We start from the raw sequence: 57671 nt of genomic DNA, 5'->3' as shown, positions 1-57671 counted from the left end.
CGTCATGGCAACGCGCATTTCTTTATCCAACAGCTCCAGCAGGTTAGCGACACCGGCCTGACCGGCGGCGGCCAGCGCGTAAACGAAGGCGCGCCCCAGCAGTACGCTGTCAGCCCCCAGAGCGATCATTCGCACCACGTCCAATCCGCTGCGGATGCCGGAGTCGGCCAGCAACGTAATGTCGCCTTTTACCGCATCGGCGATCGCCGGCATGGCGCGTGCGGTCGAGAGTACACCGTCCAACTGACGGCCGCCGTGGTTGGAGACGATGATGCCGTCGGCGCCGAATCGCACCGCATCCTTGGCGTCTTCGGGATCCAGAATGCCTTTAATGATCATCGGCCCTTCCCAGAATTCACGGATCCACTCCAGATCTTTCCATGAGATGGAAGGATCGAAGTTGGCCCCCAGCCAGCCGATATAGTCTTCGAGACTGGTCGGTTTACCGCGATAGGCCGACACATTGCCCAGATCGTGCGGTTTCCCCAACAGGCCAACGTCCCAGGCCCATTGCGGGTGAGTAAACGCCTGCAGCACGCGGCGCAGGGAGGCGTTGGGGCCGCTCATACCGGAATGGGCGTCGCGATAGCGCGCGCCGGGGACCGGCATATCAACGGTGAACACCAGCGTTTTCACCCCGGCCGCTTTGGCACGCTCGAGCGCATTACGCATAAAGCCACGGTCCTTCAGCACGTACAGTTGGAACCACATGGGCCGATCGATGGCCGGCGCGACTTCCTCAATCGGGCATACCGAAACCGTAGACAACGTAAAGGGAATGCCTTTCTGCGCCGCGGCCCGAGCCGCCTGTACCTCACCACGACGGGCATACATGCCGGTTAACCCGACCGGACCCAGTATCACCGGCATCGCCAGCTTTTCGCCGAACAGGTGGGTTTCCAGACTGAGGTCCGACATATTGCGCAGCACGCGCTGGCGCAGGGCGATATCGGCCAGATCTTCGGTATTGCGCTTGAGCGTATGCTCCGCGTAGGCCCCGCCGTCAATATAGTGGAACAAAAAGGGCGGAAGCTTGGCTTGCGCGGCAGCCCGATAGTCGGTTGAGGCGGAGATGATCATGTTTTTTTACCTTCTTTCGATAACGTACTTTGGATCAGAGAGCCAGGATCTGGGCCATGACGGCGGCGATCCCTCCGTACGCCAGCATCGGCAGCACGGTCTTTCTGATGATTTTTCCTTCGGCGTTGCCGATCCCGAGGATCGAACAGACGGCGATAATATTGTTCAGGCACACCATATTGCCCATGGCGCCTCCGACAGATTGCAGCGCCAGCGTCAGGTTGACGTTTAGCCCGCTGCTCAGGGCGATCGACTGTTGGATGCCGCCGAACGTCAGGTTGGAAACGGTATTCGAGCCAGAGAAGAACGACCCCAGCGCGCCCAGGAAAGAAGAGAACAGCAGCCAGCTTTCCCCCGTCAGCGCCGCAAGCGCTTTGCCAATGAGGATCACCGGTGCGTCGTTGTCCCCCTGCATCATCAGGTTGACCATCACCAGGGCACCCAACAGGGCGATAAACGGCCTGGCTATCCGTTGACCGGTTTCGCTGAACATCTGTTTGACCTGGTGACGGCTCAGCCGAAAAAGCGGAATACACAGCACCACTACCAGCAGAAAGGGGATCAGCGCGGGCACGTACAGCGTCTTGTAACTGGCGGCGGCCTGCGTACCGAGCACCTGTTGCAGCTCGATAATCAGGGCGTCGCTGACGCGCAGTTCCCCCAGCCAACCGAGATCCCCTTGCCACAGCGGGGCCGTACTGTTGAGCAGCGCTTTGATACCCAATTGGTGGATGCGGGTCACTATCAGGATAGCAATCAGCAGCAGGGTCGGCGTCATGGCTTTGAGCACCTGCATAAAGGGCACCGGCCGGGCGTTTTCCTGTTGCTTCTCTGTGCACGTCAGGCCGATATCGGCGCGAGCCAACAACACCGACATCGCCAGGCCAATGGCGCCGCCGACCAGCGCCGGAAACTCATAATTCACCTGAGCAAGCAGCAGATAGGGCAGGGTACAGCTCAGGATGCTAAGCAAAATAAAAGGTAGATTGCGGCGAATGTCGCGCCAGGAAACGATAAAACGCAACGCCAGCAGCGGAATCACGAACCCGGCGACAAAATGGATCAGCGCGGTCTGGCGGCCAATGTCCAGCAGGCTGGCGTCCGACAGGCCCAGATTGGCAAAGCCAAACCAGGTGGGGGTACCCACGGCGCCGAAGGAGACGGGCACCGAGTTCATCACCAGCGTCAGCAGGGCGACCCGCAGTGGGTTAAAGCCCAGCCCCACCAGAATGGGGGCCGCGATAGCCGCCGGCGTGCCGAAGCCGCTGGCGCCTTCTATCATGAACGCGAATGCCCAACCGATGATCATCAACTGGGCCACTGGGTTGGGGCTGATATTCTCCAACCAGCGGCGTACCACGTTTTCCGCCCCGCTGATCTGCATCAGTTTATTCAGCAAAATCGCACCGGCGATGATGGTGATAGGGGTTAAGACCGCCACCAGTGCAGTGACGATATTGGCATGCAACAGCAGGGGAGCGCTGTCGAACCACAGTAGCTGCACGGCATATACGACGATAGCCGTCAGCGGCAGAGCGAGGTAAGAGGGAACGCCATTCCGTTTGGTCATCATCCAAATCAGCAGGACGATGGGCGCAACGCTGAAAAAAAGGGACATAAGATCCTCTTCGGTTATTATTTTTATTTTCGCGGAGATGTAGCTAAATGGTTAATTGCCGCAACATTTTTATTCTAATCACAACATTGGAGGCGGTGCTATACGGCAATTTTTTAACATCGAAAAGCGTCAGCGTGATGATTACAAAATGGGATTATTGGTATATGAAGGGGTAAGGGGTATTTATTTAAAAATCAAGGCATTGGTTATTTACTTAAAGCGGAGATGGGGCTGGATCACATTAATTAGGCGTTAATTCACCATAGATTATATCTAAAAATGCTGTAATCCCGCGCCGGCATCCTGCGGCTGAAAGGAAGGATATTGTGATCGACCTCAAAAGTAATGGCGGATATTTTGATAGTCCGCGATGATATGTTCGATCAGCAACCGGGTTTTTAGCGGTAAATTGCGGGTATAAGGGTAGACCGCATAAACGCCTAATACCTTGCCACAGTGGCCGGACAAAACTTCTACCAGCGTACCTTCCTGCAAATCCTCGAACACCATGCAACGTGGCACCATGGCAATGCCATAACCGCCAATCGCCGCCTTGCGGATAGCCCGTGCGTTATTGGCGGACAAATTGCCTTTAACCTGCAGCTCATAAATCTCGCTGCCGCCCGGTGGCTTCATCAGCCAATTGTCGGTACCGCTTTCCTGATAGGTGTAGGTCAGGCAGTTATGCTTGAGCAGGTCGTCGGCTGAATGGGGTTCGGCATGCTGTTGCAGATAGCCGGGCGAGCAGACTATTACCCAACGGGAGTCAAGAATGTGGCGCGCGATGAGACTTGAATCTGGCAGGGTGCCGGTGCGGATCGCCAGATCTATCCCTTCGTTGACCAGATCGGCAAAGCGATTTTCCAGCCGCATCTCTACCTTCAGGTTCGGGTGCCGCGCACAGAATTCCGCCACGCTCTCGCTGAGCAGCAGCTCGCCCGAAATGGTCGGTACCGACATGCGGATAACGCCGGTCAATTCGTCGCTGTTTTCGCTGACGACGTTCAGCGCATCCTGAATTTTGGCGCTGATCTCTTTGGCCTGGCGATACAGGCTGCGGCCATTTTCCGTTAGCGTCAGGCTGCGTGTGGTGCGATAAAGCAGGCGCGCGCCGAGGGATTTCTCCAGACGTCCGATACGTTTGCTGACCACCGAACTGGTGATGCCGGCCGTTTCTGCGGCTTTGCTGAAAGAACCGCAGTCAACAATTAAGGCGAACAGGATCAGATCGTTGGCATATTCATGTGTAGGCAGCATCAGTCTTGGTTTTCCTTGTCCCAGATCTCCAGCCAGTGTAAATCCTCTCGGGCAGGAATCAATCGTCGACGACAATATGAGAATTGTTATTGATATCACTTTTTGGCCGCTTACAATGCCTGCCATCTCAATATTTCAGGGTAAGGATTCTTCATGGAGTTGCTACGGGTGGTTTGCCGCCAATATCGCTGGCCGTTTGTGGCGGTAATGGCGTTGACCATGGCCAGCGCGGCATTGGGTATCGGCATCATTGCCTTTATCAACCTGCGGCTGATGACGGCGGCGGGCGATCCGCTGGCGGTATTGCCGGAGTTTCTCGGGTTGCTGGCATTGCTGATGGCAGTGACGCTGGGTTCGCAGCTGGCGCTGACCACCTTGGGCCACCACTTTGTGTTCCGGCTACGTGGTCAACTGGTGAAACGGATCCTGGATACCCATATTGAGCGGATCGAGCAGTTGGGCAGCGCTGCGCTGTTGGCTAGCCTGGCCAGCGACATTCGCAATATTACCCTGGCTTTTGTGCGTTTGCCCGAACTGGTACAGGGGGTGATATTGACGTTGGGATCGGCAGCTTATTTGGGCTGGCTGTCGCCGCAGATGCTGGCGGTGACGGCCATCTGGGTCGCGGTAACGGTGTTTGGCAGCGGCTGTCTGGTATCGCGGGTCTATCGTCATCTGACCAACGTGCGTGAATCCGAAGAGCGACTCTATCAGCACTATCAGTCAGCCATAGACGGCCGTAAAGAGCTGGCGTTGAACCGCGATCGTGCCAAAGCGCTGTTTCGCCAGGCCTACCAGCCGGATGCCGAAGAGTATCGTTACCATATTATTCGTGCTGATACCTTCCATCTTAGCGCGGTGAACTGGTCGAATATCATGATGCTGGGCGCGATAGGCCTGGTGTTCTATATGGCCAACAGCCTGGGCTGGGCCGATACTGCCGTGGCGGCGACCTATTCACTGACGCTGCTGTTCCTGCGCACGCCGTTACTGCAGGCGGTGGGGGCATTCCCTACGCTTATCAGCGCAGAAGTGGCCTTCAACAAGGTCAAATCCTTACGGCTCGCCGACTATCAAGAGCAATTTCCTGCGGTAGCGGCCAAAGCCTGGCAAACATTGGAGCTGCGTGGGGTGATGTTCCACTATGGCGCGACGGAAGAAAAGGCAGGGTTCGCCGTGGGCCCGCTGAATTTGACGCTGCGCCGCGGCGAATTGGTGTTCCTGATTGGTGGCAATGGCAGCGGAAAATCGACGCTGGCCATGCTGCTGACCGGGCTGTATCAGCCGGTCAGTGGCCAGATATTACTGGACGGCATTGTGCAGAGCCCGGCGGATATACACCACTATCGCCGGTTGTTTTCCGCCATTTTCACCGATTTTCATCCGTTCCAGCATTTGCAGGGGCCTGATGGCGGGCAGCCGGATGCTGAACTGGTGGAAAGCTGGCTTCATCGGCTGAACATGAAAAACAAGCTGGAGTTTGACGGTCTTCGGGTGACCAATCCTCAGTTGTCCCAGGGGCAACGCAAGCGTCTGGCGCTGTTGCTGGCGGTGGCCGAAGAGCGGGATATTCTGCTATTGGACGAATGGGCGGCGGATCAGGATCCGCAATTTAGACGTATCTTCTACCGCGAATTGCTGCCGCAGCTGCGTGCGTTGGGCAAAACGGTGTTTGCCATTAGCCATGACGATCACTATTTCGAACATGCGGACCGCCTGTTGCAAATGCGCGATGGGCACCTTAGCGAATTGACCGGCAGCGAGCGTGAACTCGCCAGTAAAGACTCGGTTTCACATCTTGACTGATTAATGTTACTCGGGCGGCTGTCGCTGCCCGGGCCATCCCTCCCGTTAAAATCCCTTTCAAAAACCAACTTAACCCTGAGTTAATCAGGGCCTTGGTCGATCGTGCGATTGATTTGGTTTTTTAATAGTTTTTTATCTCAAAAAAGCTCGAATTACCCATTGATTTGTTCTGGTTGTCAGTACCATAAAAAACGGCCAGAAGTCCTCTACGGGGCTCATTTTTGTGCGGCCAGAACCGCGCCACTTGGGCGCTTTCCTCTCATTTAGGTGAATCCCTCTTATGGGGTAGCACGTATTTTTATAATTTCCATAGGAACAAACTACTTTATTGATCGTTTAAATAGATCAATAATCGATTATCGATTAGTTTAATCTATTGGATGGGGCGACTGTGATAGGCAAGGATGACGCGGATATCAAACGTAAAGCTTGGCTGTGCGTATTTATCGGCTGCGGGGTGTTTTGGCTGGCCGTCGCCGCCGTGATTTATTGGCTGTTTATTTAGGAAATAGGGTGATGGAAAAAAAACGCGTAAAGCGCACAGGGGGCTACCGGGATGAAAGTCCGGCCAAAATCCCCCCTTCATGGCAGTTGACGAGCGAGCAACGGGATTTCATCAACGACCTCTGGCAGGACGATGCCGGGGACCCTGGGCCGGAACACCCCGTTCCACCTAAGATTAACGAATAACCCGATTGCGCCCGGCCAACATGCCAAACAGCATTTGCAACAGTGTCAGGCACAACAGAACCATCAGTGGCAATCGCCAACCCTGGGTCAGATCGTGTAACAAACCGAACAGCGTGGGTCCCAGCGCCGCCAACAGATAGCCGACCGATTGCGCCATGCCGGACAGCTGCGTGGCCTGATGATGATGGCTGCTGCGCAGGCCAAAGAACGACAGCGCCAGCACCAAAGAACTCCCCGCCCCCAGACCGGCAAAAATCAACCACACCAGAGAGTAACCCGGTAGCAGCAACAGACCGGCGACGCCGATAAAAATCAGCAAAGAACCGCATAGCGCGATGGCGCGCTGATCGCGGGCGCGCGGCAGAATAAACACCATGACAAAGTTGGCGATGATCGCCACCACCTGATAGATAAACAGCTCAAAACCGGCCTGTTGCGGTGACGTACCGTGGCTGGCGGCAAAGGTGCTGAACCAACCGATAATGGTGTAGAAGGTGATGGATTGCAGCCCCATAAACAGCGCTACCTGCCAACCAAGTGCACTGCCCCAGGGGGATCGCGACGGTGCGGGTTGAGCCGGTGCTGCGTTACCGGCCGTCGGGGCCGATGCGCGGCGCAGCTGCGGCAGCCAGACAATCAGCGCCAACAGCGCCGGCAGGCCCCAGCACAGCAGGGAAAAGCGCCAGCCTTGGTCGTGCAACGTCGCCAGAGGTACCGCCAGGCCGGAGGCGGTGGCCGCCACCAGAGACATCACCGCGGCATAGGCAGCAATCATGGCGGCGGCGCGCTCTGGAAAGTCACGCTTTACCAGCGTGGGCAACACTACGTTGGCAAACGCGATGGCGGCACCGATCAACACGCTGCCCAGCCACAGCATGCCGGATTGCGGCATCGAACGCAGCACAATGCCAATCACCAGCAGCAGCAACGCCATGCCCAGCGTACGTTCAATGCCGATGCGCTTGGCCAGGCCGGGCGTGACCGGCGACAGCACGGCAAACAGGATCAGCGGCAGTGAATTAAGCAGGCCGGCCGAGGTGGCGGAAAGCATCAACTGCTGCTGGATCTGTTCCAGCAGCGGCCCCACGCTGGTCAGCGCGGCACGCAGGTTGGCAGCGACCAGCATAATGCCGGCGACGAGTAATAAGGGGTGAGGTAAACGGCTGCGTTTTGTCGCAGCAGGCGTTGGGGTTACAGCGGGTTGTGGCATGAGTTCCTCGCACCAGGGCATGCAGTCAATCAATTCTGCACGGCATGATGCGTTGATTGACGTTAACGCTTACGTAGCGGCAGGGAACCGCTATCTGCGCGCAAGTGTAGGGAAGAACCCCTGGCCTGACAAGGGGCCGATTAAGCGGTGCGCAAGCCTTTCCCCTGTCGCAAGCGGTACGCAGAATAGGCATAATTACGATTATGTGATCCCGATCACCCGACGAACTAAAAGTCGGTCAACCTGGCCGTTGCGCGGGCGCTTTCGTTCTGCGCACTGCGGCAGGCTTCTCACCCCGGTTACCGCGCTCGCCCTGACATTTCATTTTGCCTTTCGCTCCGCTAATTAATTTTCACTTCATTTCGATTCGAAAGGTTTTTAGCCACTTTTTCTGCTAAAACAGCGCTGTAACCGCGATCACAATTTCATTGCTTTCGCTTTGCTGTAATGCCTGCGCAGTAGAGCGAAAGCCATCTTCTCCCCGGCCTGGCCGGAAACCTGAGGACCGCAGCTCATGCCAGTGAATACCGCAAAGCGCCGTGAACACATTATCGATCTGTTATGCGAACACGGCAGCGTTCGCGTGGAGCAGCTCAGCAAACAGTTTGCCGTATCCACGGTGACGATCCGCAACGATCTGCGCTTTCTGGAACGAAAAGGGTGTGCGCTACGGGCCTATGGCGGCGCAATGCTCAATCAGCAATTTGCCTTCGATCGTCCACTGCATGACAAAGGACGGCTGAACCGCGATGTGAAGTCGCAGATCGCAAGCGTAGCGGCAAGCTATGTGCGTGATGGCGACGCGCTGATCCTCGATTCCGGTTCCACCACCACCCAGATAGTGCCGTTCCTGAAAGGACGACGCGATCTGGTGGTGATGACCAATGCGCTGAACATTGCCTATGAGCTTTCCGGTAATGATGGGGTGGAGGTGATGGTGTTGGGCGGCAGCGTGCGCCGTAATTCTTACTCGCTCTACGGTCCGGCTGCCGAGCAGCAATTGCGCCAGTACCGCTTCGACAAACTGTTTTTGGGCGTCGACGGTTTCGATCTGGTTGCAGGTATCACCACGCCTCACCCTGGAGAGGCGCACCTCAACCGCGTGATGTGCGAGGTGGCGCGCGAGATTATCGCCGTGGCGGATGCCAGCAAGTTTGGTCGCAAGAGCTTTTGCATGATTCGCGAAGCCGGACAAATTCATAGGCTGATCACCGACAGCCTTCTTCCGGACGATTACGAGCGGGCGTTAACCGAGTTGGGCGTGGAGGTAGTTATCGCCGATCGGTAATACTGCGCCTGCGTGGGGGATTCATGCAGCAGTTGTTACAGCTTGTTGAGCAGCACAAGGCCGGTAAACCGGTCGGGATCTTTTCCGTTTGTTCCGCTCACCCCTGGGTGCTGAAAGCGGCCCTGCGGCAGGCCAAAACGCGCGGCACGCCGGTACTGGTTGAGGCCACCTCGAATCAGGTCAATCAGTTTGGCGGCTACACCGGCCAGACGGCGGAACAGTTCCGCGATGCCCTGTGGCGATTGGCGGACGAGGAAGGGTTGGCACGCGATCGTTTGTGGCTGGGGGGCGATCATCTCGGCCCCAACGCCTGGCAGGATCGGCCGGCAGAAGAAGCAATGCAGTTGGCGGAAACGCTGATCGACGATTATGTTCGCGCCGGTTTTCGCAAAATCCACCTCGATTGCTCCATGTCTTGTGCCGGCGATCCCTTCCCTTTAAATGATGAAACTGTTGCTGCCCGTGCGGCACGTTTGTGTGCCATTGCTGAACGCGCCTGGCAGCAAAGCGGCGGTGAGCCACCGGTGTATGTGATCGGGACCGAAGTACCGGTGCCGGGCGGTGCTCAGGAGGCGCTGGAAGGCATGCAGGTCACCACGCCACGGGCGGTGCAGCAAACGCTTGAAATCCATCGCCTGGCCTGGCAGCAAGCGGAACTGGTCGATGCCTGGACGCGAACCATTGCGCTGGTGGTGCAGCCGGGCGTGGAGTTTGATCATCACAGCGTGGAGCACTATCAACCGCAGCGGGCCCATGAGCTGAGCCGCTTTATCGAACGGCAGCCGGGTATGGTGTACGAGGCGCACTCAACGGATTACCAACCGCCGCAGGCCTATCGACAGCTGGTGGGCGATCATTTTGCCATCCTGAAAGTCGGCCCGGCGCTGACCTTCGCACTGCGCGAAGCGCTGTTCGCACTGGATCATATTGAACGTGAATGGCTTGGCGAACATCAGTCGGCGCAGCTGTGCGCCACGCTGGAACAGGTCATGCGTGAGCAGCCGCAGCAGTGGAGCCGCTACTACCATGGCAACCCTCATCAACAGTATCTCGACCGCCACTATAGCCTGAGCGATCGGGTGCGTTACTACTGGCCACAGCCGCAGGTGCAGCAGGCGGTGGATGGCCTGATGGACAACCTGCGTCGTCACCCGGTGCCGTTGGCGCTGTTGAGCCAGTACCTGCCAGATCAGGCCCGCGCGCTGAATGCCGGAGAACTGAGCCAGGATCCGCAGGACTGGGTAATGCACAAGGTGACGCAGGTACTCGACGACTACCATGCCGCCTGCTATCCGGAGGTGCAGTGAAATGCCGAATATCTTGATGACTCGTATCGATAACCGACTGGTGCATGGCCAAGTGGGCGTCACCTGGACCAACACCCTGGGCGCGAACCTGGTGGTGGTGGCCAACGATGAGGCGGCAGCCGATCCTGTGCAGCAGAACCTGATGGATATGGTGGTGGCGGAAGGGGTGCAGACGCGCTACTTCACGCTGCAAAAGACCATCGACGTGATCCACAAGGCGGCGGATCGACAGAAGATCTTTTTGGTGTGCAAAACACCTCAGGATGTCTTGCGGTTGGTGCAGGGTGGGGTACCGATCCGTTTCGTGAACGTCGGCAACATGCATTTTGCTGAGGGGAAGCGGCAGGTGCATAAAACGGTCTCGCTGGATGAGAGCGACGTCGCCGCCTTTCGCGAGCTGGCGGCGCTTGGCGTTGAATGCGAGGTACGCCGGGTGCCGGATGAAGCGGGTGAGGCGGTCGGCAAGCTGCTGTTCTGAGTTCGGGGGAAATCATGTTAACTGATGCGTTATTGATTGCACTGTTGGCCGGGCTGGCGGGGGTCGATCTGTTTGACGGCCTGACCCACTTTCATCGCCCGGTGGTGCTGGGGCCGCTGGTCGGCCTGATTTTGGGGGATGTGTACACAGGCCTGTTGGTGGGCGGTACGCTGGAATTGGTATGGATGGGTATGGTGCCGCTGGCGGGCGCCCAGCCGCCAAACGTGGTGATTGGCGGGGTGATCGGCACGGCGTTTGCCATCCTGACCAAGGCCGATCCCAAGGTGGCGATCGGCGTGGCCGTGCCGTTTTCTATCGCGGTGCAGGGCTGCATTACGCTGCTGTTTACCCTGTTTTCACCGATGATGCACCGCTGCGATCGGATGGTGAAAGAGCTGAACTGGCGCGGCATCGAACGGGTGAATTATCTCGGCATAAGCATCCTGTTCGCGTTCTATTTTGTGGTGGCCTTTTTGCCGATTTATTTCGGCGCCGATGCGGCCAGCGCCATGGTGCAAAAGGCACCGACCTGGCTGCTGGACGGCCTGGCGGTGGCGGGCGGCATGATGCCGGCGATCGGTTTCTCGCTGTTGATGAAAGTGATGATGAAAAAAACCTACGTGGCTTACTTCATCCTCGGCTTTATTTCCGTCACCTTCCTGAAACTGCCGATCCTGGCGGTGGCACTGGGGGCACTGGCGATCGCACTGATCGATTTCTTTAACAGCCAACGATCCGGGGCGGACACGCCCAAACCGTCCGTACAACAGGAGGATGCTGAAGATGGCATTTAATGATTCCGACGATCTGCTGGCGCAAAAAGCGGAGCAGCGCATGGCGCAGGCCCTGGCGACCAGCCAGGTAGACCAGGACGACTATATCGACAGCGAGCCGGCAGAAGCGCTGACCCGTGGCGATATCAACCGCATGGCCTGGCGTTCCCTGCTGCTGCAGGCGTCTTTTAACTATGAACGCATGCAGGCCGGTGGCTGGCTTTATCAGTTGATCCCGGGGTTGCGCAAGATCCATCGCAATCCGCAGGATCTGGCCAATTCGATGAAGATGCACATGGAGTTTATCAACGTGCACCCGTTCGACGTCACCTTCCTGTCAGGTCTGGTGCTGGCGATGGAGCAGAACAAGGAGAAAATCTCCACCATCCGTGCGGTAAAAGTGGCGCTGATGGGGCCGCTGGGCGGCATCGGTGATGCGCTGTTCTGGCTAACGTTGTTACCTATCTGCGCCGGGATCGGCGCCTCGTTGGCGCTGGAAGGCAGCCTGTTCGGGCCGATCGTCTTCCTGCTGCTGTTTAACGTTTTTCACTTCGGCTTGCGGTTCGGGCTGGCGCACTATGGCTATCAGGCCGGCACCAGCGCCTTGGCGCTGCTGAAAACCCATACGCGGCGAATATCACACGCCGCTTCGATTGTCGGCATGACGGTGATCGGGGCGCTGGTGGCTTCCTATGTCCATCTTTCCACCCCGCTGGTGATGCATGCCGGCAAGGCCAGCGTGGCGCTGCAGACCGACGTGCTGGACAAGCTGATGCCCAACTTGCTGCCGCTGTGCTTTACGCTGCTGATCTTCTTCCTGATGAAGCGGGGCTTCTCGCCGGTGAAACTGATTGGCGTGACGGTGGTGATCGGGGTGGTCGGCAAATTTATCGGTTTACTGTGAGGAACGGGCTATGCCAGGCATTGTCATTACCGGCCACGGCGGCTTTGCCAGTGGCCTGCTGCAGGCGGTGGAACAGGTGGTGGGGCCGCAGCAAAATTGCGTCGCGGTCAATTTTCCGGAGCAGATGAGCACCGCTCAGTTAAGGGTTGCCCTTAACGCGGCGCTGGCCGAAGTGGCCCAGACGGACGGCGTGGTGTTTCTCACCGATATGCTCGGGGGGTCACCGTTCCGCTGCGCCAGCGAACTGGCGGACGAGCGCGGTGACTGTGAAGTGTTGACCGGGGTAAACATGCAGCTGGCAGCGGAAATGATGCTGGAACGCGATGGGCTGAGCCTGGATGAGTTTCGCGAAGTGGCGTTGGCGTGCGGCAAGCGCGGGCTGACCAGCCTGTGGCACGAAAGGCGTCGGGTGAAATGCGAGGACGTTCAGGCCGACGGCATCTGAGTAAAGTCGGGCGCAACCGTACAGGCTGCGCCCGGGCACTTAGCCGGCAACGGGCAAGGGGCTGAGTGCCATACGTGCCGGTTGGCTTTCTTGCGCGCGGCTAAAGCGCCAGCAGCTCTGATGATATTTCGCCACGCTGTTGCGGTGCGCCACGCTAACCAGCGTCACGTCCGGCAGTTCATCCACCAACAGGCAGTACATCAGTTGCTCGGTTTCGTCGTCCAGCGCGCTGGTGGCTTCGTCGAGGAACAAAATGTCCGGGCGAGTCAGGATCGCACGGGCGAAGGCTAATCGCTGTTGTTCACCCGGCGACAGGCGCTGGCTCCAGTTGGCGCTGGTATCCAGCCAGCGCTGAAGGTGTTTAAGGCGACAGTTCTCCAGGACTTTCAGCAGCTGTTCATCGCTGTACTCGGCGGCGAGATGCGGATAGCTGAGCGCCTCTCGCAGCGTACCGATCGGAATATAACTGCGTTGCGGCAGGAATAACGTACTGCTGGCGGTGTCGAGCCCAATCGCGCCGGAACCGTACGGCCAGATACCGGCAATGGCGCGCAACAGGGTTGATTTACCGCAGCCGGAGGGGCCAACGATCAGCACGCGATCGCCACGTTTGAGCGTCATTGAGGTCGGCTCCAGCAAGCGTTGGCCATCCGGCAGTTGCAGACTGAGGCGGTCCAGGGACATCGGCTGCTCATTTTCCTGCTGCAATAGAATGCCGCGCTGCTGATGGTGTACCTGATCTACGGCGGCGTTAAAACCGGCGAGGCGGTTAACGCAGGCTTTCCAGGTGGCCAGATCGGTGAAGGCGTCGATGAACCAGGACAGCGCCCCCTGCACTTGCCCAAAAGCGGAGGCAATCTGCATCATCCCCCCCATTTCAATGGCGCCGGAAAAATAGCGTGGTGCAGCTACCAGCAACGGAAAGACAATGGCGAATTGGCTGTAAAAATTGGAGGCAATATTGAGCCGCCGGGTGATGCGCATGATTGACCACCAGTTGGCACGGATGGCTTCAAAGCGCCCACCCAGCTGTTGTGCTTCATGCGGCTCGCCGTGATACAGCGCGATGGCATCATTATTTTCACGGATGCGGATCAGGCCGAAACGAAAGTTCGCTTCATAGCGTTCCTGATTAAAACCCAATTGCACCAAGGGCTTACCCACACCCCAGATCAGCAGGGATCCCAACCCGGCATACAACAGGGCGAACCATACCATATAGCCTGGCAGGGTAATGGCATGCTGGCTGATGACAAAGGTAATGGGGCCGCTGACGTGCCAGAGAATGGCGATAAAAGAAAACAGCGTCACCAGGCTGGACAGCAGCCCAAGCGAAAGCGACAACGTGTATTGGGTCAGCACGTTGAGATCTTCGGCGATACGCTGGTCCGGGTTATCGACGATTTGCTGCTGTTCGGTATGGTAATACGCCTGATGCGCCAGCCATTTGCCCATGAATTTTTCGGTCATCCAGCGCCGCCAGTGCATCTGCAGGCCTTGCGTCAGGTAAATTTTAAACACCGCCAGCACGATGAAAATCAGCGCCAGATAGGTAAAACGCCACAGCTGCGCCTTGAATACCGGGTAATTTTTATTTTGCAGCGCGTCGTAAAACACCTGATTCCACTGGTTGATCAGCACGCTGATGTACACCAACCCCAGCGATAAGGCGATGATGGCGATCAGCATCGCCCAGGCCCGAAGTTTCTCTTCCGAAACCCAGAAGGGCTTGATCAGTTGCCAGACGGCGTGTTTGGGTGTGGGGGTAGCGTTCATGGACTCTCGCAGGTTTTGTCTTTTTTTCAGCATGGGCCGGGGACAGGTAACAAACAAACCCTGACTGTAAGCAGTTTTGACGCCGCTAACCGTTTGAAATATTGCGGCTGAATCGTCAGGGGTGATGCCGTGGCGGTTGGCGGTTATACTGGCGCCGAAATTGGGTTCGTTTACTGCGGAAAGGATAAGTGATGAAGGCGTGGGTTCCCCTGCTGTTGGCCTATGGTGCGCTTGCCAGCGACCGGGCAATGGCGCAGATTGACGAGCCGGATATTGATGCCGATTGTCACAAGGTCGCCAGTTATGCTGAGTTGGGCAAAAATGCCTACCAGCGTGGCGATTACCTGCGCGCCGCCGATATTTTCCGCGATCAGGCCGCCTGGAGTGAGTTTTGCGGTTTGGACCGTCAGGCAACCGCCACCGCCTATAACAACGTGGCGCTGGCGCTGATGCACGCCGGCGAGCTGCTTAAGGCGCGTGCCTATTTGGCTCTGGCGCCGCAGGACAGTAAATCCCAGCATAATCTCAAGCTGTTGCAGGAGCGGCTGGCGAAGCGAGCGCCGCTCACCGGGCCGGGCGGAGTCTATTGGCAATATGCCGGGCGCGGCGTCTGGAACGAGGTGGAGGTCAAGCCGCAAGATGAACGCTGGCTGATCAGTTACTCCGGCTATTACATGCCGCAGATGGGCCTGTATTACGGGCCGAATATGGGAGAGTTCGCTCAGACGTTGCCGATAGAGCAGGGTAAGGCGGTGTACCGTCAGCGGGAACCGGAAGACGCGATGGCCTGCGATGTGGCGATGCAATTCACCCGCGACGGCCTGGACATGCATACCCAGGGCGATTGCGGTTTCGGTTTTAACGTGCGTGCGGAAGGGCACTTTGTGCGGGTTGAATAATCAGCTCCGGGCATCCAATACGTTGAATACCCGGCAGCCGTAACAGCTATTACGCCCAGGTGGCGGCGCCGCTCAATAACTCTTTCCAGGCCTCAACGTTGCCAAGATAGTTGCCCGCCGGGATCTGGCGCAGCTGGCCTTCGCTGTCTTGCAGAGCGAAAGTTGGGAACCCCTGGCCCTGAACCTTGGCAAGCAGCGCCCGGCTTTGTGCGATGTGCTGCGCGGTTGGCGCTCCGGCGTTAAACCGCATTTCGGCGATAAACGGAGCAGAGGGCAAGCCCAGCTCTTTCGCCAGGGCTTCCAGCACCGGCGTGTCGGCGATACGGCGGCCTTCCTGATAATGCGCCTCCTGAATGCGGTGCAGCATATCCAGCCCGCGTCCCGCCAGCGCCTGTGCCGCCAGTATGGCGGTAATCGGCGGCTCCGAGTCCATCACTGCCGTGGTATCACGCAGCAATCCATTGAAATAGGCTTCGCCAAAGGGCTGGCCGGTTAACTCCGCAATGCGCTTGTCATGCGGGATCACATAATTGCGCCATTCATCCGTGATTTGACGGCGGTTGTTGCCGGTCATCATGCCGCCGGCGTGCAGGGCGACGGTCAACCCTGGAATGGTTTTGGCCGCTTTCACCAGTGGGGCTGCGCCATAGCACCAGCCGCACAGCGGATCGAAAATGTAATGCAGAGTCGAGCCAGTCATGTTTATTCCTCGTTTTACCCGCCGGCCAGGTGGCGGGCGGGTAGCGATAAGGCCTTAGCCTGTGTGTATCAGCGCGCTTATTGCGGCCACTTCATTTCGCCTTTCAGCACTTTGGCGCTCAGTTCCAGGCTCGATTCGTCTTTCAGGTTCGGGTAATGCTTTTTCATTGCCGCCACCAGCTCCGCAGAGTCTTTGGCTTTCGGCAGCTCAGCTTCCAGCGTGGTCAGGTAGTTCTGGGTAAAGGTCACGGATTTCAGCGTCTGGTCTGCGCCCGGCAGGAAATGACCAGGGACCACGACTTTAGGTTTCAGCGCCTTGATGCCTTCCAGCGTTTGCTGCCAGTGCGCGCGGGATTCAACGGTCTGGTTATCGGCAATCCACGGATGGATATTGTCACCGGCGACCGGCACACCGCCGACTACCGCTTTCAGCGCTGGGATCCACACGTAGGTACGTTCCGGCGTCGGGCCGGTCAGGCCTTTCACTTCCACTTTCTGGCCGTCTACGGTGAAGCTGTCACCCTGCAACGCCTGAGGCACCACCACCGCTTTCGGTGCATTGTCCTTCAGGATAGGGCCCCAGTACGCCACTTTGCCGTCTTTGGTGGCGTTGATTTCTTCGATGGTACCTGGTGACGCGATGATTTTAGCTTCCGGGAACGCCGCTTTAATGACGTCCAGACCAAAATAGAAATCCGGATCCGAATGGCTGATGTAAACGGTGGTCAGCTTCTTGCCGGTCGCTTTGATCTTGTTCACCAGCGCTTCGGCGTCGTTGCGTTGGAACTGGGCGTCGATCAGCGCGACTTCGTTTTTACCGCTGATGATTTCGGAGGACACCGGGAACACGCTTTTCTCACCTGGGTTATACACTTCCATCGTCAGGGTATTGGCGGCGGTGGCGTAGGTGCTTACGGTGGCGATGCCGGCAAAAGCCAGGGTCAACAATGATTTCTTAAACATGGGCAGAGGTCCTTGGGGTGCGATTAATGTTGTACAGATGTTAGGTTGCATAAAGCGATAGAAAAACCGGATAATGAGCAATTATTCATTGCGTAAATCGGACGAATCATGGATCGCATTACCGCAGCTGAGGTTTTTATCACCATCGTTGACCGTGGCAGCATGATTGCCGCTGCGGAAACGTTGGAAATGTCGCGGGCGATGGTGACGCGCTACCTGGCTCAGATGGAGCAATGGGCCGGCGCGCGTTTGCTGCATCGCACTACCCGTAAGCTTAGTCTGACTGACGCCGGTGAGCGTACTCTGGAACGGTGTCGACAGATGCTGGCGCTGGCGGGTGAGATTGATTTGGTCGAAGGAGAGCAGAGCGACGAACTGCGCGGCCTGTTGCGTATTACCTGTTCGCAGTCGCTGGGCCAGACGGCGCTGGTAGGCGCGGTGGCGCAGTACCTGAAACGTCATCCGCAGGTTGCGGTGGATCTGCAAATGAATAATCGCACGGTAAATCTGGTGGAGGAGCGTATCGATCTGGCGCTGCGCATCACCAATGAGCTGGATCCCAATCTGATCGCCCGGCCGTTGTCATCCTGCGCCTCCGTGGTCTGCGCCTCCCCGGCCTATCTGGCGGCGCACGGCACCCCGCGCCACCCGCAGGATTTGGCGCTGCATAACTGCCTGACCTACTCCTACTTCGGTAAAAGCCTGTGGCATTTTGACCTTCAGGGGGTGAAATCGGCGGTCGCGGTCAGCGGCAACCTGAGCGCCAATGAGTCGGTGGTGTTGATGGCGGGCACGGTGCAGGGAGCCGGCATCTCCATGCAGCCTTATTATTCGGCGGCCCCGTTGCTGGCCAGTGGCGAACTGATTGAACTGCTGCCGGACTATCGGCCTCAGTCGATGGGGATTTACGGTATCTATACCTCACGCCGCCAGATGCCGGCGACGTTGCGAACGATGTTGGACTTCTTGGTGGAGTGGTTTGCCAGGGATCCGGACTGGCAGGCGACGCTGCGCTGATGGCGTTAACACACTAGCAACATTTTCACACATTTTTCATCATCAGCGCATTCAACCAGTTAGCGGGCCAGGCATGGCTTTTTGTGCGCAGCGGCCGTTTTGCCACTGGTTTTTACGCGGGGCGGCGTGCTATTTCTGTAACGTGAAAAGCGTGAATAAGACTTAATAATTATAGGGTTAAGCAGTTAGCCCCGCTCTTTGAACACCCTCTCTGACCCTTTTTCGCGGGCAGCCTGCCGGGCTGCCCGTCAATTTTATGTGTTTTTACCGGCCCCGCGTGCCTGACACCGGGGCTTTGTTGACTGGGAGCTTTCCGCATGCCTGTTTCTCTGCTCGCACTGGCATTAAGTGCATTCGCTATCGGCACCACCGAGTTTGTGATCATGGGGCTGCTGCCTGAAGTGGCGGGAGATCTGCAGGTCTCCATTCCTTCTGCCGGTTGGCTGATCAGCGGCTATGCCCTTGGCGTGGCTATCGGTGCACCCATCATGGCCTTGCTGACCGCGAAGCTGCCGCGCAAAAAAACGCTGTTGCTGCTGATGGTGATTTTCATCTTCGGCAATATTATGTGCGCCCTGGGGTACAGCTATGACTTCCTGATGCTGGCGCGCATTATCACCGCTTTGTGCCACGGTGCCTTCTTCGGCATCGGCGCGGTCGTTGCGGCCAATCTGGTGCCGCCAAACCGCCGGGCTTCGGCGGTGGCGTTGATGTTTACCGGTCTGACGCTGGCGAACGTGCTCGGCGTCCCGCTAGGCACGGCTTTGGGTCAGGCGCTAGGGTGGCGTTCGACGTTCTGGGCGGTGGCGGTGATTGGCGTGTTCTCTCTGCTGGCGCTATACAGCAAGCTGCCCAGCGTGAAGGATGAGGCACCGACCGATCTGAAAAAAGAGCTGGCGGCGCTGCGTGGCGGCGGTATTTGGCTGTCGTTGCTGATGACCGTGGCCTTTGCCGCATCGATGTTCGCGCTGTTTACCTATATAGCCCCGCTGTTGACCGAGGTGACCGGCGTTTCCTCCCATGGCGTCAGTTGGACGCTACTGCTGATGGGCGTTGGCCTGACGCTGGGCAATATCCTGGGCGGGCGTCTGGCGGACTGGCGCTTGCCGTTGACGCTGACCTGCACTTTCCTGGTGATTGCCTGCTTTGCGGCCTTGTTCAGCTGGACCAGCCATTCGATGGTGCCGGCAGAAATTACCCTGTTCCTGTGGGCCGCCGCGGCATTCGCCGCCGTGCCGGCGCTGCAAATCAACGTGGTGACCTACGGTAAAAAGGCCCCCAACCTGGTGTCTACGCTGAACATTGCCGCATTCAACGTCGGCAATGCCATCGGCGCCTGGGTCGGTGGTGTGGTGATCGCTCAGGGGCTGGGCTTGACCAGCGTGCCGCTGGCGGCAGCGGGGATCGCACTGCTCGGGTTGGTGCTGTGTCTGGTGACGTTCAGCCGCGCCAAGCGGCCGGCTAGCGCGTAATTACGGCGGCCAGACGGGCGGGCAGCGTTTGTGCCTGTTGCTGCAAATGTTGAGTAAAGGCCGTGACCAGCGCCGACGACGGGCGGTGCAGCGGCCGGATCAGGCTAACGGTAAAGGGCACGTCAATGCTAAACGGCCGCACGTGCACGCCGTTGTTGGCGTAGTTCAGCGCCGTTAGCGGATTGACTATCGATACCCCCACGCCCGCTTTTACCATGGCGCAGACCGACGCTGCGCTGTGGGTTTCCATCACCAGGCGGCGGTCAACGCCTTCCTCACTGAACAGCGAATCCAGCAGTTGGCGATAGCTGTCGGTGTTCGACAGGCTGATAAAGTTTTGCCCGGCAAAATCCTGCGGCGTCAGCCGCTTTTTCGCCAGCAGCGGATGCCTGGCCGGCAAGACACACACCTCGTTCAGCGTCATCAAGGTCATTCGCTCGGTGCCCGCCGGGGTCAGGGTATTTTCCGTCAGGCCCAAATCGTGGCGCTGCGCCGATAACCACTCTTCCAGCAGCGGCGACTCCTGCGGTATCACGCTGAAGCTGACTTCCGGATAGCGATCGATAAAGGGTTTGCACACCGCCGGCAGCAGCGACTGTGAAAATACCGGCAGGCAGGCAATCGAAAGCTGCGCCTGCTGAAACTGGCGGATACCGGCGGCGGCATTGACGATACGATCCAAACCGTAATAGGAACGTTGAACCTCTTCTAATAACCGCAGGCCCTGCACCGTGGGGGATAACCGCCCGCGCACCCGTTCGAACAACTGCAGTTGGATCAGTTTCTCGAAGCGCGCCAGCTCGCGGCTGACGGTGGGCTGCGATGTTTGCAGCAGCGCGGCGGCTTCGGTCAGGTTGCCGGTTGTCATCACCGCATAGAAAATTTCAATCTGGCGCAGGGTTATCGCGTGCATCGGGCGACTCCATCATGAGCAAAGCCATATCATAGATGAATAGACTATGGCTAAATAGATATTTTCCACCCGAGAAAGAGTGCGGCACTATTAATGCCATACCATTAATGCCATACCATTTTCGAACCGGGAACATCACTATGCCACGCGCACTGAACGACACTTCTACCGCTCTTAACGCCGCTAACCTGTTGGCTTTGCCAAGGCGTTTCGGTTGCCCGGTATGGGCCTATGATGCCGCAATCATCAGTGAGCGTATCAGCCAACTGCGTCATTTTGACGTGATCCGTTTTGCCCAGAAGGCCTGCTCAAATATTCATATTCTGCGCCTGATGCGCGAGCAGGGCGTCAAGGTGGACTCGGTGTCGTTAGGCGAGATTGAACGTGCGTTGCAGGCCGGTTTTCAGCCTGGCGGCGAACCCAGCGAAATCGTGTTTACCGCCGATGTGCTGGATCACGCGACTCTGGCACGCGTCAGCGAATTAAAAATCCCGGTCAACGTCGGTTCTATCGACATGCTGGAACAGCTGGGGCAGGTCTCTGTCGGGCATCCGGTGTGGCTGCGCATCAACCCAGGTTTCGGTCACGGCCATAGCCAGAAAACCAATACCGGCGGCGAGAACAGCAAGCACGGTATTTGGTATGCCGACTTACCGCAGGCGGTGGAAAAAATTCAGCAATACGGTCTGAAGCTGATTGGCGTGCATATGCATATCGGTTCGGGCGTGGATTACCAGCATTTGGAACGCGTTTGCGATGCCATGGTGCAACAGGTGATCGACCTGGGCCAGGACATCAGTGCGATTTCTGCCGGTGGCGGTCTGTCGATCCCGTATCAGTACGGCGAAGAGGCGATTGATACCGAACACTATTTTGGCCTGTGGAACAGTGCGCGCGAGCGTATCGCTGCCCACCTGGGCCATCCGGTGAAGCTGGAGATCGAACCGGGTCGTTTCCTGATGGCGGAAGCCGGTGTGCTGGTCGCCGAGGTACGGGCAGTGAAAGACATGGGCAGCCGGCACTTTGTGCTGGTGGATGCCGGTTTTAATGATTTGATGCGTCCGGCAATGTACGGCAGCTACCACCATATTTCCCTGCTGCCGGCCGACTGTCGCGATACCGCACACCAGCCACTGCGTGAAACCGTGATTGCCGGACCGCTGTGCGAATCCGGAGACGTCTTTACCCAGCAGGCCGGTGGCGGCATTGAAACCCGCGAGCTGCCGCCGGTGCAGGTCGGCGATTATCTGGTGTTCCATGACACCGGCGCTTATGGCGCATCTATGTCTTCAAATTACAACAGCCGCCCGCTGCTGCCGGAGGTGCTGTTTGAGAACGGCGAGCCTCGTTTGATCCGCCGCCGCCAAACTATTGAAGAGCTGATTGCGTTGGAACTGATCTGATCGCTTCGGGCGCAGTTCAGTGCTGCGCCCATTTTACAACGTCATTCGCCGATGCTGGCCATTAGGGAGCTGAACTTCCAGCGACAGCGTCCCCCCCATGGCTTCGATGTAGCGCTTCAGTGAAGAGAGTTTAATTTCGCTACCACGCTTTTCCAGATTGGCGACCGAAGGCTGGCTGATGCCCAGTCGTTTCGCCAGTTCCACCTGGGACACTGCCAGTTCTTCCCGCAGCATTGCCAGCCGCAGTTCAAAAATTTCTTTGTCTGCTTTTTGCCTCGCTGCTTTAACTACGGCGGGGTCAAGCTTTTCGATCAGGTTTGCTAAAGGCTTAGCCATATGCGTTACCTCTGGGTTGCCAAATAATGTGAAAACTCACTGGCAGCGATGGGCAACAGTCGCTGATAGAAGCGTTTGTCGCCAGTTTTATCGCCGCCGCACAGTAGGACCGCTTGTCGTTGTGGGTCGAAGGCGAAGAAAACCCGAAACGGACGACCGCGATGCTGAATGCGCAACTCTTTCAGATGCTGTATTTGACCGTTGTGGTGTAGCGTATCGGCATGAGGACGCGCCAGCAAAGGGCCAAATTCCTGTAGTTTAAAGATGCCCACCAACAGGCTTTTTTGTTGATCGCTGTTTAATGATAAAAACCAGTTGTCGAATCGCTTGACGGTTACGACCTGCCACATGTCACGCTCCAAATATAGCTTTAATGCTATATAGTGTAAAGGCTATTGTGGTGACAATATGCGGCTAAGTGGCAGGCAAGGGAAATCGTAGTGGAGGAAATGCGGCGCAGCGCGCAATCAGCGACAGCGCCCGGGGGGATCAGTCGGCGTAAGGCCCGGGGAGCACCGATTCACGCAGCCGCAGTTCGCCGGTGAACGGGGTGAGTGGCTGTGTGTCTTCACCATTGATCAGACGAAAAGCCTGGCTGATGGCGGCTTCGATCATGACGTCGATCGGCAGATAAACGGTGGACAGCGCAGGCTGCAAATAGGCGGCGCTGGGCTCGTCGTCAAAGCCGAACAGTGAGACATCCTGCGGCAGGCGCTTGCCCGCATCGTGCAGCGCCTTCATCGCGCCGACCGCCATGTCGTCGTTGCAGGCGAACAGCGCGCTGAAATCGATATTCTCGGCCAGCAAACGCCGTGTGCCCTGATATCCGCTTTGCACGCTGCTGTCACCGTAGGCCACGCGGGCGTCATTGAAAGCAATATGGTGCTGCTCCAATGCTTGTTGATAACCCGCCAGCCGCGCTTGTGCGGTGGGCGTGGCGATGGGGCCGGTTATGCAGGCGATGTCGCGATGTCCCTGCCGAATAAGATAATCCACCGCATGGAAGGCCGCCTTTTGCTGTTCGAAGAACACGCAGCGTGCGCGCGCCTGTGGCAGATCCCGGTTGATCACCATGATCGGCACCGGCAGGCTGTCCAGCAGCTTCATCAGCGCAGTTTCTGACATGAAACGGGTATACAGGATGATGGCGTCACAGCGGCGATCCGCCAGCAGCTGTACCGCCTGCAGTTCATCTTCCGGCGTGTCGTGGCCGTCGGTCACAATCAGGTGTTTGCCGCTGGCCTCGATCAGCTTGGCTGCGCGACGAAGCAGGCGCCCGAAGTAGGGGCCGTCGAAATTGGACACTACCAGCCCAATGCTGTTGGAGCTTTTGTTTGCCAGCGATTGGGCAAGGAAGTTCGGACGGTAACCCAAATCGTCCATGGCCTTGAACACCGCATCGCGGGTGCTCTTTTTCACCTGGCCGGTGCCATTTAACACGCGTGAAACCGTAGCTTTGGATACCCCCGCGCGAATGGAAACATCCAACATGGTGATCATCAGTGGCTTACCCCTTTCAACATCCGCTGTGGCAAATATCGCTCAGTCTAGCATAGGCTTACCCCTTGGCTGCGTGGGATTTTTCCGCCGGGATTGTGTTGTGGCGTAACGTCCGTAGACTGATGCCAGACAATGGGAAAAGAGAGAAGAGATGACTGAGATTAAGCTTCTGGCGGATTATCCACAGCATCGCGGTCAGGTGATTGACTGGCTGTGGCAGGCGTTTGGCAGCGAAAGCAGCCGGGCATTTTTCGCCAGCGTGGTGGACAGCGGGCTGTGCGGAGCCGATTTGCCCATTACTTTTATCGCCCTGCAGGACGATAAAGTGGTTGGCACCGTCGGCTTATGGCGCTGTGACTTGATCAGCCGGCAGGATCTGACGCCATGGCTGGCGGGCCTGTATGTCGATGAAAGCCAGCGCGGCAGCGGTCTGGGGCTGCGGTTGCAGCAGCATGTGCAAGACTACGCCCGACGCACCGGCTTCAGTGAGCTTTATCTCTACAGTGACTTTAGCGGCTATTATGAGCGCCATGGCTGGCGCTACATCGGCGATGCGCTGGATTACCCCGATCGCCCGGTGCGGCTGTATCACCGGGAGTTGGTCTAGTTCTGCTCGTAAACGTTATTGATGCTGGCCACCGAATGGCGGCGCACCAGCGTCGGGCTGAACATGTTGGTGATCTCCGGCAGCGGCTGATTGTTGGCCAGCGCCAGCGCCAGTTCGGCCGCCTGGGTTGCCATGGCCACCACCGGATAGCGAATAGTGGTCAGACGTGGGCGCAGGTAGCGTGAAATCAGCACGTCATCGAAACCAATCAGCGACATCTGGCCCGGTACATCCACACTGTTGTCGCTGAGCACCGAAAGGGCGCCGGCGGCCATCGAGTCGTTGTAGCAGGTGACCGCGGTGAAGTTTTTACCGCGCCCGAGCAGCTCGGTCATCGCCTGTTCGCCGCCAATCTCGTCTGGCTCGCCGTAGGCAATCAGTTTTTCATCTACCGCAATGCCATGCTCCTGCAATGCATCGAGATAGCCCTGCAGGCGGTCCGCCGCGTCGGAAATCTGGTGGGTAGAGCAGATGATGGCAATACGCTGGTGCCCCTGTTGGATCAGGTGGCGGGTCGCCAGCCAGGCACCGTAGCGATCGTCGAGCGCCACGCAGCGCGATTCAAAGCCCGGCAGCGTGCGGTTAATCAGCACCATGCCCGGGATCTGCTGCATCCACCCGCTTAACTCACGGTCGGTCAACTTTTTGGCATGTACCACTAGTGCGGCACAACGGTGGCGTACCAGCTGTTCAATCGCCTGACGCTCTTTTTCTGCCTCGTGGTAACCGTTGCCAATCAGCAGGAAATTGTGGGTGGCGTAGGCCACCTGTTCCACGGCCTTGACCATGGCACCAAAGAAAGGATCGGACACGTCGGAAACGATCAGCCCGAGCGTTTCGGTCGATTGCTGTGCCAGCGCGCGGGCATTGGCGTTTGGGTGATACTGCAGTTGTTCCATCGCGGCCAGCACGGCGGTGCGTGAGCCTTCGCTGGCCTTGGGGGAATTGTTTATTACGCGGGATACCGTGGCCACGGAAACACCCGCCAGCCTGGCAACATCCTTTATGGTAGCCATATCTGTCATACATCCTGGGTAATCGCTTACATCCCTCAGTCTTGCGGAAAAAGCTCGGGGCTGCAAGCGCTGGCGATCGTAACTTGTGGCGGCTGTTGCAGATATGGGCAATTTACCCCGAGCTTAGACCTGCGCCGCTCAGCGATAGAGCCATTTGTGCTTTGGCGCGGCGCGTCGGCTAATGCTATTTTTGGGCATCCATTCTTGGCTGAGAACACCATGTCGATTAAACGCTTTCCGCAACTCGCTCACTGGGGCGCCTATACCGCCGTGGTTGAAGACGGCAGGCTTATCCGTTGTGAGCCGTTTGCCGACGATCCGGATCCTTCCCCAATGCTCGACTCCATCGCGCCGATGGCCTATTCCGACAAACGCATCCGCAAGCCGTCCGTGCGCCGCTCCTGGCTGCAAAAGCGTGAAGGCAGTGACCGCACGCTGCGCGGCCGGGAAGATTTTGTCGAAGTGGATTGGGAGCTGGCGCTCGACCTGGTGGCGGAAGAAAACCGGCGCGTACGCGATCGCTACGGTCCCTCCGGCCTGTTTACCGGCTCCTATGGCTGGTCATCTGCCGGGCGATTGCACCATGCTCGTTCGCTGGTGCGGCGTTTTTATTTTGGCGGCGGCGGCGGTGTCGATCAGTTGGGTAACTACAGCTGGGGGGCGGCCCAGTTTTTCCTGCCATATGTGATCGGCACTTTCACCCCATTGACCGGGCGTGTCACCAGTTGGCCCAGCGTGGTTGAGCACTGCGAGCTGTTTGTGGCCTTCGGCGGTCTGGCTTTGAAAAATGCCCAGGTATCTTCCGGCGGTGCGGCGGAACACTCGCTCAAACCCTGGCTGCAAAAGCTGGTGCAAAAAGGCACGCCAGTGATCAACATCAGCCCGATGCGTGATGACTGCCCGGAGTTTGTTAATGCCGAATGGATCCCGATTCGGCCGAATACCGACGTGGCGCTGATGCTGGCGCTGGCGTATGAAATCCAGCGTCGTGGCGCTCAGGATGAAGCCTTCCTCTATAGCCACTGCACCGGCTACAGCCAGTTGGCGGACTATCTGTGCGGCACCGACGACGGCGTAGCGAAAACGCCCGAATGGGCCAGTGCCATCACCGGCATTCCGGCGGCGCGCATCGGTTTGCTGGCGCAGCAATTGATCGGCGTGCGCAGTTTTATCACCTGTTCCTATTCGGTTCAGCGCGCACACCGCGGTGAACAACCCTACTGGATGATGATTGCACTGTCGGCGATGCTCGGCCAGGTGGGGCTGCCGGGGGGCGGTTTCTCCTTTGGACACGGTTCGATGAACGGCGTCGGCAACCCGCGGGTGGATACGCCGGGGCCGATGATGCCGGTTGGCACCAACCCTTGCGGGCTGGCCATCCCGGTGGCGCGTATCTGCGACATGCTGTTGCAGCCCGGCGGCTCTTATCAGTTCCGTGGCGAGACGCACCAATATCCGGATATTCATTTGGTGCACTGGGCCGGCGGCAACCCGTTCCATCATCACCAGCAACTCAACCGGCTGGTGGAAGGGTGGCAGAAGCCGGATACGGTGATTGTGCAGGATATCTGGTGGACGCCGGCGGCCAGGATGGCAGATATCGTGCTGCCGGTGACCACCTCGCTGGAACGTAACGATATCGGCGGTTCATCGCGCGATCGCTACGTATTGGCGATGCATCAGGCCATTGCGCCACAGCATCAGGCGCGTAACGATTTTGATATTTTCGCCGATTTGGCGGAGCGGCTCGGTTACCGTGAGCAGTTCACCGAAAACCGCGACGAGCGGGCCTGGATCGAAACTATCTATCAACAATGCGGGCAGGCGCAGGCGGGTACCGGCGTGGAATGGCCCGAGTTTGAGGATTTCTGGCGCAAAGGCTACGTTGAGCTGCCGGCACCGGCGAAAGAATTCGTGTTCTTTGACGATTTTCGCACCGATCCCCAAGCCAACCCGCTGCAAACGCCGAGCGGCAAGATCGAGTTGTTCAGCGAGAAAATCGCCGGCTATCGCTATGCCGATTTTGCTCCGCATCCACAGTGGCAGCCGCCGGTGGAATGGTTGGGGGCACCGCAGGCCAAAGAGTGGCCGCTGCACCTGATTTCCATCCAGCCGAGCGACCGCCTGCATAGCCAAATGGATCCGGCGCCGCTGGCGCAAGGCAATAAAACCGCCGGGCGAGAAACTCTGTATATGCACCCGGATGATGCGGCAGAGCGCGGTATTGAAGCGGGGGCGGAGGTGCAGGTCAGCAACGCACGCGGCAGTTGTCTGGCTGGCGTCGCGATCACCGACGGCGTTACCCGGGGTGTGGTGCTGATGGCAACCGGTGCCTGGTTTGATCCGGGTTTTGGTGCCGAGCGCCTGCAGGTGGAACAATCCGGCAACCCGAACGTGTTAACGCTGGATATCGGGACCTCACCCTTGACCCAGGGACCGAACGCCATGAGCTGCCTGGTCGAGGTGAAGCGTACGTTAAACATCCAGCCCCACGGCTAGGCGAGCTCGCGGTGGCTTGAACGGCCTTGGGGATACACCGCTGGTTACACTTTGCGCCCTAATGTTTCGATTGGCCGCTGGCTGGCTTTCGGCTCAACGGGGTAAATTAAACGTCCCAGAGGTATTGATTGGTGAGTTTCAGCAACTTGTTTGTTGAGCCCATATTAATTTGCACCAACCTACGCAGATGCGTAGGTTTTTTTTTGCCCGTTCCCCCTCCGTCCCGCCTGCGCATAATCCGATTTTGTATTTTTATTCCGCAGGACTATTTACATTTCATTGAGTTATTTCAGTACATCGCGGGAAATTTACAGCTGGTTGCATTTAGAGCAAAACTCTTGCGATTGATCGGTAGTTTCTTAATCGCCACCTCTCTAGAGTAGGTGATCCCAGAGGTATTGATTGGTGAGAAATCAGCATACTCTGTATGTTGAAGCCATTTTCAATTGCACCAACCTACGCGGATGCGTAGGTTTTTTTTTGCCTGCCATATAGTATTCTTTTCCCTACAACCATTTACGCTCATCTTGGGCAAAGGGAGAAGGGCATGATCTTTTCAATGCTGCGGGGGTTATTCCGCCTGCTGTACCGGGTACGCGTTGAGGGCGACGCCCGGCATTTCGACCAGAAAAAGCTGCTGATTACGCCCAATCACATCTCCTTCCTCGACGGTATTCTGTTGGCGCTGTTTTTGCCGATCAAACCGGTGTTTGCCGTCTACGCCAGCATAGGCGATCGTTGGTTTATGCGCTGGTTGCGGCCCTATATCGATTTCGTTTCGCTCGATCCCACCAAGCCGATGGCCATCAAACAGTTGGTGCGCATGGTCGAACAAGGGCGGCCCATCGTGGTGTTCCCCGAAGGGCGCATTACCGTGACCGGCTCACTGATGAAAATTTATGACGGCGCCGCGTTTATTGCCGCCAAATCGGGGGCGACCCTGGTGCCCATACGGCTTGATGGCGCCGAATTCAGCCCTTTCGGGCGTATGGCCGGGGTATTCAAGATCCGATGGTTCCCGCAGATCAGCATCCGTATTTTACCGCCGACGTCATTGCCGATGCCGGTCGCGCCGCGCGCCCGAGAACGCCGCATGCTGGCCGGCGATCGCTTGCACCAGATCATGATGAAGGCGCGTATGGATACTCGCGAGCCACAGACCCTGTTCCGCGCTTTGCTGGCGGCACAGCACCGTTATGGTCGGCACAAGCCGTGCATCGAGGATATTAACTTCAAGGAAGACAGCTACCAGACGCTGATCAAAAAAGCGCTGGGCGTCAGCCGTATCCTGCAGCGCTTTACCGCCGAGGGCGAACATGTCGGCATGCTATTGCCGAACGCCACCATCACCGCCGCGGCGATTTTTGGTGCATCGCTGCGCAACCGTATCCCGGCGATGCTTAACTACACTGCGGGTTCCAACGGCCTGAAAAGCGCCATGCTCGCCGCCAGTCTTAAAACCATCGTCACCTCACGCCAGTTCCTGGAAAAAGGCAAGCTGACACATTTGCCGCAGCAGGTACCGGAGGCCAACTGGGTGTATCTGGAGGATCTGAAGGATACCGTGAGCCTGGCGGACAAGCTGTGGATCCTGCGTCATCTGTTTCAGCCGGCGCGAGCCATGCTGCCGCAGCAGCCTGACGATGCGGCACTGATCTTGTTCACCTCGGGTTCGGAGGGCAACCCAAAGGGCGTGGTGCACTCCCACGCCAGCCTGCTGGCCAACGTTGAGCAGATCCGTACCATTGCCGACTTTACCCCGCGCGACCGTTTTATGTCGTCGCTGCCGCTGTTCCATTCGTTTGGTTTGACGGTCGGGCTGCTGACCCCGTTGATGACCGGCAGCCGCATCTTCCTCTACCCCAGCCCGCTGCATTACCGCGTGGTGCCGGAGCTGGTGTATGACCGTAACTGCACCGTGCTGTTCGGCACGGCCACTTTCCTCAATAACTATGCGCGTTTCGCCCATCCGTATGACTTTGCCCGGTTGCGCTATGTGGTAGCCGGTGCGGAAAAGCTGGCGGACAGCACCAAACAGATTTATCAGGACAAATACGGTATTCGCATCCTGGAAGGCTATGGTGTGACCGAATGTGCGCCGGTGGTGTCAATCAACGTGCCGCTGGCGGCCAAGGTCGGCACCGTCGGGCGTATCATGCCGAATATGGAAGCGCGTTTAATGAAAGTGCCGGGTATTGAGAACGGAGGGCGCCTGCAGCTGCGTGGGCCGAATATCATGAAAGGCTATCTGCGGGTGGAGCGTCCGGGCGAGCTGGAGCCGCCGGCGGCAGAGGATGAACAGGGCAACCTGCAGCCGGGCTGGTACGATACCGGCGATATCGTCACGCTGGACGAGCAGGGCTACTGTGTGATCCGCGGTCGGGTGAAGCGCTTTGCCAAACTGGCGGGTGAAATGGTCTCGCTGGAAAGCGTGGAGCTGCTGGCACAGCGCGTGTCGCCGGAAGGGCTGCACGCCGCCACGGTGAAAAGTGACAGCAGTAAGGGCGAGGCACTGGTCCTGTTCACTACCGATGCTAGCGTAACCCGCGATGCCTTGCTGCGGGCAGCGCGTGAATTGGGCAGCCCTGAGCTGGCGGTACCGCGTGATATTCGCCTGTTGAAAACGCTGCCGGTGCTGGGCAGCGGCAAACCGGATTTTGTGACCCTGCGTAAAATGGCTGAACAGCCGGAGACTGTCTGATGAACCCGTCGTTGAACACTGACTCACCCTTGCTTTCGCGCAGCATGATTGCGGTCATTTGCGCACAGTTTCTCTCTGCGTTCGGCGACAATGCATTGCTGTTCGCCACGCTGGCGCTGATAAAACAACAGCTTTATCCCGACTGGAGCCAGCCGATTCTGCAGATGGCGTTTGTCGCCACCTATATCATTCTCGCGCCTTTTGTCGGCCAGATTGCCGACAGCTTTGCGAAAGGCCGGGTGATGATGGTGGCCAACGGTTTGAAGCTGGCCGGCGCATTGGTGATCTGTTTCGGGCTGGATCCGTTCCTCGGCTATAGCCTGGTGGGCGTAGGCGCCGCAGCTTATTCACCGGCCAAATATGGGATTTTGGGTGAGATCACCAGCGGTGAGAAACTGGTCAAGGCCAACGGCCTGATGGAGGCCTCCACCATCGCGGCGATCCTGCTGGGCTCGGTGGCCGGCGGCATTCTGGCAGACTGGCACGTGGTCGCGGCGCTGGCGGTATGTGCGCTGGTTTACGCAGCGGCGGTGATCGCCAACCTGTATATTCCGCGCCTGCCTGCGGCACATCCTGCGGCGTCATGGACGCCACGTGCCATGACTCGCGCTTTCTTCAACGCCTGTGTGGTGCTGTGGCGCGACGGGCAAACCCGTTTCTCATTGATTGGTACCAGCCTGTTTTGGGGGGCAGGGGTCACGCTGCGCTTCCTGTTGGTGTTGTGGGTGCCGGTGGCGCTGGGTATCGCCGATAACGCCACGCCGACGTTGCTCAATGCCATGGTGGCAGTAGGGATTGTGCTTGGTGCCGGTGCCGCGGCTCGCTTCGTTACGCTCGAGACCGTGAAACGCTGTATGCCGGCCGGGATCTTGATCGGCGTAGCGGTGGCGATATTCGCGCTGCAAACCACCCTGCTTAGCGCCTATGCGGTATTGCTGATTATCGGCGTCTTGGGCGGCTTCTTTGTGGTGCCGTTGAATGCGTTGTTGCAAGAACGAGGCAAAAAATCGGTGGGGGCAGGCAACGCGATCGCGGTGCAAAACCTTGGCGAGAACACCGCCATGCTGTTGATGCTCGGGCTTTATTCGCTGGCGGTAAAAGTCAGCGTGCCGGTAGTGGGCGTGGGGATCGGTTTCGGTGTAGTTTTCGCACTGGCGATCGGCGCACTGTGGTTGTCGCAGAGACGGGCAAAATAATCAGGGGCGCTTTAGGCGCCCCTGATGACTTAGGGTGCAGGGATGGTAAAGCGGGTATGGATCTCTTCCAGCCCTTGAAGCACGTCTTCATTCAACACCAGGTCGAAACTGTCGATGTTGATTTTTAGCTGTTCCAGCGTGGTGGCGCCCAACAGGGTGCTGGCAACGAAGGGTTGCTGGCGTACAAAGGCCAGGGCCATCTGCGAGGGATCCAGTCCGTGTTTTTTGGCTAATGCGACGTATTCGGCAATTGCCAACTGCGTTTGCGGTGCCGAATAACGATTAAAGCGGCTAAACAGCGTATTTCGCGCACCGGCCGGTTTGGCGCCGTTCAAATATTTGCCGCTCAGGGTGCCGAACGCCAGGCTGGAATAGGCCAACAGTTCGACGCCTTCGTGCTGGCTGATCTCCGCCAGAGCAATCTCAAAACTGCGGTTCAACAGGCTGTAGGGGTTCTGAATTGAGACGATGCGCGGCAGCTCGTGTTTTTCAGCCAGCTGCAGGTAACGCATCACGCCCCAAGGGGTTTCGTTAGACACCCCGATATAACGAATTTTACCGGCGCGCACCTGTTCGGTAAGCGCTTCCAGCGTTTCAAGCAGGGTGACGGTAGCCTTTTCGTCGGTGTACTGATAGTTGAGCTTACCGAAGAAGTTGGTCGCGCGCTGCGGCCAATGCAACTGGTAGAGATCGAGATAATCGGTATTGAGGCGTTTCAGGCTGGCGTCCAGAGCTGCACGGATATTTTTGCGATCCAGCGCCTGTTGCGGGCGGATACTGCTGTCTGTCCCGCGCACCGGCCCGGCAATTTTGCTGGCCAGCACCAGTTTCTCACGGTTGCCGCGAGCCTTGATCCAACTGCCGATGTACTGCTCGGTCAGCCCCTGGGTTTCAGGGCGGGGCGGTACCGGGTACATCTCTGCGGTATCAATCAGGTTGATGCCAGCGGCTAATGCATAGTCGAGTTGCGCGTGGGCATCGGCTTCACTGTTCTGTTCGCCAAAGGTCATGGTGCCCAGTCCCAGCACGCTCACTTCTAAAGAACTGTGGGGAATACGGTGGTATTGCATTAACGGCCTTCCTTTCGTGTTAGCGCTTACGGGCTATACACCCGGTAAAACAGGAGCCAAACAATCTGCAAGGCGGTGATATCGCCTTTGCCGACTATAACCAAGCCGAGAAGATGGGGGAAGTGGATTCAGTGCGGGGAGGGCTATCGCGCAATACGGGGGCGATAGCCGATCGGGAAACTAGCGTTCGATGACCTGTGAAACCTGATCGCCGTTGATCTGGCGATGGTTGCCTTTTTCGTCTTTATAGCTGATCAGGCCGGTATCTTGGTCAATCTCTGGCTTGCCCTGAGTCAGGATCATATTGCCGTCTTTGGTCGCCATCACGTAATCGCTGGAGCATCCCGCCAACCCGGCGGCCATCACCAACGCAGACACTGCCATTACCCACTTTTTCATCCTGCGGATCCTCAGTTATGTATGCAAAAAGAAGCTTCTTTCAAGATTAGCAAACTATAGACGCGTCGTGTTTCGGATAAGTCCTTATCTCTGTAAGAGAAAGTGACATTGAAACTGTGCGGGGGAAACAAAAATATTAACGGGAGCGGCTTACGCTCGCTCCCGTTGGGGGATTACTCAGAGGCGGATTTTTTCTTGCTGCGCATCAGGTTGAGCGCTTCTACCGACATCGAGAAGAACATCGCAAAGTAGATGTAGCCTTTAGGTACATGCACCTGGAAGCTTTCCAGCATCAGGGTGAAGCCCACCAGGATCAAGAATGCCAGCGCCAGCATTTTCACCGAAGGATGACGGTTAACGAACTCGCCAATCGGCCGGGCGGCGAACATCATGACGCCCACGGCAATCACTACCGCTGCCATCATGATAAACAGATGATCGGACAGGCCTACCGCGGTGATCACCGAATCCAGGCTGAAAATGATATCCAGCAGCATGATCTGCACGATGGCACCGAAGAAGCCGTGCACTTTTGTGTGGTGCTCTTCGTCCGACCCTTCGATAGTTTCATGGATCTCTTTACTGGCTTTCCAAATCAGGAACAGCCCACCCAGCAGCAGGATCAGATCGCGAGCCGAAACGCTGTGGTCCATAACGCTAAACAGCGGATGGGTCAGACGGATCACCCAGGCGATAGAGGCCAACAGCCCCAGACGCATTAACATTGCGCCGGCCAGCCCGATGCGACGCGCCTTGTTCTGCTGGGCTTTCGGCAGTTTAGACACCACCAGGGAAAGGAAAATAATGTTATCAATACCCAGAATGATCTCAAGAATGGTCAGCGTACCTAACGCTAACCAGGCATTGGGATCCATAATCCATTCGAACATTGCCAAGCCACACCTTAATAAAAAGCAAAGGCTGAATTATACGCGTTTATTGATAAGGCGACACTGTTAGCTAAACACAGCCTAAACAAAAGCGATCAGATTAAGAAATGTCTTGCCAGCAGCGCGGCGGTGAAGCTTTTTTTCAGATAGAAACCGCGCGGCAAAGTGAGGATCGGCTGGCCTTGCTCGCCGATGGCTTCGGTCAGGGCTTTGCTGTTGGCCGCCTTGGGGCGCAGTTGCAGCACTTCGCCGTGCCGTGCGGTGATCCGTTCTACGTGGCCGAGCACGATCAAATCCATCAGTTCTTCCCAGTCGCGGCGCAGCATCTCTTCTTCTTCCTCATTGGGGCTCCATAATAGCGGTGATCCTATGCGCCGCTGCGCCAGCGGGATTTGCCGCTCGCCTTCCACCGGGATCCACAGCACCCGCGCCAACTTGTGGCGTACGTGGCTGCTGGCCCAAGTGACACCGCTGTTGCCGGTCAAGGGGGCTACGCAGACGAAAGTGGTTTCCAGCGGCTTGCCGGCGGCGTCTATCGGGATGGTTTTCAGCTCGATGCCCAACTCGGGGAAATCCTGTTCCGGCTTGCTGCCGGCCATGGCCCCAAGATACTGCTCCAGCAGCATGCCAACCCATCCTTTATCCCGCTTCAGATCGTTGGGAATAGGCAACTGCGCACGTGTCGCCAGTTCTCCCAACTGACAGCCGGCAAGCTGCTGCGCCCGTTCAAACAGCTGCTGTTCATTTTCGGGAGGGGGGGGCAGAGGAGATAAAAACGCCATAATGCGAGCCTGTTAAATTTGGTTGAAAAACGTACTGTATTTGTACACAGCGAACCTGGGTGGGCAAGGTCTGGGGAAAAGAATAATAGTAGCATGATTTTTCATGACTTTTTTCCCGCTACGTGACCGGGGAAAAATTCAGGGCGACGCTTGTGCACCTGAAGCCACCGACAATAAACAGGATCTTACACCTATTTATCCACAGATTTATGGGATAACCCAAATTTTTACCGATCACTGGTTCGATTTACAGCCTTGACGCAGGGGGTTTTTTGCGAAATTGTCCATTTTGTGCGTAACTCATACGGATAATCTGTGGATAAAAACGACGTTGGTGGATCTTTCGCCAGGGTAAGATCCTAAACGGATATAGATCACATTTTTGCTCTGTATAGGGTTGTTGATAAATAACTAACTTAATGTTTTTAATGGTGTAATTTTGTTTTCGTTTTTATGGCGATTTTGAGTTCACCAGAGTTTTACCGGCTTATCCCTTGAGTTCTACACACACCTATCCACAGAAAAAGTGAATAAAACCGCGTGTAAACGGCTTCACATGTTTATAACTTTGCCATTATCTGTGAGTTATCCCAATGTTATCCGGGCTGCGGTGCCGCAAAGCAGTGGTTTACCGCCTGTAGCTTGTGTGAAACAATCAGGGTATCTATGCGAATTTAAGCTTATCGAGGTAGTCCGGTGATCGATGATGATGGCTACCGCCCGAATGTTGGTATCGTAATCTGTAATCGTCAGGGGCAAGTCCTGTGGGCTCGCCGTTACGGTCAACACTCCTGGCAGTTTCCCCAAGGGGGGATCAACCCTGGTGAAACCGCAGAACAGGCCATGTACCGTGAGCTGTTCGAAGAAGTGGGGCTGAGCAAAAAGGATGTGCGTATCCTGGCCTCAACCCGCAACTGGTTGCGCTATAAATTGCCAAAACGTTTGGTGCGTTGGGACACAAAGCCGGTTTGTATCGGCCAAAAGCAGAAATGGTTTCTGTTGCAGTTAATGTGCAATGACGCTGATATCAATATGCAACGCAGCAGCACGCCGGAGTTTGACGGCTGGCGCTGGGTGAGTTTTTGGTATCCGGTGCGCCAGGTGGTGTCGTTCAAACGCGACGTTTACCGCCGGGTGATGAAAGAATTCGCCGTCACCGTGATGCCGATGCAGGAGCAGGCAGCACAGCGGCAGACCCCCGCTTATCGCCGGAAGAGAGGTTAAGTTAAGCCGACTATGCTCACGCGCTTGCGAGAAATTGTTGAGAAGGTGGCCGCGGCGGCCAGCCTGACAGATGCGCTGGATCTTTTGGTTAATGAGACCTGTCTGGCAATGGATACGGAAGTCTGTTCTATCTATCTGGCAGACAATGACCGCCGCTGTTATTACCTGATGGCGACACGCGGGTTAAAAAAACCGCGTGGGCGCACTATCGCACTGGCCTTTGATGAAGGCATCGTCGGCCTGGTTGGGCGCCGTGCGGAGCCGATAAACCTGGCGGACGCGCAGAGCCACCCCAGCTTCAAATATATTCCCCAGGTGAAGGAGGATCGGTTCCGATCCTTCCTTGGCGTGCCGATCATTCATCGCCGCCAATTGCTGGGCGTATTGGTGGTTCAGCAGCGTGAGCTGCGCCAGTTTGACGAAAGCGAAGAGTCTTTTATGGTGACGCTGGCCACGCAAATGGCCGGTATCCTTTCCCAATCGCAGCTTAACGCTCTTTTTGGCCAGTATCGCCAGACGCGCATTCGTGCGCTGGCGGCATCGCCAGGCGTGGCGGTGGCTGAAGGTTGGCAAGACAGCAGCCAGCCGTCACTCGATCAGGTTTACAAGGCCTCAACGCTCGATACCGCCAGCGAACGTGAACGCCTGACCCAGGCGCTGGAAGAAGCCGGGGCGGAGTTCCGCCGTTTCAGCAAGCGCTTTGCCGCCAGTTCGCAAAAAGAGAGCGCGGCGATTTTCGATCTTTACTCTCACCTGTTGAACGACGCTCGCCTCAAGCGCGAACTCTTCGCCGAGATCGATGCCGGCTCGGTAGCCGAATGGGCGGTGAAACAGGTGATCGAAGTCTTTGCCGCCCAGTTCGCCAGCCTGCAAGACACCTACATGCGCGAGCGCGCCAGCGATCTGCGCGCGCTCGGTCAGCGCCTTTTATTCCACCTCGACGATACCACTCAGGGCGCAACCCAGTGGCCGGCGCGTTTTGTGCTGGTGGCCGATGAACTGACCGCTACCCTGTTGGCCGAAATGCCACAGGAAAGGCTGGTAGGCGTGGTGGTCCGCGACGGTGCCGCCAACTCCCACGCGGCCATTTTGGTGCGTGCGATGGGCGTGCCGACGGTGATGGGGGCCGATATTCAACCCGCATTGCTCAGCCAGCGCCTGCTGATTGTCGATGGCTATCGCGGCGAGCTGCTGGTTGATCCGGAACCGGTGCTGGTGCAGGAATACCAGCGGTTGATCAGCGAAGAGCTGGAATTAAGCCGATTGGCGGAAGACGACGTCGAACAGCCGGCCCAGCTCAAAAGCGGCGAGCGAGTGCAGGTGATGCTCAACGCCGGTCTTAGCCCGGAACACGAGCAATTGCTAGGAGGGCGCGTCGATGGCGTCGGCCTCTACCGTACCGAAATTCCATTTATGCTGCAGAGTGGCTTCCCTTCCGAAGAGGAACAGGTCGCCCAATATCAGGGCATGTTGCAGCTCTATCCGAACAAGCCGGTGACGCTGCGCACGCTGGATATCGGCGCCGATAAGCAACTGCCTTATATGCCTATCAGCGAAGAAAACCCCTGTCTGGGTTGGCGTGGTATCCGCATTACCCTGGATCAGCCGGAAATCTTCCTGATCCAGGTGCGCGCCATGCTGCGTGCCAATGCCGGTACCGGCAATCTGGGCATTTTGCTGCCGATGATCACCAGTCTGGAAGAGATCGACGAGGCCCGACGCCTGATCGACCGCGCCGGACGGGAAGTGGAAGAGGTGTTGGGGTATGAAATTCCCAAACCCAAACTTGGCGTAATGCTGGAAGTGCCCTCGATGATCTTCCTGATCCCGCATCTGGCCGGGCGGGTGGAATTTATTTCGGTCGGCACCAACGACCTGACCCAGTACCTGTTGGCGGTGGATCGCAACAATACCCGGGTGGCGTCGCTCTACGACAGCCTGCATCCTTCCATGCTGCAGGTGCTCAAGATGATTGTCGTTCAGGCCCAGGCCGTCGGGCTGCCGGTGGGGTTGTGCGGTGAACTGGCCGGCGATCCCATGGGAGCCTTGCTGCTGGTGGGCATGGGCTACCGCAACCTGAGCATGAACGGACGTAGCGTGGCGCGTATCAAATATCTGCTGCGGCATATTGAGCTCTCCGATGCTGAAGTGCTGGCCCAGCGGGTTCTCAGTGCCCAAATGACCACCGAAGTGCGCCATCAGGTGGCGGCGTTTATGGAGCGGCGCGGCATGGGCGGGTTGATCCGCGGCGGCAAGTAACGCCGCAGGCTGACTGATTTTTTTACAGAACTTTTCCCAGCAGTCCAGTCCGGAGACGCTTAAGCTTATGCTATTATCCGCCTCCTCACTGTGTTGAAAGCAACGGAAAAAGTGCTCCTGCTGCGTTTCACCGCGTTTGGCACCTGCCGCCCCCGGATGGGGAAGAATAATAGACATGTTGTGGTGATAGATGACCAATAGCTATCTGGCGTTTCCTAAATTTGATCCGGTGATTTTCTCTATCGGCCCGGTCTCTCTGCATTGGTACGGTCTGATGTACCTGGTTGGCTTCGTTTTTGCCATGTGGCTGGCGGTGCGCCGAGCCAACAAACCGGGCAGCGGCTGGACCAAGGATGAAGTAGAGAACCTGCTGTATGCCGGTTTCCTCGGTGTGTTCATCGGTGGCCGCGTGGGCTATGTGTTGTTCTATAACCTGCCGCTGTTCCTGGATAATCCGCTCTATCTGTTCAAAGTCTGGGATGGCGGTATGTCGTTCCACGGCGGCCTGATGGGGGTTATTCTGGTGATGTTCTGGTTCGCTCGCCGTACCAAACGCACCTTCTTCCAGGTTTCTGATTTTATTGCCCCGCTGATCCCCTTCGGCCTGGGCGCCGGCCGCTTGGGCAACTTTATCAACGGCGAACTCTGGGGCCGTGTTACCACCGATACCCCATGGGCGATGTTGTTCCCAAGTTCACGAGCGGAAGACGTAGCGCTTGCCGCCGCCGATCCGCAGCTGCTGCCGATCCTGAATCAATACGGCGTGCTGCCGCGCCACCCGTCCCAGCTGTATGAACTGCTGCTTGAAGGCGTGGTGCTGTTTATCATTCTGAACCTGTTTATCCGCAAACCGCGGCCGATGGGGGCCGTCTCCGGCCTGTTCCTGATTGGTTATGGCATCTTCCGCATTATCGTCGAAGCTTTCCGCCAGCCGGATGCCCAGCTCGGCCTGTTCGACGGCGTAATCAGCATGGGGCAGATCCTGTCCGTTCCTATGGTGGTGGCCGGTATTATTATGATGATTTGGGCGTATCGTCGTCGCCCGCAGCAACAACTGTCGTGAGGAACAAATGAAACAGTATCTGGATTTGATGAACAAAGTGCTCGCCGAGGGCACCCCTAAAGCCGACCGTACCGGCACTGGCACGCTGTCGATTTTCGGCCACCAGATGCGTTTCAATTTGCAGGAAGGCTTCCCGTTGGTGACCACCAAAAAATGTCACCTGCGTTCGATCATCCATGAACTGTTGTGGTTCCTGAACGGCGACACCAACGTGGCTTACCTGAAGGAAAACAAGGTTAGCATCTGGGACGAGTGGGCCGACGAAAACGGCGACCTTGGCCCGGTGTACGGCAAACAGTGGCGTGCCTGGGGAGCCGCAGACGGCCGTCAGATCGACCAGTTGACCACGGTGCTGAACCAACTGAAACAGGATCCGGATTCACGCCGCATCATAGTCTCGGCCTGGAACGTGGGTGAGTTGGATCAGATGGCGCTGGCGCCATGCCATGCGTTCTTCCAGTTCTATGTGGCGGACGGCAAATTGTCATGCCAACTGTACCAGCGTTCGTGCGATGTGTTCCTCGGCCTGCCGTTCAACATTGCCAGCTACGCGCTGTTGGTGCATATGATGGCGCAGCAATGCGATCTGGAAGTGGGTGATTTCGTCTGGACCGGCGGCGATACCCACCTGTACAGCAACCATATGGAACAAACCCAGCTGCAGCTGACGCGTGAACCGCGTGCCTTGCCGAAGCTGGTGATCAAACGCAAACCGGCATCGCTGTTCGATTACCGTTTCGAAGATTTTGAAATCGAAGGGTACGATCCGCACCCTCCAATCAAGGCACCGGTTGCCATCTGACTTTTCCCGCATAGGTTATCCCCGAGGGCGCACAGGTTGCGCCCTTATCTTTTCCTGCCGTTCCCTCTCTGCGCACTGCATCGCATTTTGTTGTGCTTGTTCATCTATTGCATAGAAAGCCTGCGCGGTGCGCTTCAGGGCCGAAAAGCCCCCCTTTATCCTGTTGTGCGCCTGATTACACTGGCCGGCATGAACGACGAGATGAATTTTAACCCCGATGGCCAGCGCGGCATGACGCTGATAGAACTGCTGGTGGTGATTACCCTGGCGGGTCTGCTGACGGGCTGGGGCGTCAGCCACTGGCGTCATTATCAGCAGGCTTTGCGGTTGGAACACACCGCACAACAACTGCTGGCTTTTCTCAACCGGTTGCAGGCTGATGCCAATTGGCACAACCGCACGGCGCTGCTGGGGATTAAACCCGGAACGGCCTGGTGTATCGGCGAAGGTCAAACGCCTGTGAATTGCGCTGCATTCGACGATGACATCTTCAAGCCGCACTACCCTGATGTGCGGCTGGCGGGCCACACCCAAAAAGATATGGGGTTTTATGGCCTGCGCAATAACGCGCAGGCGGGGCATATGGTGCTCAGCAACGGTGCAGGCAGCCTGAGACTGGTGTTGTCTGCCAAGGGGCGGCTGCGGCTGTGCAGTGAAGGGATGAGCATAAGGGGGATTGCGCTATGTCAGCCTTAGAGCGGGGTTTTACGCTGCCGGAGGTCATGCTGGCATTAACCTTTGGCAGCCTGATTACGCTTGCTGCCGCCAAAACCTATCCGGTGTTGCGTCAGCACAGTGTCGATGTCGGCAGGCACTACCGGCTGGAATCGGTATTGCGGCAGTTGGCCTTTGGCATTGAGAAAGATCTGCGTCGAGCCGGTTTCTGCGCCGGGCAGTGCCGTGGGCAGCCGATACTGATTAGCCACCTTCCCGGAGAAGCAGCGGGCAGTTGCGTGATAGTCGCCTATGACATCAGCCGTAATGGTCGTTGGGAGGATTCCGGCGCTGATGCCGACTATTTCGGTTATCGCCTGCGTCAGGGAATGTTGGAAGGGCAGCGGGGTGTGAACCATTGTCGGGGCGGTGGCTGGGAACGCCTGCTCGATAACGACGAAGTGCGCATCGAAGCCTTCAGCATCAAGACGCATCTGGGTGACAGCGGTAAAACCTGGGCTGCGCTGGCGCTGAGTGGCCGTTCGAAAGCGGACGATGGCATACGTCGCAGCCTGGTCTGGGCGGTCAATATGGCTTCGCTGCCATGAGCGCCGGCGCAGAGCGGGGCGGCAGTACTCTGGCGGCCGTGATGATGCTGTTGGTGATGGGGCTGATGCTGTTGAATGCCCAGCACCGGCAACTGGATAGCGCTTTGCTGCTGGCGACCGACGAGAAGCGCTATTTACGGGCTTACAATCAGGCCGCTTCGGCGCTCAGTTGGGGGGTGGCCCAGACCTGGCCTCGCGGGCAACTGAGCGTCAGTGGCTGGTGGTGCCGGCAAGCCGATGCGCTACGCGCCTGCGCAAAATTATCCTCCCAGGCGGGCATTGTCCTGCTGCGTGGTGAAGCACCGATGAATGGCGCAGAGCCTTTGCGGTTATATCAACGGACCAAACCTGAGGGCGCAGCCGGAGAGATTGCGCTCAGGGCAGAAACCGGCGGGTGGCTGGATTTTTGCCCTGAAAAAAAGCAGGCGGACTGTGAGGATTAACCCAACGGATGCCTCTGACGCAACCTTATGGCGTCAGCGGGGCTTCAGCTTGCCGGAGGTCCTGATTGCCGCGTTGCTGTTCGCGGTGTCGCTGCTGGGGTTGTTACAGTATCATCAGGTGCTGTTGCAGTCGTTCCAGCGTCAGTGGCAGTATCGACAGGCGTGGTCGTTGGCGCATCAGCATCTGGAAGTGTTCGCCGCTACCGGGCGCACGGATGCCGGGCTGCCGCCACTGGCACTCGGCTGGCGGCGTGAGACCGGCTTGAGCAGCCCACAGGCTGCCTGCCAGCGATTAGTGGTAAGAATACAAACGCCCCAACGCCAGTGGGCGGAACTCAGTCGTTGGTACTGCATGCGCCAGTGATCCGGCACATATTTTGTTTTAAGGGAGCGCCCAATGTTTAAGGTTTATCACTCCAATCAGTTGGACGTGTTAAAAACGCTGACCAGCATTTTGATAGCCAGGGAGCCCTTGGCCGATCCTTTCCAACAGGAAGTGGTGCTGGTGCAGAGCCCCGGTATGGCACAGTGGTTGCAGATGCAGCTGGCGGAGCAGTTCGGCATCGCCGCCAACATCGCTTTCCCCCTGCCGGCTACCTTCATCTGGGACATGTTTACCCGGGTGTTACCGGGTATCCCGAAAGAGAGCGCCTTCAGCAAAGACGCGATGACCTGGAAGCTGATGTGGCTGCTGCCCGATTTACTCACCCAGCCCGAATTTGCGCCGCTGCAGCATTACCTCACCGACGACGGCGACAAACGTAAAATTCATCAGCTGGCCGGTCGGGTGGCAGACCTGTTTGACCAATACCTGGTGTATCGCCCGCAATGGCTGGAAAGCTGGCAGAAGGGCGAACGCGTTGACGGACTGGCGGAAGCGCAGCAATGGCAGGCTCCGCTGTGGGCGCGCCTGGTAGAGTACACCGCGGAATTGGGGCAGCCGGAATGGCATCGCGCCAACCTGTATCGCCGTTTTATCAACGAGCTGGAAAAGGCGCAGCAGCCCCCGGCAGGATTGCCGCCACGGGTCTTTATCTGCGGCATTTCGGCATTGCCGCCGGTCTATCTGGAAGCCCTCCAGGCGCTGGGCAGGCACATTGATGTTCACCTGATGTTCACTAACCCGTGCCGCTACTACTGGGGGGATATTCAGAGCCAATCATTCCTGGCGAAATTGCAGAGCCGCAAACGACGCCATTATCAGGATCAAACCGAATATGCGTTATTCAAAGATCCTGATAATGCCGCCGCACTGTTTAATGAAGCCGGAGAGCAAGACCTGCCGAACCCGCTGTTGGCCTCATGGGGCAAGTTGGGACGCGACCACCACTTTTTACTGTCGCAGATCGAATCCGCGCAGGAAGTTTTCGCATTTGTCGATATCCCTGCGGACAACCTGCTGCATGGCATTCAGTACGATATGCTGGAGCTGAAGAACAGTGCGGTTATCGGCACCACGCCGGAAACGCTGGAAAGCAGCGCCACCAAACGACAACTGGATCCTGCCGATCGCTCCATCAGCCTGCACGCTTGCCACAGCCCGCAGCGTGAAGTCGAGGTGTTGCACGATCGGTTATTGAGCATGTTGGCGGACGACCCCGAGCTGACGCCGCGCGATATCATTGTGATGGTGGCGGACATCGACAATTACACGCCTTATATCCAGGCGGTATTCGGCAATGCTTCTCCGGAACGCTACCTGCCGTTTGCCATTTCAGACCGCAAAGCCAGCCAGGCCCACCCGGCGCTGCAGGCGTTTATCTCACTGTTGGATCTGCCGCAGAGCCGCTTTACCTCAGAGCAGGTGCTGGCGCTGCTGGAGGTGCCAGCACTGGCGGCGCGATTCTCCATCCGGGAAGAGGGCTTGCGTCTGTTGCGCCACTGGGTGGGTGAATCCGGCGTACGCTGGGGCCTGGATGACGACAACGTTCGTGAACTGGATTTGCCCGCCACCGGGCAACACACCTGGCAATTTGGCATTACGCGCATGCTGTTGGGCTACGCCATGGACAGCAATGCCGGTGACTGGCAGGGGGTCTTGCCCTACGACGAGTCGAGCGGATTGGTCGCCGAGCTGGCTGGGCAGTTAGCTGAGCTGCTGGCGGCCTTGAGCCTCTGGCGGCAACGGCTGGGGCAACTGCGTACCCTGCCGGAATGGCAGCCGTTGTGCCGCCAACTGCTGGAGACCTTCTTTGAGCAGGACGATGAAACCGAAGTGGTGATGGCGCTGATTGAGCAGCAGTGGAACAAGCTGTTCGAGTTCGGATTGGCGGCCCGTTATCCCGATGAGGTGCCGCTGTCCATCCTGCGAGATGAACTGGCGTCGCGCCTCGATCAGGAGCGGATCAGCCAGCGTTTCCTCGCCGGGCAAATCAATTTCTGTACCCTGATGCCCATGCGCTCCATCCCGTTCAAGGTGGTTTGCCTGCTGGGCATGAACGACGGTGTTTATCCGCGTACGTTGCCGCCGTTAGGCTTTGATCTGATGGCGCAGCAGGTCAAGCGCGGCGATCGTAGCCGCCGTGACGATGACCGCTATCTGTTTCTGGAGGCGATACTGTCGGCGCAGCAACGGCTGTATATCAGCTTTATTGGCCGTTCCATTCAGGATAACAGCGAACGTTATCCCTCGGTGCTGGTGACCGAACTGCTGGAATACCTTGAACAGAGCTACTGCCTGCCGGGGGATGAGGCATTGGACGCGGATGGCAGCGCGCAACGGGTGGGTGAGCACTTGCTTAACTGGCACTCGCGCATGCCGTTTGCCGCCGAGAACTTCCTGCCCGGAACCGAAGATCAGAGCTACGCCGCGGAATGGCTGCCGGCCGCCGACGGAAAAGGGGCTGCTCATCCGCCGTTTAATCAGCCACTGTTGCCGGAAGCGCAGACCCAGATCTTGCTGGATGACTTGCTGCGATTCTATCGCCATCCTATCCGCGCCTTCTTCCAACTTCGCCTGGGGGTCAGTTTCATTCTGGAAGAAACCGAACTGCCGGATGAAGAGCCCTTTACCCTGGATAATCTCAGCCGCTATCAGTTCAATAGCCAGCTGCTGAATACCCTGATTGATGGTGAAGACGCCACTCGCCTGTTTCAGCGGGTTCGTGCCGCCGGCGGATTGCCTTTTGGCCCATTCGGTGAAATTTATTGGCAGAAGCAGCAGGAAGAGATGGCTGAACTGGCTGAGCAGGTGCGGGCAGAGCGCAGTGAGGGGCACAGTCTGGAACTGGATATCGACATCGCCGACGTGCGCATTAGCGGCTGGTTGCATCAGGTTCAGGAAGATGGACTGTTGCGTTGGCGGCCATCCACCCTGTCGGCCGTCGATGGGATATTGCTGTGGCTGGAGCACCTGGTGTACTGCTGTGCCGGTGGCACAGGGGAAAGCCGTATTTACGGTCGCAAAGGGGCAGCCTGGCGTTTTGCCGCCCTGAGCGCGCAAGATGCCCGCGAACAACTGGCTGAACTGGTGGCCGGTTATCAGCGAGGTCTGTGTCAGCCGTTGCTGTTGCTGAACAAAAGCGGCTGGGCTTGGCTGAGCCAATGTTACCAGCCGGAAACGCAGCAGATTGACTGGGATGAGGACGTGCAAATCAAGGCTCGAGCCAAGCTGCTGCAGACCTGGCAGGGCGATCAGCGCATTCCGGGAGAAGGTGAGGACCCTTATGTGCAACGTGTCTTCCGGCAGTTGGATAATACTTATTTAGCGCAAATTCTGGCCGAAACAGAGCGTTACCTGCTGCCGGTTGCGCGGCATAACCTTGGGTAACAATCCCCCGGTGGTACTGATTGCCGGGAGGTGGTAAAAATATTTAGGGTTATATTCAACTATCGGGGTCAGCTCTGGTCTGACATAACGTACAAGCATATAGACCCGTCGCCTTTCAAGCTGCAGCGTTGTTACCTGCACTAACTCACCCCAGTTACTTACTAAAGTAAGCGCCTGGGGATGAGTGAGCTGGCCGCCTAGCCGCAGCTTGAAATTCATAGGGTACAGATTTTGATTGTGTTGTTTTGATGTACGCCGTCAACGTCAGGGATTTGGCGCGATGGCGTCAGAATAGGGGTTTATTTTGGATATGCGCAGACAGTTGGCCCGCATCACCGGGTTAGTATTATTGGTTATGTTTTGGGCACCGTTGAGCTGGGCCGCACAGGGATGGCAACCGCTGGCGGAGAAGATCAACAAAAGCGATCACGATCCGCGACAGTATCAGGCGATCAAGTTGACGAACGGCATGACCGTGCTGCTGGTGTCCGATGCCCAGGCACCAAAATCGCTGGCGGCGCTGGCGCTGCCGGTGGGCTCGCTGGAGGATCCGAACAGCCAGCTTGGGCTGGCGCACTACCTGGAGCACATGGTGCTGATGGGATCCAAGCGCTACCCGCAGCCGGAGAATCTGTCGGAGTTTCTGAAGAAACACGGCGGCAGCCATAACGCCAGCACCGCCTCTTACCGCACCGCATTCTATCTGGAAGTGGAAAACGATGCGTTGGCCCCGGCGGTAGACCGCATGGCGGATGCTATCGCCGAGCCGATATTGGATCCCGGCAATGCCGATCGCGAACGCAATGCAGTGAATGCCGAACTGACGATGGCGCGTTCACGGGACGGTATGCGCATGGCGCAGGTCGGGGCGGAGACGCTGAACCCGGCTCACCCAAGCGCGCGCTTCTCCGGCGGTAATCTCGATACTCTGAAAGACAAGCCCGGTAGCAAGCTGCACGACGAGCTAACGGCATTCTATCAACGCTATTATTCCGCCAATCTGATGATGGGGGTGTTGTACAGTAACCAACCCTTGCCGGCATTGGCTGAACTGGCGGCCAAAACCTTTGGCCGCGTGCCTAACCATGATGCCAGCGTACCGCCGATAACCGTGCCGGCCGTCACGCCTGAGCAGCAGGGGATCATTATTCACTATGTGCCGGCCCAGCCGCGCAAGCAGTTGAAGGTCGAGTTCCGCATCGACAACAACAGCGCTGAGTTCCGCAGTAAAACTGACACCTATATCGGTTACCTGATTGGCAACCGCAGCCAAAACACGCTGTCGGACTGGCTGCAGAAGCAAGGGCTGGCGGATGCAATCAATGCCGGGGCCGATCCTATGGTGGATCGCAACGGCGGGGTGTTTTCGATCAGCGTTTCGCTGACCGATAAAGGCCTGGCCAAACGTGACGAGGTGGTCGCGGCTATCTTCAACTACCTGAAAATGTTGCGCAGCGAAGGCATCAAGCAGAGCTACTTTGATGAGATCTCCCACGTACTGAATCTGGATTTCCGCTATCCCTCGATCACCCGTGATATGGACTATATCGAATGGTTGGTGGATACCATGCTGCGCGTGCCGGTCGAACATACGCTGGATGCGCCTTACCTGGCCGATCGCTATGACGCCAAAGCGATTGCCGAGCGTCTGGACGCCATGACGCCGCAAAATGCGCGTATCTGGTTTGTCAGCCCGAATGAGCCCCACAACAAAACGGCTTACTTCGTCAATGCGCCTTATCAGGTCGATAAGATCACGCCGCAGCGTTTTGAGCAGTGGCAGCAATTGGGCAAGGGGATCAGCCTGTCGTTGCCGGCCTTGAACCCGTATATTCCTGATGATTTCAGCCTGACCAAGCCTTCGCACGAATTCAAAAAACCGGAGATGGTGGTCGATCAATCGGGCCTGCGCGTGTTGTATATGCCGAGCCGCTACTTTGCCGACGAACCTAAAGCCGACGTTACAGTGGCATTCCGCAATGCAAAAACCATGGACTCGGCGCGCAACCAGGTGCTGTTCTCGTTGACCGACTATCTGGCGGGAATTTCGCTGGATCAGCTGAGCTATCAGGCCTCGGTGGGCGGACTTAGTTTCTCTACTTCACCGAACAACGGTCTGCAATTCAACGCCAACGGCTTCACTCAGCGTCTGCCGCAGTTGCTGACGTCGTTGATTGAGGGGTACTCCAGCTTCACGCCGACGGAAGACCAACTGGCACAGGCCAAATCCTGGTATTTGGAGCAACTGGATTCTGCCGAGAAGGGCAAAGCTTTCGAATTGGCGATTCAGCCGGTGCAGATGGTTTCCCGCGTGCCGTACTCCGAACGCAGCGAGCGCCGTGAGGTGCTGAAAACCCTGACGCTGAAAGACGTGCTGGCCTACCGCGACAGCCTGTTGGCGGAAGCGACGCCGGAATTGCTGGTGGTGGGCAATATGAGCAAGCAACAGGTGGACACGCTGGCCTCCACGTTGAAACACCGTCTGGGGTGCACCGGCATTGAATGGTGGCACGGCGAAGACGTTGAAGTGGCTAAAAAACAGCTGGCCAACCTGCAGCGTGCCGGCAGCAGCACCGACTCGGCGCTGGCAGCGGTCTATGTGCCGACCGGCTATGACGAAGTGACCGGCATGGCCTACAGCTCGCTGTTGGGGCAGATTATTCAGCCGTGGTTCTACAGCCAACTGCGTACCCAGGAGCAATTGGGCTATGCGGTATTTGCTTTCCCGATGTCCGTAGGGCGGCAGTGGGGGATTGGTTTCCTGTTGCAAAGCAACAGCAAGCAGCCGGCATATCTGTATCAGCGCTATCAGGATTTCTACCCGAAAACCGAAAAACGCCTGCGTGAGATGAAACCGGCCGACTTCGAACAGTACAAGCAGGCGATGATCAACGAGTTGAAACAGCGCCCGCAAACCCTGAGTGAAGAGGCTGGCCGTTTTGCCAATGACTTCGATCGCGGTAATTTCGCGTTTGATACCCGTCATAAGCTGATTGAGCAGATCAAACAGCTGACGCCGGTCAAATTGGCGGACTATTTCCATCAGGCGGTGATCCAGCCTCAGGGCCTGGCGGTGTTGTCGCAGGTGAGCGGCAGCGGCCAGGAGAAGGCCGATTATGCCGTGCAGCCGGACTGGGTGACTTATCCTAATGCGTCCGCACTGCAGCAAACTCTGCCGCGTAAGGTCGCTACGCCATGACGGAAACGGCCCCGCAGCGGCTTGACCCGCTAACGTTGCCGCTGTTTGGCGAACGGTTGATAGAAGCCTCGGCGGGGACCGGCAAGACCTTTACCATCGGGGCGCTGTATCTGCGCCTGCTGCTTGGTCTGGGCCAGGCGGCGGCTTTTTCCCGGCCGTTGACGGTAGAGGAGATCCTGGTGGTGACCTTTACCGAGGCCGCCACCGAGGAGTTGCGTGGGCGTATTCGCAGCAATATCCACGGGTTGCGTATTGCCTGCGTCCGTGGCCGCAGCAAGGATCCGTTATTTACCTCGCTGATGGCGGAGATTAAAGATCTGCCCGACGCCGCTGCGCAGCTGTTGGCGGCCGAGCGGCAGATGGACGAAGCGGCGATATACACCATTCACGGTTTTTGTCAGCGTATGCTGACCCACAACGCCTTCGAGTCCGGCATTCTGTTTGAGCAAACGCTGGTTCAGGATGAGTTGCCGCTGCGTCGCCAGGCCTGTGCGGATTTTTGGCGTCGCCATTGTTACCCGTTGCCGCTGGGCGTGGCCCGGGCGGTCAGCCAGGAATGGAGCGGCCCGGAAGCACTACTGGCCGATCTCTCCGGTTATTTGCATGGCGAAGCGCCGCTGTTGCGACGACCGCCGAAAGAGGACGAAACGGTGCTGATGCGCCATGAGCAAATCGTGGCGCGTATTGACGCCATTAAAGCTCAGTGGGGGGCGACAGCCAGCGATCTGGAAGCGTTAATCAGCCAGTCCGGCGTTGACAAGCGTAGCTACAGCAGCAAGCACCTGCCCAACTGGCTGCATAAGGTCGGCGAATGGGTCGCGCTGGAAACGCAGGATTACCAGCTACCGAAAGAGCTCGACAAGTTCCGCCAGTCGGTGCTGTTGGATAAAACTAAAAAAGGCGAGCCGCCGCGTCATCCGTTGTTTGTGGCAATCGACGAACTCTTTGATGAGCCGCTGACGCTGCGTGATTTGATTATGGCGCGGGCATTGAGCGAGATACGCCTCTCCATTCAGCAAGAAAAACGCCAAAGGGCTGAACTCGGCTTTGACGATCTGTTAAGCCGTCTGGACACGGCACTGCACAGTGAAGGCGGCGATCGCTTAGCGCAGGCGATCCGTCAGCGTTATCCGGTGGCGATGATCGATGAATTCCAGGATACCGATCCGCAGCAATACCGCATCTTCCAAAAGCTTTACGTTGGCCGACCCGAATGCGGCCTGCTGCTGATCGGCGATCCGAAACAGGCGATTTATGCCTTCCGTGGCGCCGATATCTTTACCTATATGCGAGCCCGTTCAGAGGTAAGCGCCCACTATACGCTTGAGACCAACTGGCGCTCGTCACCGGCAATGGTCGGCAGCGTTAACCATCTGTTTGCTCAGGTGGAAAAACCCTTCCTGTTCAGCCAAATTCCCTTTATCGACGTGGCCGCCGCCGCAAAAAACCGGGGCTTGGCTTTTGAACTGCAAAACCAACCGCAACCGGCAATGCAATTCTGGCTGCAGCAGGGAGAAGGTGTTGGCGTTAGTGAGTACCAACAACTGATGGCGCGCCTGTGCGCCACGCAAATCCGTGACTGGCTAAGCGCCGGGCAACAGCAGCAGGCTTGGCTGGTGGATGGTGATAAACGCCGGGCGGTGCAGGCTTCAGACATTACGGTGCTGGTGCGTAGCCGTAACGAGGCGGCGTTAGTTCGCGATGCGCTCAGTGCGCTGGCCATTCCTTCGGTTTACTTGTCCAACCGCGACAGCGTGTTTGATACGCCAGAGGCCAAGGATTTGCTGTGGTTGCTGCAGGCCGTGCTGGCACCGGAGCAGGAGCGCACCTTGCGCAGCGCCATGGCGACCGGATTGATGGGATTGGACACATTGGTGCTGGACAGTTTGAATCAGGATGAGCGTGCCTGGGATAAGCTGGTCAACGAGTTTGACGACTACCGCACCCTCTGGCTGCGCCGGGGAGTATTGCCGATGTTGCGCGAGGTGATGAAGCAGCGCCATCTGGCAGAAAACCTGTTGGCCACTCAGGGTGGCGAGCGTCGATTGACCGACGTGATGCATTTGGGGGAACTGCTGCAGGAAGCCTCAGCACAGCTCGACAGCGAGCATGCGCTGGTCCGTTGGCTGGCGCAGCAGATTGCCCAACCCAATCGTCAGTCTGACAACCAACAGTTACGCCTCGAAAGCGATCGCCATCTGGTGCAGGTGATCACCATCCATAAATCCAAGGGGCTGGAATTTGATCTGGTGTGGCTGCCGTTCGTCGGTAATTTCCGCCAACAGCAGCAGGTGCTGTATCACGATCGCCAGAGCTTCCAGGCTTTGCTTGACCTCAACGCCGATGAAGAAAGTATCGAATGGGCGGAGGAGGAGCGGCTGGCGGAGGATTTACGCCTGTTGTACGTGGCATTGACCCGTTCGGTGTATCACTGCAGCATCGGTATTGCGCCGCTGATCCAAGGCACCCGCAAGAAGCAGGGGGATACCGATTTACACCGCAGTGCGCTGGGTTATCTGGTGCAAGCCGGCCAGGCTGGCGATGCGGCCTATCTGCAGCAATGCCTGCAACAGCTTGTCGGGGAAGGCGTTGCGCTGTCACTGGTCGACACGCTGGATGAACAGCCCTGGTTGCCGCAAACGTCGGAATTGAGCGAGCTGGCCGCCAAAGGTTTTTCACGTCAGGTGCAGGATTTTTGGCGAGTGACCAGCTATACCGGCTTGCAACAGCACGGCGCAGGCCTGATGCAGGATTTATTGCCGCGGCTGGATGTTGATGCCGCAGGCGAGCAAGCTCAGAACAGTGAGCCAGCGCTCACACCCCACACTTTCCCACGCGGTGCTACCCCGGGGACTTTCTTGCACAGCCTGTTTGAAACGCTCGATTTTACCCAACCGCTTGACGAGCTGTGGCTGCTCGAGCAACTGCAACAGCAAGGTTTTGCCGAACATTGGCAACCGATACTGCTGGCGTGGATGCAGGTGTTGCTCAACACCCCGCTCAATGATGCCGGTGTCGTGCTGTCGGCATTGGCGCCGCAGCAAAAGCAGGCCGAACTGCAGTTCTATCTGCCGATCGACAGGCTGTTGCAGGCCCGTGAGCTGGATGCGCTGGTGAAAAACCACGATCCGCTTTCTGCTCGCTGCCCGGCACTGGATTTCCAACAGGTGCAGGGAATGTTGAAAGGGTTTATTGACCTGGTGTTCTGCTGGCAGGGGAAGTACTACCTGCTGGATTACAAATCCAACTGGTTGGGGGAGGACAGCAGTGCCTATACCCGGCCGGCGATGGAGCAGGCGATGGCGGAACACCGTTACGATCTGCAGTATCAGTTATATACTCTGGCGCTGCACCGTTATCTGCGCCATCGGCTGGTGGACTACGACTATCAACGGCACTTCGGCGGGGTGATTTATTTGTTCCTGCGCGGGGTGGATGCGCAGCATCCAGGCAACGGCATCTTCGCCTGTCGGCCAGAGCAAGCGTTAGTCGAAGGCATGGACAGGTTGTTCAGCGGCGAGGCCATTACGGCGGAGGATGAGCCATGATAGCTTTACTGGAACAGGCGCAGGCACTCGGCGTGCTGCGCCCGCTGGATTTACAGTTTGCCCGCGTGGTGGCGGCAGCGGACCAGCCGGATATTTTGTTGGCGGCTGCTTGCCTCAGCGCCGAGGCGGGTGCCGGCCATGTTTGCCTGATGCTGGAACAGTTGTTGCCTGAGAATCTTTTTGACGGGCGTCAGCCAGAGCTGGCGCAGGCCGTGTGGCTGGCGGCCGGGCAACCCAATCTGACCGAATGGCAGCAGCGTCTGTCCGCCAGCGCGGCGGTTGGCGATGGCAGCACGGCGATGCCGATGGTGTTGCAACAGCAGCGTTTGTACCTGCAGCGTATGTGGCAGAACGAAGGCGAGGTGGCCGAATTTATCAGCGGTGACAGCCTCCATCAGGCGGTTGAAGAAGCCGAGCTCCGCACCATTCTCGATCAATTATTTGGCGAAGCGAGCGACGAACCGGACTGGCAGAAAATTGCCGCCGCAGTGGCCGCCACGCGGCGCATTGCCGTCATTTCCGGCGGGCCGGGCACCGGTAAAACCACCACCGTGGCCAAGCTGTTGGCCGCGCTGGTGCAGCTTGCCGAAGGCCGACGTTTGCGCATTCAGTTGGCGGCACCTACCGGTAAAGCGGCGGCCCGCCTGACCGAATCCTTAGGCAGCGCCGGCAGGCAACTGGCGCTAACGCCTGAGCAACGTGCGCTGTTCCCGACGGAAGCCTCCACGCTTCACCGCCTGTTAGGCGCTCAGCCCAACAGCCAGCGTATGCGTTATCACCGTGGCAACCCGCTGCATCTGGATGTGCTGGTGGTCGATGAAGCCTCGATGGTTGACCTGCCGATGATGGCGCGCCTGATTGCCGCTTTGCCTGCTAAGGCGCGGGTGATTTTCCTGGGCGATCGCGATCAGCTGGCTTCGGTTGAGGCTGGCGCGGTGCTGGGCGATATCTGCCGCTTTGCCGAGCAAGGTTATAGCGTGGCACGGGCGGAGCAGCTCTCGCGGCTGACCGGTTGTCTGCTGCAGGGACAAAGTGCCGAGGCCGAGGCGGCCGTGCGCGACAGTTTGTGCCTGCTGCGCAAGAGCTATCGCTTTGATGCCAACTCGGGCATTGGTCAACTGGCTTTTGCGGTAAATGCCGGGGATGGCAAGAAAGCGGCCTGGGCGCTGGGTGGCAACTTCAGCGACGTTACGGGGTACCCGTTGGCGGAAACGCAAGACTATCAGGCGCTATTGGATGCTTGCGTGGCGGGCTATCGTGATTATCTGCGGCAGGTGGCGACGGGTGCCGACGCGGTGACGATACTGGCGGCGTTTGGCCAATTCCAGGTGCTGTGCGCGCTACGAGAGGGGCCATTCGGTATTGCCGGGCTAAATGAGCGGATTGAAACGGGGCTGCAACGCGCCGGTCTGATCCAGCGTAAGCCAGGAACCGCGGGGCGTTGGTATCCGGGGCGTCCGGTGATGATTGGGCGTAATGACAGCGCGCTGGGGTTATTCAACGGTGATATTGGTATTGCTTTGCGAGATGAGAGTGGCGAGCTGCGCGTTCATTTCCAACTGCCGGACGGCAGCATTAAGTCGGTGCAGCCGAGCCGTTTACCGGCGCATGAAACCGCCTATGCGATGACGGTGCATAAATCGCAGGGCTCAGAGTTCGATCATACGGTACTGGTACTTCCCAATCACTTTTTGCCGGTGCTCACCCGCGAACTGGTGTATACCGCGATCACCCGGGCCCGGAAACAGCTTTCGCTGTATGCCACCGAAGCCGTTTTGCTACGGGCGATCCGCACCCCGACCCAACGGCGCAGTGGTTTGGCAGAGCGGTTGCAGATAACGACGTAAGGGACATAAATGGGGCGCAGTTCATATGCTGCGCCCGCCAGGGGTTACAGATCGGCCAGCAGAATTTTGGAACGGCGTTGGTAGTTGTACAACGCCTGTTTTTGCATTGGCAGTACGTCAACTTCCGCCGGGGTGAAACCACGCTCCTGGAACCAGTGGATGCTGCGCGTGGTCAGCACGAACAGTTTACGCAGGCCCATCTGGCGCGCCTGACTCTCCACCCGCTGCAGCAACATTTCACCGCGTGATGAGCTGCGGTAATCCGGGTGTACCGCTACGCAGGCCATTTCGCCGATTTTCTCTTCCGGGAACGGATACAGCGCCGCGCAGGCGATGGTCAGGTTATCGCGTTCAATAATGGTGAACTTGTCGATCTCCATTTCCAACTGCTCACGCGAGCGGCGAACCAAAATGCCTTGCTGTTCAAGCGGACGGATCAGTTCGAGGATGCCGCCGATGTCGTTAATCGTGGCCCGGCGCACCTGTTCCGCGCTTTCCATGACGATCTGGGTGCCGATACCATCGCGTGAGAACAACTCTTGCACCAGCGCGCCGTCTTCCTGATAGCTGATCAGGTGGCTGCGGCGTACGCCGCTGCGACAGGCCTTTACCGCGCCGCGCAGGAAGCGCACGGTGCCGGAATGGTAATCGCCGCTCTCTTCCAGCTCTTCGATGCGTTTTTGTGCATCGTTGGGAAACAGTTCGGAGATGATATTGCCTTCCTGATCGGTGACCCCCTGCGACGAGCAGAAGCCGATCATCTTCTCGGCTTTCAGCTTGATGGCCAACTGGGTCGCCACTTCCTCTGACGTCAGGTTAAAGCTTTCGCCGGTAACGGAAACGGCGACCGGGCCTATCAGCACGATGGCGTTGCTGTCGAGCTGACGATGAATGGCCTCTTCATCGATACGGCGGATACGGCCGCTGTGGCAGTAGTCCACGCCGTCATCGATACCCAGCGGTTGAGCAATGATAAAGTTACCGCTGACCACGTTGATGTGCGCACCCTGCAGCGGTGTGTTGTTGAGGCTCATCGATAACCGGGCGGTAATGTCCAGTTGCAACAGGCCGGCCGCCTGCTTCACCAACTCTAGCGTGTGGGCGTCGGTGACGCGGGTATGCTTGTGGTAAATCGGTTCGTAATTATGCTGCGCCAGATTGACGTCGATCTGCGGCCGCGCACCATAGACCACCACCAAACGAATGCCCAGGCTATGCAGCAGCCCGATATCGTTGACGATGTTGGAAAAGTTCTCATGTTCTATGGCTTCCCCGCCAAGCATGACGACAAACGTCTTGCCACGGTGGGCGTTGATATAGGGAACTGAGTGACGGAATCCTTGGACCAGCTCTGTACTACGTTCCTTCACGGCCAAACCTCTTTTGCATATTTATACGATATTTTTGTATTTTTATTCTTTTATTGGTCTGATGGCAAGTGGGAAATTGTCTCTATTTCTTTGCTAAGGGCGCTGAATCGTTAATAAATTGAAAAACCATAAAAAGATTTTCTGATGACAGCGCCGGAATGATTGGTTAAAGTTTTCGGCATTCCCGTTTTACTGGTGTTTTTTTCATCTGTTTTAATCTGTTACCACTGCCGGAGTCGCATGCCAAACTCAAATCACAATCTGGGCCGCCGTCGTTTATTGCAGGGGGTTGCCGCTAGCTGGTTGCTGAGTGTGAGTCGCGTAGGCATCGCTGCTTCGTCGCACGTCATCGCCGTACGTGTCTGGCCTTCTTCTACCTATACCCGAGTGACGCTCGAATCCAACGTTGAGCTGAAATACAAACAGTTTGCGTTGACCAACCCCGATCGCGTGGTGGTGGATATCGAGGGCGTGCAGCTCAACAGCGTGCTTAAGGGCATTGTCGGCCAGGTACGCGCCGACGATCCTTACCTCAAACAGGCGCGCGTTGGTCAGTTCGATCAAAATACCGTCAGGCTGGTGCTGGAGCTTAAACGCAGCGTCACGCCACACATGTTTACGTTGGCGCCGGTGCCGGAATACCGCAATCGTCTGGTGATGGACCTGTACCCAAGCAAGGCTGGCAGCGGCGAGGAGTATGATCCGCTGCTGGCGTTACTGGAAGATTACAACAAGGGCGATCTTGAGCGGACTTTGCCAGCGGAAGCGCCGCAGGCCGGCAAGGCAGGGCGCGATCGGCCGATTGTCATCATGCTGGATCCCGGCCACGGCGGCGAGGATCCCGGGGCGATTGGCAAATTCAAAACGCGTGAAAAAGATATCGTACTGCAGATTGCCCGCCGCCTGAGCACCTTAATCAAGCGTGAGCCCAACATGAAGGTGTTTATGACGCGCAATGAGGACGTCTTCATTCCGCTTAAGGTGAGGGTAGCTAAGGCACGCAAGCAGCGTGCCGATCTGTTCGTGTCGATTCATGCCGATGCCTTCACCAACCGTGCCGCGCGCGGTTCGTCGGTATTTGCGCTGTCGACCAAGGGCGCTACCAGCTCGGCGGCCAAGTTCCTGGCGCAGACCCAAAACGAATCGGACCAAATCGGCGGCGTCAGCAAAAGCGGCGATCGTTATTTGGATCACACCATGTTTGACCTGATACAAACCGCGACCATCAACGACAGCCTGAAATTCGGCAAGGAAGTGCTTAACCGAATGGGCAAAATTAACCGTTTGCATAAGAATCGTGTCGATCAGGCCGGTTTTGCGGTGTTAAAGGCGCCGGATATCCCCTCTATCCTGGTTGAAACGGCGTTTATCAGCAACATAGAGGAAGAGCGCAAACTTCGTACCACCCATTTCCAGCAGCAGGTGGCGGAATCTATTCTGGCGGGAATCAAGGCGTATTTTGCTAACGGCGGGGCAGTGGCACGCGGGCAAAAATAAGCTGAGGCGGCAGGAATGAACTGCCGCACTTCCGGTTACAGCCACTATTCTGATTCACGCCGGCCATTGGCGCTAACGTCAAATGCTTTGCCGGGGCCCTCCTTCTTTGGTTAATCCTGAAACTGGCGCATCCCTTTCTGTCAGCCGCGTTTCTTGTTGACTCACTGGCGGTTATCGATAAAAGCGCCAGTGACCTTTCATTCATATCCTTTGCGAATAGCGAGTGAGGTGCCTTCTGGCCGGCAAGGCTGCGGAGCCTCGTTTGTCGTTCTGATCACACTCTAAGACACTGACGTGCCAAATTTGCGTTGAAAATTGACAGAAGATAAAAAATATATTTTATTTAAAAATATATTTTTAAATCTCATAAAGAAAAGGATATCCCGTGTCAATG

The 57671-nt window shown here is 57.5% G+C and carries 46 protein-coding genes (1 of these 46 running past the window's edge); 29 read left to right on the top strand and 17 right to left on the bottom strand.

Going from position 1 to position 57671, the window contains the following annotated elements; translation table 11 throughout:
* From lldD to H5P17_RS12265, 3 genes are all read right to left on the bottom strand, one after another.
* A protein-coding gene (lldD, locus tag H5P17_RS12275) for an FMN-dependent L-lactate dehydrogenase LldD (RefSeq protein WP_182823171.1) crosses the window boundary here: on the bottom strand, positions 1–1080 show its 5' portion. It extends 63 nt beyond the left edge of the window; 1080 of the gene's 1143 nt are visible here — the first part of the coding sequence; its start codon is at positions 1078–1080; its stop codon lies beyond the left edge, outside the window.
* 34 nt (positions 1081–1114) lie between these two features.
* Complete coding sequence (locus H5P17_RS12270) at positions 1115–2698, bottom strand: L-lactate permease (RefSeq protein WP_182823169.1); 1584 nt, start codon at positions 2696–2698, stop codon at positions 1115–1117.
* 336 nt (positions 2699–3034) lie between these two features.
* Positions 3035–3955 carry a LysR family transcriptional regulator gene (locus tag H5P17_RS12265; protein WP_182823168.1) on the bottom strand — a complete coding sequence of 307 codons (921 nt, stop codon included), beginning with the start codon at positions 3953–3955 and terminating at the stop codon, positions 3035–3037.
* A gap of 153 nt (positions 3956–4108) precedes the next feature.
* On the opposite strand from H5P17_RS12265, the gene H5P17_RS12260 reads away from it, so the two are divergent.
* Both H5P17_RS12260 and H5P17_RS12255 read left to right on the top strand, forming a co-directional pair.
* Positions 4109–5761 (top strand): multidrug ABC transporter permease/ATP-binding protein, encoded by a 1653-nt coding sequence (locus H5P17_RS12260; RefSeq protein ID WP_182823166.1) that lies wholly within the window; start codon positions 4109–4111, stop codon positions 5759–5761.
* A gap of 391 nt (positions 5762–6152) precedes the next feature.
* Entirely contained in the window at positions 6153–6266 is a 114-nt protein-coding gene (locus H5P17_RS12255) for a YmiA family putative membrane protein (RefSeq protein WP_044553206.1), read from the top strand.
* A gap of 174 nt (positions 6267–6440) precedes the next feature.
* Here H5P17_RS12255 and H5P17_RS12250 read toward each other — a convergent pair whose 3' ends face one another.
* Positions 6441–7661: an MFS transporter gene (locus tag H5P17_RS12250; protein WP_182823164.1), complete on the bottom strand. Its 1221-nt coding sequence runs from the start codon at positions 7659–7661 to the stop codon at positions 6441–6443.
* Positions 7662–8175: 514 nt separating this feature from the next.
* Here H5P17_RS12250 and agaR point away from each other — a divergent pair.
* From agaR to agaF, 6 genes are read left to right on the top strand one after another with little or no spacing between them, the layout of a single operon-like run.
* Complete coding sequence (gene agaR / locus H5P17_RS12245; protein WP_012146552.1) at positions 8176–8949, top strand: transcriptional repressor AgaR; 774 nt, start codon at positions 8176–8178, stop codon at positions 8947–8949.
* A gap of 23 nt (positions 8950–8972) precedes the next feature.
* Positions 8973–10256, top strand: a complete 1284-nt coding sequence (locus tag H5P17_RS12240; RefSeq protein WP_182823162.1) for a D-tagatose-bisphosphate aldolase, class II, non-catalytic subunit — start codon at positions 8973–8975, stop codon at positions 10254–10256.
* A gap of 1 nt (position 10257) precedes the next feature.
* Positions 10258–10734, top strand: coding sequence for a PTS N-acetylgalactosamine transporter subunit IIB (agaV, locus tag H5P17_RS12235; protein WP_044553202.1), 477 nt, complete (start codon positions 10258–10260; stop codon positions 10732–10734).
* A 14-nt stretch (positions 10735–10748) separates the two neighbouring features.
* Positions 10749–11528 (top strand): PTS N-acetylgalactosamine transporter subunit IIC, encoded by a 780-nt coding sequence (gene agaW, locus H5P17_RS12230; protein WP_020828422.1) that lies wholly within the window; start codon positions 10749–10751, stop codon positions 11526–11528.
* The gene (locus H5P17_RS12225) at positions 11518–12411 is read left to right on the top strand and encodes a PTS system mannose/fructose/sorbose family transporter subunit IID (protein ID WP_182823160.1); all 894 of its coding nucleotides are present in this window, start codon (positions 11518–11520) and stop codon (positions 12409–12411) included. The genes agaW and H5P17_RS12225 overlap by 11 nt, the downstream gene beginning before the upstream one ends.
* Positions 12412–12421: 10 nt before the next feature.
* Positions 12422–12856: a PTS galactosamine/N-acetylgalactosamine transporter subunit IIA gene (gene agaF, locus H5P17_RS12220; protein ID WP_044553199.1), complete on the top strand. Its 435-nt coding sequence runs from the start codon at positions 12422–12424 to the stop codon at positions 12854–12856.
* Positions 12857–12895: 39 nt separating this feature from the next.
* Here the strand turns inward: agaF and H5P17_RS12215 are convergent, their stop codons facing one another.
* Positions 12896–14632 (bottom strand): ABC transporter ATP-binding protein/permease, encoded by a 1737-nt coding sequence (locus H5P17_RS12215; protein WP_182823157.1) that lies wholly within the window; start codon positions 14630–14632, stop codon positions 12896–12898.
* 191 nt (positions 14633–14823) lie between these two features.
* On the opposite strand from H5P17_RS12215, the gene H5P17_RS12210 reads away from it, so the two are divergent.
* Complete coding sequence (locus H5P17_RS12210) at positions 14824–15531, top strand: tetratricopeptide repeat protein (RefSeq protein WP_182823155.1); 708 nt, start codon at positions 14824–14826, stop codon at positions 15529–15531.
* 49 nt (positions 15532–15580) lie between these two features.
* Here the strand turns inward: H5P17_RS12210 and H5P17_RS12205 are convergent, their stop codons facing one another.
* Both H5P17_RS12205 and H5P17_RS12200 read right to left on the bottom strand, forming a co-directional pair.
* Positions 15581–16231 carry a DsbA family protein gene (locus H5P17_RS12205; protein WP_044553197.1) on the bottom strand — a complete coding sequence of 217 codons (651 nt, stop codon included), beginning with the start codon at positions 16229–16231 and terminating at the stop codon, positions 15581–15583.
* Positions 16232–16308: 77 nt separating this feature from the next.
* Positions 16309–17193, bottom strand: coding sequence for an MBL fold metallo-hydrolase (locus H5P17_RS12200; RefSeq protein WP_044553196.1), 885 nt, complete (start codon positions 17191–17193; stop codon positions 16309–16311).
* 108 nt (positions 17194–17301) lie between these two features.
* Here H5P17_RS12200 and H5P17_RS12195 point away from each other — a divergent pair, with 108 nt between their 5' ends.
* Together H5P17_RS12195 and H5P17_RS12190 are read left to right on the top strand one after the other, a co-directional pair.
* Complete coding sequence (locus tag H5P17_RS12195; RefSeq protein WP_044553195.1) at positions 17302–18210, top strand: LysR family transcriptional regulator; 909 nt, start codon at positions 17302–17304, stop codon at positions 18208–18210.
* A gap of 317 nt (positions 18211–18527) precedes the next feature.
* Positions 18528–19682, top strand: coding sequence for an MFS transporter (locus H5P17_RS12190; RefSeq protein ID WP_044553194.1), 1155 nt, complete (start codon positions 18528–18530; stop codon positions 19680–19682).
* Here H5P17_RS12190 and H5P17_RS12185 read toward each other — a convergent pair.
* Positions 19672–20595 (bottom strand): LysR family transcriptional regulator, encoded by a 924-nt coding sequence (locus H5P17_RS12185; RefSeq protein ID WP_182823153.1) that lies wholly within the window; start codon positions 20593–20595, stop codon positions 19672–19674. The genes H5P17_RS12190 and H5P17_RS12185 overlap by 11 nt on opposite strands.
* 140 nt (positions 20596–20735) lie before the next feature.
* On the opposite strand from H5P17_RS12185, the gene lysA reads away from it, so the two are divergent.
* Positions 20736–21998, top strand: coding sequence for a diaminopimelate decarboxylase (gene lysA / locus H5P17_RS12180; protein WP_182823151.1), 1263 nt, complete (start codon positions 20736–20738; stop codon positions 21996–21998).
* 33 nt (positions 21999–22031) lie between these two features.
* On the opposite strand, the gene H5P17_RS12175 is transcribed toward lysA, so the two are convergent.
* The 3 genes from H5P17_RS12175 to H5P17_RS12165 form a co-directional block, all read right to left on the bottom strand.
* Positions 22032–22334, bottom strand: coding sequence for a helix-turn-helix domain-containing protein (locus tag H5P17_RS12175; RefSeq protein ID WP_182823148.1), 303 nt, complete (start codon positions 22332–22334; stop codon positions 22032–22034).
* A gap of 5 nt (positions 22335–22339) precedes the next feature.
* Positions 22340–22684 carry a type II toxin-antitoxin system RelE/ParE family toxin gene (locus H5P17_RS12170; protein ID WP_182823146.1) on the bottom strand — a complete coding sequence of 115 codons (345 nt, stop codon included), beginning with the start codon at positions 22682–22684 and terminating at the stop codon, positions 22340–22342.
* A 139-nt stretch (positions 22685–22823) separates the two neighbouring features.
* Entirely contained in the window at positions 22824–23834 is a 1011-nt protein-coding gene (locus H5P17_RS12165) for a LacI family DNA-binding transcriptional regulator (protein ID WP_044553186.1), read from the bottom strand.
* Between the two features lie 151 nt (positions 23835–23985).
* Here H5P17_RS12165 and H5P17_RS12160 point away from each other — a divergent pair, with 151 nt between their 5' ends.
* The gene (locus H5P17_RS12160; protein WP_182823144.1) at positions 23986–24441 is read left to right on the top strand and encodes a GNAT family N-acetyltransferase; all 456 of its coding nucleotides are present in this window, start codon (positions 23986–23988) and stop codon (positions 24439–24441) included.
* Here H5P17_RS12160 and galR read toward each other — a convergent pair.
* Positions 24438–25457: an HTH-type transcriptional regulator GalR gene (galR, locus tag H5P17_RS12155; protein WP_020828407.1), complete on the bottom strand. Its 1020-nt coding sequence runs from the start codon at positions 25455–25457 to the stop codon at positions 24438–24440. The genes H5P17_RS12160 and galR overlap by 4 nt on opposite strands.
* A 219-nt stretch (positions 25458–25676) precedes the next feature.
* Between galR and H5P17_RS12150 the strand changes: the two genes are divergently transcribed.
* The 3 genes from H5P17_RS12150 to lplT all read left to right on the top strand — a co-directional run bounded on the left by H5P17_RS12150 (position 25677) and on the right by lplT (position 31853).
* Positions 25677–27956, top strand: a complete 2280-nt coding sequence (locus H5P17_RS12150) for a molybdopterin guanine dinucleotide-containing S/N-oxide reductase (RefSeq protein WP_182823142.1) — start codon at positions 25677–25679, stop codon at positions 27954–27956.
* A gap of 547 nt (positions 27957–28503) precedes the next feature.
* The gene (gene aas, locus H5P17_RS12145; RefSeq protein ID WP_182823139.1) at positions 28504–30657 is read left to right on the top strand and encodes a bifunctional acyl-ACP--phospholipid O-acyltransferase/long-chain-fatty-acid--ACP ligase; all 2154 of its coding nucleotides are present in this window, start codon (positions 28504–28506) and stop codon (positions 30655–30657) included.
* The gene (gene lplT / locus H5P17_RS12140) at positions 30657–31853 is read left to right on the top strand and encodes a lysophospholipid transporter LplT (RefSeq protein ID WP_182823138.1); all 1197 of its coding nucleotides are present in this window, start codon (positions 30657–30659) and stop codon (positions 31851–31853) included. Before aas ends, lplT begins: the two co-directional genes overlap by 1 nt.
* Before the next feature lie 29 nt (positions 31854–31882).
* On the opposite strand, the gene H5P17_RS12135 is transcribed toward lplT, so the two are convergent.
* From H5P17_RS12135 to mutH, 4 genes are all read right to left on the bottom strand, one after another.
* A complete protein-coding gene (locus H5P17_RS12135; RefSeq protein WP_130016958.1) occupies positions 31883–32923 on the bottom strand; it encodes an NADP(H)-dependent aldo-keto reductase in 1041 nt (346 codons plus the stop codon).
* A gap of 180 nt (positions 32924–33103) precedes the next feature.
* Positions 33104–33322, bottom strand: a complete 219-nt coding sequence (locus H5P17_RS12130; protein ID WP_020828402.1) for a YgdI/YgdR family lipoprotein — start codon at positions 33320–33322, stop codon at positions 33104–33106.
* A 173-nt stretch (positions 33323–33495) separates the two neighbouring features.
* A complete protein-coding gene (locus tag H5P17_RS12125) occupies positions 33496–34212 on the bottom strand; it encodes a TerC family protein (protein WP_044553175.1) in 717 nt (238 codons plus the stop codon).
* A gap of 95 nt (positions 34213–34307) precedes the next feature.
* Positions 34308–34994: a DNA mismatch repair endonuclease MutH gene (mutH, locus tag H5P17_RS12120; protein WP_182823136.1), complete on the bottom strand. Its 687-nt coding sequence runs from the start codon at positions 34992–34994 to the stop codon at positions 34308–34310.
* Between the two features lie 696 nt (positions 34995–35690).
* Between mutH and rppH the strand changes: the two genes are divergently transcribed.
* The 12 genes from rppH (at position 35691) to recD (ending at position 54410) form a co-directional block, all read left to right on the top strand.
* On the top strand, positions 35691–36218 hold the full coding sequence (rppH, locus tag H5P17_RS12115; RefSeq protein WP_012146527.1) for an RNA pyrophosphohydrolase: 528 nt from the start codon (positions 35691–35693) through the stop codon (positions 36216–36218).
* 12 nt (positions 36219–36230) lie between these two features.
* On the top strand, positions 36231–38477 hold the full coding sequence (ptsP, locus tag H5P17_RS12110) for a phosphoenolpyruvate--protein phosphotransferase (protein ID WP_044553172.1): 2247 nt from the start codon (positions 36231–36233) through the stop codon (positions 38475–38477).
* 190 nt (positions 38478–38667) lie between these two features.
* A complete protein-coding gene (gene lgt / locus H5P17_RS12105; protein WP_182823134.1) occupies positions 38668–39540 on the top strand; it encodes a prolipoprotein diacylglyceryl transferase in 873 nt (290 codons plus the stop codon).
* 7 nt (positions 39541–39547) lie between these two features.
* Entirely contained in the window at positions 39548–40342 is a 795-nt protein-coding gene (gene thyA, locus H5P17_RS12100; RefSeq protein ID WP_044553168.1) for a thymidylate synthase, read from the top strand.
* A 189-nt stretch (positions 40343–40531) separates the two neighbouring features.
* Complete coding sequence (locus H5P17_RS12095) at positions 40532–41038, top strand: prepilin peptidase-dependent protein (RefSeq protein ID WP_182823276.1); 507 nt, start codon at positions 40532–40534, stop codon at positions 41036–41038.
* Positions 41026–41604 carry a prepilin peptidase-dependent protein gene (locus H5P17_RS12090; protein ID WP_182823132.1) on the top strand — a complete coding sequence of 193 codons (579 nt, stop codon included), beginning with the start codon at positions 41026–41028 and terminating at the stop codon, positions 41602–41604. The genes H5P17_RS12095 and H5P17_RS12090 overlap by 13 nt, the downstream gene beginning before the upstream one ends.
* Positions 41601–42047: a YgdB family protein gene (locus H5P17_RS12085; protein WP_182823130.1), complete on the top strand. Its 447-nt coding sequence runs from the start codon at positions 41601–41603 to the stop codon at positions 42045–42047. The genes H5P17_RS12090 and H5P17_RS12085 overlap by 4 nt, the downstream gene beginning before the upstream one ends.
* Complete coding sequence (locus H5P17_RS26640) at positions 42037–42411, top strand: prepilin-type N-terminal cleavage/methylation domain-containing protein (RefSeq protein ID WP_370570038.1); 375 nt, start codon at positions 42037–42039, stop codon at positions 42409–42411. Before H5P17_RS12085 ends, H5P17_RS26640 begins: the two co-directional genes overlap by 11 nt.
* Before the next feature lie 33 nt (positions 42412–42444).
* Entirely contained in the window at positions 42445–45816 is a 3372-nt protein-coding gene (gene recC, locus H5P17_RS12075; RefSeq protein ID WP_182823128.1) for an exodeoxyribonuclease V subunit gamma, read from the top strand.
* A gap of 310 nt (positions 45817–46126) precedes the next feature.
* On the top strand, positions 46127–49015 hold the full coding sequence (gene ptrA, locus H5P17_RS12070; RefSeq protein ID WP_182823274.1) for a pitrilysin: 2889 nt from the start codon (positions 46127–46129) through the stop codon (positions 49013–49015).
* A complete protein-coding gene (gene recB / locus H5P17_RS12065; protein ID WP_182823126.1) occupies positions 49012–52563 on the top strand; it encodes an exodeoxyribonuclease V subunit beta in 3552 nt (1183 codons plus the stop codon). The genes ptrA and recB overlap by 4 nt, the downstream gene beginning before the upstream one ends.
* A complete protein-coding gene (gene recD, locus H5P17_RS12060) occupies positions 52560–54410 on the top strand; it encodes an exodeoxyribonuclease V subunit alpha (RefSeq protein ID WP_182823124.1) in 1851 nt (616 codons plus the stop codon). Before recB ends, recD begins: the two co-directional genes overlap by 4 nt.
* Positions 54411–54454: 44 nt before the next feature.
* Here the strand turns inward: recD and argA are convergent, their stop codons facing one another.
* Positions 54455–55780, bottom strand: coding sequence for an amino-acid N-acetyltransferase (argA, locus tag H5P17_RS12055; protein WP_041414902.1), 1326 nt, complete (start codon positions 55778–55780; stop codon positions 54455–54457).
* Positions 55781–56020: 240 nt separating this feature from the next.
* Here argA and amiC point away from each other — a divergent pair, with 240 nt between their 5' ends.
* Positions 56021–57277 (top strand): N-acetylmuramoyl-L-alanine amidase AmiC, encoded by a 1257-nt coding sequence (gene amiC / locus H5P17_RS12050; RefSeq protein WP_044553158.1) that lies wholly within the window; start codon positions 56021–56023, stop codon positions 57275–57277.
* Positions 57278–57671: the final 394 nt, after the last annotated feature.

It is taken from the genome of Serratia sp. OS31, assembly GCF_014164835.1.
GTDB classification, from domain to species: Bacteria; Pseudomonadota; Gammaproteobacteria; order Enterobacterales; family Enterobacteriaceae; genus Serratia; species Serratia liquefaciens_A.
Note: the sequence above shows the minus strand (reverse complement) of the source record. Positions and strands in the feature narration are given on the sequence as shown.

Coding starts and splice junctions, on each gene's coding strand:
- H5P17_RS12270 (WP_182823169.1), bottom strand. CDS start 2,698: ATGTCCCTTTTTTTCAGCGTTGCGCCCATCGTCCTGCTGATTTGGATG.
- H5P17_RS12265 (WP_182823168.1), bottom strand. CDS start 3,955: ATGCTGCCTACACATGAATATGCCAACGATCTGATCCTGTTCGCCTTA.
- H5P17_RS12260 (WP_182823166.1), top strand. CDS start 4,109: ATGGAGTTGCTACGGGTGGTTTGCCGCCAATATCGCTGGCCGTTTGTG.
- H5P17_RS12250 (WP_182823164.1), bottom strand. CDS start 7,661: ATGCCACAACCCGCTGTAACCCCAACGCCTGCTGCGACAAAACGCAGC.
- agaR (WP_012146552.1), top strand. CDS start 8,176: ATGCCAGTGAATACCGCAAAGCGCCGTGAACACATTATCGATCTGTTA.
- H5P17_RS12240 (WP_182823162.1), top strand. CDS start 8,973: ATGCAGCAGTTGTTACAGCTTGTTGAGCAGCACAAGGCCGGTAAACCG.
- agaV (WP_044553202.1), top strand. CDS start 10,258: ATGCCGAATATCTTGATGACTCGTATCGATAACCGACTGGTGCATGGC.
- agaW (WP_020828422.1), top strand. CDS start 10,749: ATGTTAACTGATGCGTTATTGATTGCACTGTTGGCCGGGCTGGCGGGG.
- H5P17_RS12225 (WP_182823160.1), top strand. CDS start 11,518: ATGGCATTTAATGATTCCGACGATCTGCTGGCGCAAAAAGCGGAGCAG.
- agaF (WP_044553199.1), top strand. CDS start 12,422: ATGCCAGGCATTGTCATTACCGGCCACGGCGGCTTTGCCAGTGGCCTG.
- H5P17_RS12215 (WP_182823157.1), bottom strand. CDS start 14,632: ATGAACGCTACCCCCACACCCAAACACGCCGTCTGGCAACTGATCAAG.
- H5P17_RS12210 (WP_182823155.1), top strand. CDS start 14,824: ATGAAGGCGTGGGTTCCCCTGCTGTTGGCCTATGGTGCGCTTGCCAGC.
- H5P17_RS12205 (WP_044553197.1), bottom strand. CDS start 16,231: ATGACTGGCTCGACTCTGCATTACATTTTCGATCCGCTGTGCGGCTGG.
- H5P17_RS12200 (WP_044553196.1), bottom strand. CDS start 17,193: ATGTTTAAGAAATCATTGTTGACCCTGGCTTTTGCCGGCATCGCCACC.
- H5P17_RS12195 (WP_044553195.1), top strand. CDS start 17,302: ATGGATCGCATTACCGCAGCTGAGGTTTTTATCACCATCGTTGACCGT.
- H5P17_RS12190 (WP_044553194.1), top strand. CDS start 18,528: ATGCCTGTTTCTCTGCTCGCACTGGCATTAAGTGCATTCGCTATCGGC.
- H5P17_RS12185 (WP_182823153.1), bottom strand. CDS start 20,595: ATGCACGCGATAACCCTGCGCCAGATTGAAATTTTCTATGCGGTGATG.
- lysA (WP_182823151.1), top strand. CDS start 20,736: ATGCCACGCGCACTGAACGACACTTCTACCGCTCTTAACGCCGCTAAC.
- H5P17_RS12175 (WP_182823148.1), bottom strand. CDS start 22,334: ATGGCTAAGCCTTTAGCAAACCTGATCGAAAAGCTTGACCCCGCCGTA.
- H5P17_RS12170 (WP_182823146.1), bottom strand. CDS start 22,684: ATGTGGCAGGTCGTAACCGTCAAGCGATTCGACAACTGGTTTTTATCA.
- H5P17_RS12165 (WP_044553186.1), bottom strand. CDS start 23,834: ATGATCACCATGTTGGATGTTTCCATTCGCGCGGGGGTATCCAAAGCT.
- H5P17_RS12160 (WP_182823144.1), top strand. CDS start 23,986: ATGACTGAGATTAAGCTTCTGGCGGATTATCCACAGCATCGCGGTCAG.
- galR (WP_020828407.1), bottom strand. CDS start 25,457: ATGGCTACCATAAAGGATGTTGCCAGGCTGGCGGGTGTTTCCGTGGCC.
- H5P17_RS12150 (WP_182823142.1), top strand. CDS start 25,677: ATGTCGATTAAACGCTTTCCGCAACTCGCTCACTGGGGCGCCTATACC.
- aas (WP_182823139.1), top strand. CDS start 28,504: ATGATCTTTTCAATGCTGCGGGGGTTATTCCGCCTGCTGTACCGGGTA.
- lplT (WP_182823138.1), top strand. CDS start 30,657: ATGAACCCGTCGTTGAACACTGACTCACCCTTGCTTTCGCGCAGCATG.
- H5P17_RS12135 (WP_130016958.1), bottom strand. CDS start 32,923: ATGCAATACCACCGTATTCCCCACAGTTCTTTAGAAGTGAGCGTGCTG.
- H5P17_RS12130 (WP_020828402.1), bottom strand. CDS start 33,322: ATGAAAAAGTGGGTAATGGCAGTGTCTGCGTTGGTGATGGCCGCCGGG.
- H5P17_RS12125 (WP_044553175.1), bottom strand. CDS start 34,212: ATGTTCGAATGGATTATGGATCCCAATGCCTGGTTAGCGTTAGGTACG.
- mutH (WP_182823136.1), bottom strand. CDS start 34,994: ATGGCGTTTTTATCTCCTCTGCCCCCCCCTCCCGAAAATGAACAGCAG.
- ptsP (WP_044553172.1), top strand. CDS start 36,231: ATGCTCACGCGCTTGCGAGAAATTGTTGAGAAGGTGGCCGCGGCGGCC.
- lgt (WP_182823134.1), top strand. CDS start 38,668: ATGACCAATAGCTATCTGGCGTTTCCTAAATTTGATCCGGTGATTTTC.
- thyA (WP_044553168.1), top strand. CDS start 39,548: ATGAAACAGTATCTGGATTTGATGAACAAAGTGCTCGCCGAGGGCACC.
- H5P17_RS12095 (WP_182823276.1), top strand. CDS start 40,532: ATGAACGACGAGATGAATTTTAACCCCGATGGCCAGCGCGGCATGACG.
- H5P17_RS12090 (WP_182823132.1), top strand. CDS start 41,026: ATGTCAGCCTTAGAGCGGGGTTTTACGCTGCCGGAGGTCATGCTGGCA.
- H5P17_RS12085 (WP_182823130.1), top strand. CDS start 41,601: ATGAGCGCCGGCGCAGAGCGGGGCGGCAGTACTCTGGCGGCCGTGATG.
- recC (WP_182823128.1), top strand. CDS start 42,445: ATGTTTAAGGTTTATCACTCCAATCAGTTGGACGTGTTAAAAACGCTG.
- ptrA (WP_182823274.1), top strand. CDS start 46,127: ATGCGCAGACAGTTGGCCCGCATCACCGGGTTAGTATTATTGGTTATG.
- recB (WP_182823126.1), top strand. CDS start 49,012: ATGACGGAAACGGCCCCGCAGCGGCTTGACCCGCTAACGTTGCCGCTG.
- recD (WP_182823124.1), top strand. CDS start 52,560: ATGATAGCTTTACTGGAACAGGCGCAGGCACTCGGCGTGCTGCGCCCG.
- amiC (WP_044553158.1), top strand. CDS start 56,021: ATGCCAAACTCAAATCACAATCTGGGCCGCCGTCGTTTATTGCAGGGG.